At 72.7% G+C, this 57671-nt stretch carries 51 protein-coding genes and 1 pseudogene (2 of these 52 only partly in view); 29 read left to right on the forward strand and 23 right to left on the reverse strand.

The window, feature by feature from the left end:
• From ABZ659_RS02530 to ABZ659_RS02555, 6 genes are all read right to left on the reverse strand, one after another.
• A protein-coding gene (locus ABZ659_RS02530; protein ID WP_360212579.1) for a Wzz/FepE/Etk N-terminal domain-containing protein crosses the window boundary here: on the reverse strand, nt 1-595 show its start. Its footprint begins 932 nt before the window's first position; only the first 595 of its 1527 coding nucleotides appear in the window; its start codon is at nt 593-595; the stop codon falls past the left edge of the window.
• Entirely contained in the window at nt 592-1962 is a 1371-nt protein-coding gene (locus tag ABZ659_RS02535; protein WP_360212581.1) for a Wzz/FepE/Etk N-terminal domain-containing protein, read from the reverse strand. The genes ABZ659_RS02530 and ABZ659_RS02535 overlap by 4 nt, the downstream gene beginning before the upstream one ends.
• The gene (locus ABZ659_RS02540) at nt 1959-3203 is read right to left on the reverse strand and encodes a glycosyltransferase family 4 protein (RefSeq protein ID WP_360212583.1); all 1245 of its coding nucleotides are present in this window, start codon (nt 3201-3203) and stop codon (nt 1959-1961) included. Before ABZ659_RS02540 ends, ABZ659_RS02535 begins: the two co-directional genes overlap by 4 nt.
• Nucleotides 3193-4509, reverse strand: coding sequence for a nucleotide sugar dehydrogenase (locus ABZ659_RS02545; RefSeq protein WP_360212585.1), 1317 nt, complete (start codon nt 4507-4509; stop codon nt 3193-3195). Before ABZ659_RS02545 ends, ABZ659_RS02540 begins: the two co-directional genes overlap by 11 nt.
• A 103-nt stretch (nt 4510-4612) precedes the next feature.
• The gene (locus ABZ659_RS02550) at nt 4613-6091 is read right to left on the reverse strand and encodes a sugar transferase (protein ID WP_360212587.1); all 1479 of its coding nucleotides are present in this window, start codon (nt 6089-6091) and stop codon (nt 4613-4615) included.
• Between the two features lie 936 nt (nt 6092-7027).
• On the reverse strand, nt 7028-7996 hold the full coding sequence (locus ABZ659_RS02555) for a hypothetical protein (protein WP_360212589.1): 969 nt from the start codon (nt 7994-7996) through the stop codon (nt 7028-7030).
• A gap of 527 nt (nt 7997-8523) precedes the next feature.
• Between ABZ659_RS02555 and ABZ659_RS02560 the strand changes: the two genes are divergently transcribed.
• Nucleotides 8524-9300: an alpha/beta hydrolase gene (locus ABZ659_RS02560; protein ID WP_360212591.1), complete on the forward strand. Its 777-nt coding sequence runs from the start codon at nt 8524-8526 to the stop codon at nt 9298-9300.
• 64 nt (nt 9301-9364) lie between these two features.
• Nucleotides 9365-10192 (forward strand): inositol monophosphatase family protein, encoded by an 828-nt coding sequence (locus ABZ659_RS02565; protein WP_360212593.1) that lies wholly within the window; start codon nt 9365-9367, stop codon nt 10190-10192.
• 303 nt (nt 10193-10495) lie between these two features.
• Here the strand turns inward: ABZ659_RS02565 and ABZ659_RS02570 are convergent, their stop codons facing one another.
• Complete coding sequence (locus tag ABZ659_RS02570; RefSeq protein ID WP_360212595.1) at nt 10496-12190, reverse strand: BCCT family transporter; 1695 nt, start codon at nt 12188-12190, stop codon at nt 10496-10498.
• Between the two features lie 324 nt (nt 12191-12514).
• Here ABZ659_RS02570 and ABZ659_RS02575 point away from each other — a divergent pair, with 324 nt between their 5' ends.
• A complete protein-coding gene (locus ABZ659_RS02575) occupies nt 12515-13948 on the forward strand; it encodes a vanadium-dependent haloperoxidase (RefSeq protein ID WP_360212597.1) in 1434 nt (477 codons plus the stop codon).
• A gap of 21 nt (nt 13949-13969) precedes the next feature.
• Here the strand turns inward: ABZ659_RS02575 and ABZ659_RS02580 are convergent, their stop codons facing one another.
• Nucleotides 13970-15307: a hypothetical protein gene (locus tag ABZ659_RS02580; RefSeq protein ID WP_360212826.1), complete on the reverse strand. Its 1338-nt coding sequence runs from the start codon at nt 15305-15307 to the stop codon at nt 13970-13972.
• 194 nt (nt 15308-15501) lie between these two features.
• Between ABZ659_RS02580 and ABZ659_RS02585 the strand changes: the two genes are divergently transcribed.
• Nucleotides 15502-16758 carry a molybdopterin-dependent oxidoreductase gene (locus tag ABZ659_RS02585; protein WP_360212599.1) on the forward strand — a complete coding sequence of 419 codons (1257 nt, stop codon included), beginning with the start codon at nt 15502-15504 and terminating at the stop codon, nt 16756-16758.
• A 16-nt stretch (nt 16759-16774) separates the two neighbouring features.
• Nucleotides 16775-17233, forward strand: a complete 459-nt coding sequence (locus ABZ659_RS02590) for a hypothetical protein (protein WP_360212828.1) — start codon at nt 16775-16777, stop codon at nt 17231-17233.
• Nucleotides 17234-17292: 59 nt separating this feature from the next.
• On the opposite strand, the gene ABZ659_RS02595 is transcribed toward ABZ659_RS02590, so the two are convergent.
• Genes ABZ659_RS02595 through ABZ659_RS02610 form a run of 4 tightly spaced genes read right to left on the reverse strand, consistent with a single transcriptional unit; the run spans nt 17293 to nt 20343 of the window.
• Nucleotides 17293-17994 (reverse strand): methyltransferase domain-containing protein, encoded by a 702-nt coding sequence (locus tag ABZ659_RS02595; RefSeq protein WP_360212601.1) that lies wholly within the window; start codon nt 17992-17994, stop codon nt 17293-17295.
• On the reverse strand, nt 17991-18638 hold the full coding sequence (locus tag ABZ659_RS02600; RefSeq protein WP_360212603.1) for a DUF2064 domain-containing protein: 648 nt from the start codon (nt 18636-18638) through the stop codon (nt 17991-17993). The genes ABZ659_RS02595 and ABZ659_RS02600 overlap by 4 nt, the downstream gene beginning before the upstream one ends.
• On the reverse strand, nt 18635-19339 hold the full coding sequence (locus ABZ659_RS02605; protein WP_360212605.1) for a glycosyltransferase family 2 protein: 705 nt from the start codon (nt 19337-19339) through the stop codon (nt 18635-18637). Before ABZ659_RS02605 ends, ABZ659_RS02600 begins: the two co-directional genes overlap by 4 nt.
• Nucleotides 19336-20343, reverse strand: a complete 1008-nt coding sequence (locus tag ABZ659_RS02610) for an NAD-dependent epimerase/dehydratase family protein (RefSeq protein ID WP_360212607.1) — start codon at nt 20341-20343, stop codon at nt 19336-19338. Before ABZ659_RS02610 ends, ABZ659_RS02605 begins: the two co-directional genes overlap by 4 nt.
• Nucleotides 20344-20639: 296 nt before the next feature.
• Between ABZ659_RS02610 and ABZ659_RS02615 the strand changes: the two genes are divergently transcribed.
• The 3 genes from ABZ659_RS02615 to ABZ659_RS02625 all read left to right on the forward strand — a co-directional run bounded on the left by ABZ659_RS02615 (nt 20640) and on the right by ABZ659_RS02625 (nt 22099).
• Nucleotides 20640-21029 carry a cell division protein SepF gene (locus ABZ659_RS02615; protein WP_360212609.1) on the forward strand — a complete coding sequence of 130 codons (390 nt, stop codon included), beginning with the start codon at nt 20640-20642 and terminating at the stop codon, nt 21027-21029.
• A gap of 28 nt (nt 21030-21057) precedes the next feature.
• Entirely contained in the window at nt 21058-21408 is a 351-nt protein-coding gene (locus ABZ659_RS02620; RefSeq protein WP_360212611.1) for a nucleotide pyrophosphohydrolase, read from the forward strand.
• Between the two features lie 205 nt (nt 21409-21613).
• Nucleotides 21614-22099: a DUF6099 family protein gene (locus tag ABZ659_RS02625; protein ID WP_360212613.1), complete on the forward strand. Its 486-nt coding sequence runs from the start codon at nt 21614-21616 to the stop codon at nt 22097-22099.
• 90 nt (nt 22100-22189) lie between these two features.
• On the opposite strand, the gene ABZ659_RS02630 is transcribed toward ABZ659_RS02625, so the two are convergent.
• From ABZ659_RS02630 to ABZ659_RS02645, 4 genes are all read right to left on the reverse strand, one after another.
• Nucleotides 22190-23410: a helix-turn-helix domain-containing protein gene (locus tag ABZ659_RS02630; protein WP_360212615.1), complete on the reverse strand. Its 1221-nt coding sequence runs from the start codon at nt 23408-23410 to the stop codon at nt 22190-22192.
• A 222-nt stretch (nt 23411-23632) separates the two neighbouring features.
• The gene (locus ABZ659_RS02635) at nt 23633-24577 is read right to left on the reverse strand and encodes a hypothetical protein (RefSeq protein ID WP_360212617.1); all 945 of its coding nucleotides are present in this window, start codon (nt 24575-24577) and stop codon (nt 23633-23635) included.
• Nucleotides 24578-24643: 66 nt separating this feature from the next.
• Complete coding sequence (locus tag ABZ659_RS02640; RefSeq protein ID WP_360212619.1) at nt 24644-26209, reverse strand: DUF6801 domain-containing protein; 1566 nt, start codon at nt 26207-26209, stop codon at nt 24644-24646.
• A 115-nt stretch (nt 26210-26324) separates the two neighbouring features.
• Complete coding sequence (locus ABZ659_RS02645) at nt 26325-26960, reverse strand: hypothetical protein (RefSeq protein WP_360212621.1); 636 nt, start codon at nt 26958-26960, stop codon at nt 26325-26327.
• A 610-nt stretch (nt 26961-27570) separates the two neighbouring features.
• Between ABZ659_RS02645 and ABZ659_RS02650 the strand changes: the two genes are divergently transcribed.
• From ABZ659_RS02650 to ABZ659_RS02720, 15 genes are read left to right on the forward strand one after another with little or no spacing between them, the layout of a single operon-like run.
• A complete protein-coding gene (locus ABZ659_RS02650) occupies nt 27571-28575 on the forward strand; it encodes an ATP-binding cassette domain-containing protein (RefSeq protein ID WP_360212623.1) in 1005 nt (334 codons plus the stop codon).
• A complete protein-coding gene (locus tag ABZ659_RS02655; RefSeq protein WP_360212625.1) occupies nt 28572-29336 on the forward strand; it encodes an ABC transporter permease in 765 nt (254 codons plus the stop codon). Before ABZ659_RS02650 ends, ABZ659_RS02655 begins: the two co-directional genes overlap by 4 nt.
• A 5-nt stretch (nt 29337-29341) precedes the next feature.
• Nucleotides 29342-30148: an ABC transporter permease gene (locus tag ABZ659_RS02660; RefSeq protein ID WP_360212627.1), complete on the forward strand. Its 807-nt coding sequence runs from the start codon at nt 29342-29344 to the stop codon at nt 30146-30148.
• A 1-nt stretch (nt 30149) separates the two neighbouring features.
• Nucleotides 30150-31391, forward strand: coding sequence for an MCE family protein (locus tag ABZ659_RS02665; protein WP_360212629.1), 1242 nt, complete (start codon nt 30150-30152; stop codon nt 31389-31391).
• The gene (locus ABZ659_RS02670; protein WP_360212631.1) at nt 31388-32446 is read left to right on the forward strand and encodes an MCE family protein; all 1059 of its coding nucleotides are present in this window, start codon (nt 31388-31390) and stop codon (nt 32444-32446) included. The genes ABZ659_RS02665 and ABZ659_RS02670 overlap by 4 nt, the downstream gene beginning before the upstream one ends.
• Nucleotides 32443-33471: an MCE family protein gene (locus ABZ659_RS02675; protein WP_360212633.1), complete on the forward strand. Its 1029-nt coding sequence runs from the start codon at nt 32443-32445 to the stop codon at nt 33469-33471. The genes ABZ659_RS02670 and ABZ659_RS02675 overlap by 4 nt, the downstream gene beginning before the upstream one ends.
• Nucleotides 33468-34469, forward strand: coding sequence for an MCE family protein (locus ABZ659_RS02680; protein ID WP_360212635.1), 1002 nt, complete (start codon nt 33468-33470; stop codon nt 34467-34469). The genes ABZ659_RS02675 and ABZ659_RS02680 overlap by 4 nt, the downstream gene beginning before the upstream one ends.
• The gene (locus tag ABZ659_RS02685) at nt 34466-35596 is read left to right on the forward strand and encodes an MCE family protein (RefSeq protein WP_360212637.1); all 1131 of its coding nucleotides are present in this window, start codon (nt 34466-34468) and stop codon (nt 35594-35596) included. Before ABZ659_RS02680 ends, ABZ659_RS02685 begins: the two co-directional genes overlap by 4 nt.
• Nucleotides 35593-36870, forward strand: coding sequence for an MlaD family protein (locus tag ABZ659_RS02690; RefSeq protein ID WP_360212639.1), 1278 nt, complete (start codon nt 35593-35595; stop codon nt 36868-36870). Before ABZ659_RS02685 ends, ABZ659_RS02690 begins: the two co-directional genes overlap by 4 nt.
• Nucleotides 36867-37382 (forward strand): hypothetical protein, encoded by a 516-nt coding sequence (locus tag ABZ659_RS02695; protein ID WP_360212641.1) that lies wholly within the window; start codon nt 36867-36869, stop codon nt 37380-37382. The genes ABZ659_RS02690 and ABZ659_RS02695 overlap by 4 nt, the downstream gene beginning before the upstream one ends.
• Nucleotides 37382-38179: a hypothetical protein gene (locus ABZ659_RS02700; protein WP_360212643.1), complete on the forward strand. Its 798-nt coding sequence runs from the start codon at nt 37382-37384 to the stop codon at nt 38177-38179. Before ABZ659_RS02695 ends, ABZ659_RS02700 begins: the two co-directional genes overlap by 1 nt.
• Before the next feature lie 32 nt (nt 38180-38211).
• A complete protein-coding gene (locus ABZ659_RS02705) occupies nt 38212-38736 on the forward strand; it encodes a hypothetical protein (RefSeq protein ID WP_360212645.1) in 525 nt (174 codons plus the stop codon).
• 29 nt (nt 38737-38765) lie between these two features.
• A complete protein-coding gene (locus ABZ659_RS02710; RefSeq protein WP_360212647.1) occupies nt 38766-39443 on the forward strand; it encodes a hypothetical protein in 678 nt (225 codons plus the stop codon).
• A gap of 44 nt (nt 39444-39487) precedes the next feature.
• The gene (locus tag ABZ659_RS02715) at nt 39488-40738 is read left to right on the forward strand and encodes a lytic transglycosylase domain-containing protein (RefSeq protein WP_360212649.1); all 1251 of its coding nucleotides are present in this window, start codon (nt 39488-39490) and stop codon (nt 40736-40738) included.
• A gap of 22 nt (nt 40739-40760) precedes the next feature.
• Nucleotides 40761-41684, forward strand: coding sequence for an LLM class F420-dependent oxidoreductase (locus ABZ659_RS02720; protein WP_360212651.1), 924 nt, complete (start codon nt 40761-40763; stop codon nt 41682-41684).
• Nucleotides 41685-41765: 81 nt separating this feature from the next.
• On the opposite strand, the gene ABZ659_RS02725 is transcribed toward ABZ659_RS02720, so the two are convergent.
• The 3 genes from ABZ659_RS02725 to ABZ659_RS02735 all read right to left on the reverse strand — a co-directional run bounded on the left by ABZ659_RS02725 (nt 41766) and on the right by ABZ659_RS02735 (nt 44901).
• On the reverse strand, nt 41766-42167 hold the full coding sequence (locus tag ABZ659_RS02725; protein ID WP_360212653.1) for a hypothetical protein: 402 nt from the start codon (nt 42165-42167) through the stop codon (nt 41766-41768).
• A gap of 206 nt (nt 42168-42373) precedes the next feature.
• Nucleotides 42374-44464 carry a hypothetical protein gene (locus ABZ659_RS02730; RefSeq protein ID WP_360212655.1) on the reverse strand — a complete coding sequence of 697 codons (2091 nt, stop codon included), beginning with the start codon at nt 44462-44464 and terminating at the stop codon, nt 42374-42376.
• Complete coding sequence (locus ABZ659_RS02735; protein WP_360212657.1) at nt 44464-44901, reverse strand: hypothetical protein; 438 nt, start codon at nt 44899-44901, stop codon at nt 44464-44466. Before ABZ659_RS02735 ends, ABZ659_RS02730 begins: the two co-directional genes overlap by 1 nt.
• A gap of 387 nt (nt 44902-45288) precedes the next feature.
• Between ABZ659_RS02735 and ABZ659_RS02740 the strand changes: the two genes are divergently transcribed.
• Together ABZ659_RS02740 and ABZ659_RS02745 are read left to right on the forward strand one after the other, a co-directional pair.
• Nucleotides 45289-46752, forward strand: coding sequence for a 3' terminal RNA ribose 2'-O-methyltransferase Hen1 (locus ABZ659_RS02740; RefSeq protein WP_360212659.1), 1464 nt, complete (start codon nt 45289-45291; stop codon nt 46750-46752).
• Nucleotides 46749-49295, forward strand: a complete 2547-nt coding sequence (locus ABZ659_RS02745) for a polynucleotide kinase-phosphatase (protein WP_360212661.1) — start codon at nt 46749-46751, stop codon at nt 49293-49295. The genes ABZ659_RS02740 and ABZ659_RS02745 overlap by 4 nt, the downstream gene beginning before the upstream one ends.
• 180 nt (nt 49296-49475) lie before the next feature.
• Here ABZ659_RS02745 and ABZ659_RS02750 read toward each other — a convergent pair.
• Nucleotides 49476-49766 (reverse strand): annotated as a pseudogene (locus ABZ659_RS02750) (hypothetical protein); the annotation flags it as partial.
• Between the two features lie 218 nt (nt 49767-49984).
• Here ABZ659_RS02750 and ABZ659_RS02755 point away from each other — a divergent pair.
• Nucleotides 49985-51208, forward strand: a complete 1224-nt coding sequence (locus ABZ659_RS02755; protein WP_360212663.1) for an arginine deiminase — start codon at nt 49985-49987, stop codon at nt 51206-51208.
• 98 nt (nt 51209-51306) lie between these two features.
• On the forward strand, nt 51307-52314 hold the full coding sequence (gene argF / locus ABZ659_RS02760) for an ornithine carbamoyltransferase (protein WP_360212665.1): 1008 nt from the start codon (nt 51307-51309) through the stop codon (nt 52312-52314).
• 7 nt (nt 52315-52321) lie between these two features.
• Here argF and ABZ659_RS02765 read toward each other — a convergent pair whose 3' ends face one another.
• A complete protein-coding gene (locus ABZ659_RS02765) occupies nt 52322-52765 on the reverse strand; it encodes an ATP-binding protein (RefSeq protein ID WP_360212667.1) in 444 nt (147 codons plus the stop codon).
• 326 nt (nt 52766-53091) lie between these two features.
• Between ABZ659_RS02765 and ABZ659_RS02770 the strand changes: the two genes are divergently transcribed.
• Entirely contained in the window at nt 53092-53919 is an 828-nt protein-coding gene (locus ABZ659_RS02770; protein ID WP_360212669.1) for an enoyl-CoA hydratase family protein, read from the forward strand.
• A 2-nt stretch (nt 53920-53921) separates the two neighbouring features.
• Nucleotides 53922-56303 (forward strand): bifunctional salicylyl-CoA 5-hydroxylase/oxidoreductase, encoded by a 2382-nt coding sequence (locus ABZ659_RS02775; protein ID WP_360212671.1) that lies wholly within the window; start codon nt 53922-53924, stop codon nt 56301-56303.
• An 11-nt stretch (nt 56304-56314) separates the two neighbouring features.
• Here the strand turns inward: ABZ659_RS02775 and ABZ659_RS02780 are convergent, their stop codons facing one another.
• Together ABZ659_RS02780 and ABZ659_RS02785 are read right to left on the reverse strand one after the other, a co-directional pair.
• A complete protein-coding gene (locus ABZ659_RS02780) occupies nt 56315-57127 on the reverse strand; it encodes a PaaX family transcriptional regulator C-terminal domain-containing protein (RefSeq protein WP_360212673.1) in 813 nt (270 codons plus the stop codon).
• Nucleotides 57128-57143: 16 nt separating this feature from the next.
• Nucleotides 57144-57671, reverse strand: the final stretch of a protein-coding gene (locus ABZ659_RS02785) for an AMP-binding protein (protein WP_360212675.1). Its footprint extends 1074 nt past the window's final position; 528 of the gene's 1602 nt are visible here — the last part of the coding sequence; its start codon lies beyond the right edge, outside the window — the gene reads right to left on this strand; its stop codon occupies nt 57144-57146.

Here is a 57671-nt window from a genome sequence, read left to right on the forward strand (position 1 = left end):
ACTCCATGTCCGCGGACGCCTTCGGGTCGTTCAGCGGTGTCGCCCCGTCCCCGATCGCCTCGTTGACCTGGGCGAGTTCGTCCCGCATCCGGTCCCGCTGCTCCAGCAGCGTCTTCGCCTCGGCGCTGGCGGCCTGCCGGATCCGCCGCACGTGGTCCGCGACGAACGCGTCCGCGACCGCCCGCGCGCGGGCCACCGCCTGCGCGTCGCTGTCCCCGGTCACGGTGATCTGGAGCAGGTTGTTGGTCAGCCCCAGACCCTCGTACTCCGCCATGAAGTCCTCGGCGCTGACGCCGGTCTCGCCGAGGGACCGCAGGGCGGCGTCGGCGATGCGCGTGGTGTGCAGCAGCGCCACGTCGGTGCGGATCAGCGTGCCGGGGTCGTTGGGCTGGTCCTCCTGGTGGGCGACCAGCACCTTGGTCACCGCGGTCGGCGCGGGCGGCAGCAGCACGGCCACCGCCATGCCGACGAGCAGCCCGAGCAGCGCCACCGACGCCCACAGGCGGCGCCGTCGGCGCACCGACACCACCAGCCCGTGCAGGTCGAGCAGGGGCGTGGCGGACGTCGGCTCCGACGTCGTACCCGTCGTCGTCACCCCGCACCTCCCCGCGCGTCGCCACTCACCGCGAACGCGAGCGTGGCGGTCTCCCGCGCACGGCCCGAAGCCCGCGTCGGACGGGCCGCGCGGACCGCGCCCGCGACGACGACGCCGACGACCTCGTGCCCCGCGTCCGCGCACGCCTCGGCGATGCCGGTGAGGTCCACGGCGGTCCACTGGCCCGCGCTGAGCACGACCAGCGCACCCGACTCGTCCTCGCGGTCCGGCACCAGCGGCTCGGCGGCCGGAACCCCCACCACCCGCAGCGCCGGATCGTTCCCGGCCTCGGCGGCGAGCTGCCGCGCCGCCTCACGGGCGGTCTCGTCGCCCTCCGGTACGACGACCAGCAGCCGCCGGGGAGCGGGCAGCCGGTCCCGGACGCGGGCGCACACCCGCCGGTAGCGGATCCGCCGGCTGGCCTCGTCGCCGGACGTCCGCGGGGCCGGGGTGTCCCACCGGACGTCGAGCCCCAGCAGACGCCGGACCCGGGCCCGCGCGTCACCGCCCTCCGCCCGCCGCGCGTCCCGCTCGTCCGGCACGTCGACGATGCCCAGCGACGCCGTACCGAGCGCCTCCGCGATCTCCGGCTCCGTACGCAGCCGACGGCTCATCCGCGCCGCGGTGAGGTGCCCGACGACCGTGAGCAGCAGGAACAGCAGCGCCCCGGCGACGACGAGCTGCGTCCGGGTCGGCGGCGCCTCGCCGGACGGGCGGGTCGCGGGCCCCATCACGACCATGTTGGCCTTGATGCTCGCCGGGTCGACGTCCTCCAGCTTGTCGATGGCCTCCTGGAGCGTGGTGCGCAGCTTCTCCAGCTCGGTGCGGGCCTGCACGCCCTCCACGGTCTGCCCGGGAGCGGCCGCGTCGGCCAGGTCGCTGATCCGGCGGCTGGTCCGCACCACCAGCTGCCGCAGCTCCTCGGGCCGCGCCGCCGCCTCGGCGTCGGCGTCGTCGCCCGCGATCCGCGCGGCGAAGGTGACGAACTGCTGGGCCACCACGTCGGAGAGGCGCTGCGCGCGCTCCGGGGTGTCGGCCCGGCCGGAGATCTTGATGATGTTGCCGTCGGCGGCCGTGGCGGTCACCCGGTCCCGCAGCTCGGCGCCGTCGACCCCGGCCCAGCCGAGGGTGTCCGCGGCGCGGTCGAGCACCACCGAACTCCGCGCGACCTCCGCCTGCGTCAGCAGCTCACGCTCCTCCCACGCCCCCGGCAGCAGGACCGACGCGGACGTGGTGTAGCGCGGCGGGAACACCGCGGAGACGCCGTAGCCGACGAGGCCGCCCAGCACGGTGAGCACGGCGAGCAGCCGCCAGCGCCGCCGCAGGATCCGGCCGATGGTGGCCAGGCGTATCGTGTCATCGCTCAACGGCGCGACCTCCGCCCCGTCGGGCGCCGTCCGGGGTCGCTCACGGCGGCGTACGCGGCGAGCAGCGCCGCCTGCGAGTTCCGCCAGGCCAGCCGTCCGTTGATCCGCTCCCGGCCGATCTCGCCCATGTGGGCCCGCCGCTCCGGGTCGTCCAGGAGCACCGCGATCAGCTTGGCGAACTCGGACTCGTCGTTCGCGGGCGCGTAGACGGCGGCGTCCCCGGCGGAGACCCGCGCCTCCTTCAGGTCGAAGGAGACGATCGGCCGCCCCATGACCATGTACTCCAGGACCTTGTTCATCGTCGACACGTCGTTGAGCGGGTTGCGCGGGTCGGGGGAGAGGCACACGTCCGCCGTGGACAGGTAGCGCGCCAGGTCGGCGTCCGAGACCCGTCCCGTGAACGTCACCTGCCCGGTGAGCCCGAGCCGCCCCGCCAGCTCCACCATCGCGTCGAAGGTGTCCCCGCCGCCGACGAACACCGCGTGCCAGTCGGTCCGCCCGACCTCGTCCCGCAGCTTCGCCAGCGCCCGCAGGGCGTAGTCGACGCCGTCCTGCGGACCCATCACGCCCAGGTAGCAGAGCAGATGGGGCTTGCCGCCCTTCAACTCCGGCTCCGGCGGCACCGGGTGGAACCGCTCGACGTCGGGCGCGCTGCGCACCACGAAGACGTCCTCCGGCCGACGGCCGCCGCGGCGCACCGCGACGTCCCGGTAGCTCTCGTTCGTCGCCAGGACGACGTCCGCCGCCCGGTAGGTGCGCCGCTCCAGCGCGCACACGGCCCGGTAGAGCAGGTCCTCGCCGCGGTCGAACCGGGACAGGTACAGCTCGGGCACCAGGTCGTGCTGGTCGAACACGAACCGCGCGCCGCGCCGCTTCAGCCACAGCGCGGGCAGGAACAGCAGGTCGGGCGGGTTGCAGGCGTGCACCACGTCGACCGGGCCGACCCTGCGGGCCAGCCGGGCGGTGTGCCACAGCGCCGCCCCGTACTCCCGCAGGTACCCGGCGGGTCCACCGGTCGCCGCGTGTAACGGGTAGCGGTGGATCCGCACCCCGTCGATCACGGCTTCCGCCTCGGTGTCCCGTTTGGTGCCCCGGGGGCAGATGACGTGCACCTCCCACCCGGCGTCGCGCAGGGTGGTGCACTCCTGCCAGACGCGCCGGTCGAACGGCACGGAGAGGTTCTCCACGAGGACCAGTGCGCGCCGTTCCCGACGGTCGTCGCTGTGCGTTTTACCAGGCAAGGCCCATGTATCCCGGTTCGGCCCGGCGCGCTTCGGCGTCGGGAAGGCGGATGAGGTCGACGATCACCGGGGTGGCGCCGTGCGGCAGTGCGGAGAGCACCGCCGGGTCCCTGGTGCCGACCAGGCATACCTCGGCGTGGTCCAGCACCTCCTCGACGGAGTCCGCGAGCAGCTGCGCGAGGTGCGGCAGCCGGGTCTCGATGTACTCGCGGTTGGCGCCGAGCAGCCGGGACAGGCTGACGTTGGCGTCGTAGATCTTCAGGTCGTACCCCTTGCCGAAGAGCCGTTCGGCCAGCTCGACGAGGGGACTCTCCCGGAGGTCGTCGGTGCCGGGTTTGAAGGACAGCCCGAACAGCCCCGCCCGGCGTTTGCCGGTGCGCTCGACCAGCTCCACCGCGCGCTGGAGGTGGTCGGCGTTGGAGGGCAGCACGTGGGACAGGATCGGCACCGACACGTCGGCCCGCCGCGCCGCGTGGACGAGGCTGCGCAGGTCCTTGGGCAGGCAGGAGCCGCCGAAGGCGAACCCGGGCCGCAGGTAGGCGGGGCTGATGTTCAGCTTGCGGTCGGCGAGGAAGACGTCCATCACCTGGTGCGAGTCCACGCCGAGCGCCTGGTACACCGCGCCCAGCTCGTTGGCGAAGCCGATCTTCAACCCGTGGAAGGCGTTGTCGGCGTACTTGATCGCCTCGGCGGTCGGCACGGACACCCGGAACACCTCGCCGGGCACCCCCTCGTACAGCGCCTGCACGGTGTCGCCGCTGGCGGGGTCCAGCTCCCCGATGACGGTCTTCGGCGGGTCGAAGAAGTCCCGCACGCTGGTGCCCTCGCGCAGGAACTCCGGGTTGACGGCGACCCCGATCTCCACGCCCGCGGTGCCGCCGACGGCCTTCTCCAGGATCGGCACCAGCAGGTTCAGACAGGTCCCCGGCAGCATGGTGCTGCGGTACACGACGGTGTGCCGACCACCCCGTTCCGCGAGCGCGGCCCCGATCTCCTCGGTGACCCGCTCCAGATACGTCGTACACAGGCTTCCGTTGGGCTCGGACGGCGTCCCCACGCAGACCAGCGACACCTCGCTCGCCGCGATGGCCTCCCGGACGTCGGTGGTGGCGACTAAGGCGCCGCTCCGCACGACGTCGGCGATCAGCTCGCCGATCCGCTCCTCGACCACCGGGGCCTTGCCGTCGTTGACCAGGTCGACCTTCACCTGGTTGACGTCCACCCCCACGACGTCGTGCCCCATGCTGGCCAGGCACGCGGCTGACACGCAGCCCACGTAGCCGAGCCCGAAAACGCTGACCTTCATGACCCGTTCCTCCCCCAAGCCAGGCCGGTACGGCCTGCGGTCCGCGCGGAACCGTGAATTGGCGCCTGTCGGCTCTGTCGGCTCTGTCGGCTGTGTCGGCCCATCAGTAGGCCCCCTGCCCGTAGAGCACCGCCCGCAGGGTCTTCCACAAGATGACGGTGTCCAGGGCGAGCGACCAGTCCTCCACGTAGCGGAGGTCCAGCCGGACCGCCTCCTCCCAGGACAGGTCGCTGCGTCCGCTGATCTGCCACAGTCCGGTCAGTCCGGGCTTGACCAGCAGCCGCCGCCGGATGTCCGGGTCGTAGGCGGCGCACTCCTCCGGTAACGGGGGCCGCGGCCCGACGAGCGACATCGACCCGGTGAGTACGTTGAACAGCTGCGGCAGTTCGTCGATCGAGTACCGGCGCAGCACCCCGCCGACCCGGGTCACCCGGGGGTCCCGGCGGAGCTTGAACATCGGACCGGCGCCCTCGTTGAGTTCGGCCAGCTCGGCACGGGCCCGGTCGGCGCCGACGACCATGGTGCGGAACTTCAGCATGGTGAACTCGCGGCCGTCCTTGCCGACCCGGCGCTGGCGGTAGAACATCCCGCCCCGGCTGTCCGCCAGGACGAGCAGCCCGACGCACACCATCAAGGGCGCGAACAAGAGCACCAGCAGTGCGGCGCCCAGCCGGTCCACCACCCCCTTGACCGCCCGCCGCCCCCCGGTGAACGTCGGCATACTCACCCGCAGCAGCGGAATCCCGAGCACGGCGTCCACATGCAGCCGGGGCCCGGCCACCTCCATCAGCACCGGCGCCACGACCATCTCGGCGTCACTGCCCTCAAGGTTCCAGGCGAGCCGCTGCAACCGGTCGGGCGACCAGTGCGGATCCGGCGTCACGGCGACCACCCGGTACCCGTCCCGCCGCACGTGCAGGGCCACGTCGGTGAGCCGCCCGACGACGGGCACCCCGTCAAGCCGCCCCCCGTCGAGCCCGAGCCCTCCGGTCGTACACACGGCGTCGACCCGCCACCCCAGATGGGGGAACTTCCGGGTCCGGCTGATCAGGTCGCGCACGGTCGCCGGGCTCCCGGCGGCGAGCACGGGTCTCAGGCACCGCCCCTCCTTGCGCTGCTTGTGCAGCCGGAGCCGTAGGACGTACCGGGCCGCCATGGTGACCAGCGCGATCGCCGGCACCGCGACGAATATCCAGAGCTTGATGTTGCGCGAGGTCAGCGCGATCCCGCCGAGCGCGAGCACGACGACCGCCATGAACAGCGACCGCCCGAGCCGCCGGAACTCCTCGGCCCCCTGCCCGAGCACGGCCGGGGCCCACGCCCGGCTCACGGCGAGCGACCCCAGCACCAGCACTTCGGTGCCGAAGGCGAGGATGCCCCACTTCTCATGCCAGTTGGCCGCGTCCCGCACGCCGAAGAAGTTGCCGATCCCCGCCACCACGAAGGCGGTGGCGACGGTGTCGCTGACCATCACGGTACGGCGGTACCGCTGTTCCCAGTCGTTCGCGGGCTGGCTCGTTGTCCCGTTCCCCAGACGTCCGTTCGCGGACGAGAACGGGCTGACTGTTCCCCCTTGCCGCACAGAACCCCCCCAGGTCCCCAGTGGTACGACGCATACCGCTGCACACTGTTCGCTCCCCCCGGAAGGCCCCCGCCTCCCGCACCGCGCAGCACCGCCCCCTTCCCCTCTCCCCTGGAGGGCCCCGCCCTCCCTCTGGCTTCGTGCGACGCCGACTAAAGATCATTAACAGTCGGTTTGGTCCGAACGCCCGAAGCACGGTCAATCTAGACCATCGGGGGGCGTCGTGGAGAGGGGATGTGTGGAAATTGTGTTGCGGGTTGAGACTGGGTCACTGATCGGATATGGCGCGCGGAAGACTTGACTCCACAAGGACCGTGGCCATGTCGTCCAGGAGACCACGGAGCGCGCCCCGGACCCGTGGGTGCACCGCGCGCTTCTCGGGGCCGCGTTGCTGACCGTGCTGCTGACCACGTCCGTGCTGGCCGCGCTCACCGCCTACTCGGGCGCGGTCGGGGACGCGGCGCTGCGGCGGTCGCTGGCCGAGCAGCGCACGGTGGCCGAGGACCGCCCTCGACCGCACCCAAGTGCGGATCACCGCCGGGCGGTTCCCGAGGGACGCGGGGACCGTCGAGGTAGCGGTGCCGCGTGCTGCCGCGCGGCGGCTCGGGCTCGCGACCGGCGACCGGCTGACCGTCACCGACCGGCCGGACGGGCCCGCGGCGCGCGTGCCGGTCACCGGGGTCTATGAGCCTGTCGATGCCCGGGCGGCCTACTGGCAGCCGGACGATCTCGGGGGCCGTGGGGTCAAGGCGTCCGGCTTCCCGACGTACGGGCCGCTGCTCACCGCGCCCGGGGTGCCCGGGTCGGGACGGGTGAGCGTCGGCGCGTCGGGGTGGCTGGTGACGGCGGACTACTCGGCGCTGACCACGGATACGACTTGTGCGCGTCCGTCACTCGCAGCACGACCGCGCCCCCTCCCTCTGGTCCCGGACTGGTCTAGAAGTCCTCGGCACCCGTCATCGCGCCCGCGAACCCGCCCATCAGGTCCTCGATGTCCAGCGCGGTGGCGCCGCTCGGCGCGGTGACCGTGCCGCCGTCGTCGAAGCTCACCTTCAGGCCCAGCTTCTTCACCTCGGCGTTCTCGGCCAGCTTGGCGAGGTCGACGTAGACCTCGGTCAGCTCGCCGTCGTTGAGGGTGAAGTCGGCCGTGACCTCGGCGTCCGGGGCGTCCTTGAGGTCCTTGGCCGTGGGCGGTTCCATGCCGGGCGGGAACTTGGCCGCGAGCGGCTCGATCTCGTTCACCAGCTGGGCGACCAGCGTGCGGAACGGCGCCGTGGCGGTGACGTGCTCGGCGCCGTCGTCGCCCTCCGACGTCCGGAACTCCACCTCGCGGGCGATGGTCGAGCGGAGCGCCTTCACCAGCTTCTTCTGCGTCCTGGCGTCCAGCGACGGCTCCGCCGAGGGCTCCTCCCCGAACTCCTCGCCCCCGAGCCCCGCGGTGGCGTCCTCCATCTCCTTGGTGTCGAGCGTCACCCACTCACCCGCGAGCACCTTCTTCAGGCCGTCCGCCTCCGGCGGCAGGTCGTCCGCCGACGGCAGCGGGAAGCCCATCGCCTCGCCGAGCGTGGTGGCGTCGGTCCGGATGTAGAGGTCGTCCCCGACGAGCCGGTACTCGACGAGGTCGCCCTCCTCGGTGCCCACCTTCACGGCGACCCCGACGAGGTCCTTCTCCTCGGACGACTCCAGCGGCTTCTTCGACTGCACGGTGACGCTCATCTTCACGCCACTGAACAGGTCGGCGACCTCGTCGGGGATCTCGTCACCGGGCTCCGGGTCCGACGACGCGTCCAGCGCCTTCAGGGTCCGCGCGTCGGTGTCGAGGTCCAGCTCGAAGGAGAGCGACTTCTCCTGGCCGAGAGCCTCGAACGCCGCGTCGAGCTTCTGCCCGGCGGTGAGCTGCTCCACGGTGCCGCAGGCGGCCGAACCCGCCAGGACGGCGCCGACGACTGCGGTGGCGGTCAGGGTCTTGCGTATGGCGGTGATGATGGTCTCCTCGTCAGTGCGATCACCCCTGTGATCGATGGCAAGACCGCCGAGGCCGCCGAAAGGTTGCCCCCTCCGCGGTCGGGATGTCCAACTCCGCCCACACCGTCCTTCCGCCGCGCGCGTACGGCGGCGTCCCCCACCGGTCGGCCAGCGCCATCCGGCCCGACAAGTGGGCCCGGTGGGTGGGATTCGCGGCCGAAGGCTGCAGCGTGTGGCCCATTTGACCCGGGCCACCGCACCCTCCCCCGCACCCGAGGTGAGCCAAACGCTCCCCAAACCGTTGGCGGGCCATGCCGACCCCCTGCTACCTTCCGGGTGGCCGTGCGAGAGAGCGAGGAGGTGGTACCCGTGAACGTGTTCACCTGGGTGCTCTCCTCTGGAGTCACGGTCGGGCGGTAGGTCGTCGTCCGGGAGCGCCGTTCCTGAGCCTCCCGAAAGGTACGACCATGCACTTCACCTCTGAACGGCACCTCGACGACGGGGTCCGCGAGAGGGAGTTCACCCTCGGCGAGATCCCCGGCATCGTCTGGACGCCCGCGTCCGCGTCCGCGTCCGCGACCGCGTCCGCGCCGGTGCCGCTGATCCTGCTCGGCCACCCTCCGCTGGGGCTGGGCAGGATGTACCCGCGGCTGGTGGCACGGGCCAAGGGCGCGGCGGCGGAGGGGTTCGCCTCCGCCACCATCGAACTGCCCGGGAGCGGTGACCGTCCCCGTCGGCCCGCCCTGGACCAGGCGCGTGCCGAGCTGCGCCGGGTCATGGAGGCGGGGGAGCCGGTCAGCGACGAGGTCGTTGACGCCCTCGTCCTCCCGCTCGTGGAGGAGGCGGTCCCGGAGTGGCGGGCCGCCCTGGACGCGCTTCTCTCACTGCCCGAGATCGACGGGCCCGTGGGGTACTCCGGCGGGATCATCTCCGTCGGCATCCGGCTGGCGGTGGTGGAGCCGCGTATCGCCGCCGCCGGTCTCTTCGCGGGGAGCCTCGTCCCGCGCGTCATGTTCGAGGAGGCCCGCCAGGTCACCATCCCGCTGCACGTCCTGCTCCAGTGGGACGACGAGGGGAACGACCGACAGGCGGCCCTGAACCTGTTCGACGCCTTCGGGTCGGAGGAGAAGACGCTCCACGCCAACATGGGCGGGCACTCCGGCGTCCCACAGCACGCCGGGGATGCGGCGAACCGGTTCTTCACCCGGCACCTGAGGGCCGCGGCTCCCTCGCGGACCCCCTGACGGGGCGACAGGGCGGCGGCCTCGGCCGAGCGGTGCCCCGACTCGCCTCGACAGGCCGCACGGCGTGACCCACGCAGACGCGAGCCGCGACGACGGCGCCGTCGCGGTAGCCGGGGCGCGGGCGGGCGCGGATGCGGTCCGCGCCCTGTACGGCCAGCGGCTCACCCGCGTCGACAAGGGCGCGGGGGACTTCGCCACCGCCGCGGACCTGGACGCCGAGGAGAGGATCCTCGGCGTCCTCCGCGCCGCACGGCCCCACGACGCGGTGCTCGGCGAGGAAGGCGGCCAACGGGGCGCCGCCGACGCCGTACGCCAGTGGCTGGTGGACCCCCTGTGCGGCACGCTGAACTACGCCGTCGGCACCATGCTGGTGGCCGTCAACGTGGCCCCGCGCGACGGCGCGGCGGCCGTGGCCGACCCGTTCACCGGCGAGATCTTCTTCACCGACGGCGAGAGGGCCTGGCTACGCCAGGACGACGAGACCGACTCACTGCTGACGCCCACCCCCGCGACCCGCCTGGTGGACGTCAACCTGGACCCGCCGTTCCCCGGCGCACCGGACTTCCGGGCTGTGGACCTCCTGGCCCACCCCGACTTCGCCGCACGCTTCCGCCCACGCGTCGTCTCCACCACTCTGGCCCTGGCGTGGGTGGCCGCAGGCAAGCGCGCCGCCTACGTGACCGACGGCGTCAATCTCTCCTCCAGCGTCCACTTCGCGGCGGGCATCGCCCTGTGCCAGGCCGCTGGCTGCGTCGTCACCGACCTCACCGGCGCCCCCCTGAGCGAGTCAGCCCACGGCCTGATAGCCGCCGCCGACACCGGGACGCACACCTCGCTGATGTCGATGGTGCGTGAAGCCCCGGGAGGCGCGAGCCAGGGGAACACGGGGTGAGCACGAGCGGGCCCGGGCCGCGGCCTTCTTCCGTAAGGTCGTTCAAGGTCCGCCCACTGGATCACCTCCCTGAGATCCTCGACATGGCCAGGAAGAACGGCCTCGCCGGATGCAGCGGAGTGGCAGGCGAGCGGCTCCAGGCGTCACCCTTCGACCGGGGTCGGCGACCGTCACCGTCCGCCGCTGTCAAGACCCGCGCGGACCAGGATCGACACCTGCACCGGGCTGGGGTCCCACCGGTCCCACCGGTCCCACTGTGTACACGGTGGCCCGGCGAAGGGGGCCTGAGGCCGGTGCGGGCCGTCACGGCTCCCCGTCCGTGTCCCGGCGGGTCCGGGCCGCCCGGCGCAGCCGGTGGTGCCGGGTGCGGGACTGTTCCGTGACCGCGTCGCCGACCATCGTGCGGACGACGTCCCCCAGGCCGTGCAGGGCGTGGTGGCGGGCGGGGCCCGCGCCGGGGTCCTCGCGCAGTTCGCGGAGCAGGGCCCAGCACAGCACCAGCATCACCGCGACGAAGGGCAGCGCGACCAGGATCGTCGCCGTCTGGAGGGAGTTCAGGCCGCCCACCACCAGCAGGACCGCCGCCACCGCCGCCATCAGGATGCCCCACATGACGACCAGCCAGGACGGCGGGTGCAGCGCGCCGCGGCTGGTCAGCGAGCCCATGACCAGGGACGCCGAGTCGGCGCTGGTGACGAAGTAGGTCATGACGAGGATCATCGCGGCGTACGACGTGACCGTGCCGATCGGCAGGGCGTCGAGCATGGCGAACAGGGACGCCTCGGCGCCGTCCTCGATGGCGCCCGCGAGGTCCGCCTCGCCGGTGGACTGGAGCCGTAGCGCGGTGCCGCCCATCACGCAGAACCAGATGACGGTCGCGCCGCTCGGCACCAGCAGGACGCCGATGAGGAACTCGCGGATCGTCCGGCCGTGGGAGATGCGGGAGATGAAGGTGCCCACGAAGGGCGCCCAGGACAGCCACCACGCCCAGTAGAAGATCGTCCAGGCGCCCAGCCACTCGTGGTCGGAGAAGGCGCCGGTGCGGGTCGCCATGGGGAGGAGGTTGTCGAGGTAGCCGCCGACCGACGCCGGGATGGTGTCGAGGACGTAGACGGTGGGGCCGAGGAGGAAGACGAACAGCATCAGGGCCGCCGCGAGCACGATGTTCATCGTGGAGAGCCACTTGATGCCGCGGTGCAGTCCGGAGAACGCCGAGACGACGAACGCCGCCGACAGGGCCGCGATGATGACCAGTTCGGAGGTGCGGGTCGCGTCGACGCCCGCCGTGATGTCCAGGCCCTCCGCCACCTGGAGCGCGCCCAGGCCCAGGCTGGTCGCGGTGCCGAAGACCGTGGCGAAGACCGCCAGGAGGTCGATCACCCTGCCGGGCCAGCCGGCCGCCCGCCGGGCGCCGAGGAGCGGTACGAACGCCGCGCTGAGCCGGTTGCCGCGGCCCTTGCGGAAACCGGCGTAGGCGAGGGCGAGTCCGGCGATGCCGTAGATGGCCCAGGGGGTGAGCGTCCAGTGGAAGAACGAGTACTCCATCGCGGTGCGGGCCGCGGCGGAGGACTCCGGTGGTGCGCCGCTCGCGGGCGGGGGCGCCAGGAAGTGGGTGAGCGGCTCCCCGACGCCGTAGAACATCAGGCCGATGCCCATGCCCGCGCTGAACATCATCGCGATCCAGGCGAGGTTGCCGAACTCCGGCGCGGAGTCGTCCCTGCCGAGCCGGATGCGGCCGAACCGGCTGAAGGCGATGAACAGGCACAGGACCAGGAACACGTCCGCCGCCACCACGAACAGCCAGCCGAAGTTGTCCAGCACCCAGGTCAGGCTCGACGAGGACACGTCGTCGAAGGAGTCGTCCCCGATCCACGCCCACAGGACGACGCCGACGACGGCGGCCATCCCGATGGCGACGAGGGCGTGGTCCGGAGTGTCGGACTCGGGGGTGCCGGGCGGCGGGCCGGGTGGGGTCTGGTCGGCGACTTCCGTGCTCATGGGCCCCACTATGGTGGGAAATGTGACGTGCTGGTGCGGGGCACGCCGTTCAGCGGCAGTCCGGGCCGCATCCGGCGCCCGGTGTCCCCGCCGTGGTCCGGCCGCCGCGGCGGCCCGGCGGAAGCCGTCGACCGGTGGTGTGGCTGGCCGGGTAATGGCTCCGGGGGATGTGCGGGTGGCCGGAACTCGTCATGTTCATGGCCGGGACCGGCCATTCCGGCCGGACTCGATGCTGAATACATCCGTCCGCCACCGCCCCCGCGCCATGATCGCGGTGCCACCGCAGGCGCGGTGTGCCCACCGACGCGATCGCAAGGAGCAGTCGTGCAGACCACCGCCCCGAGATCCGTACGAAAAGGCCGGTTCCGTGCCCGGCTCCCGCTGGCCCTCGTGGCCGCGCTCGCCACCGCCGGGACCCTCCTGGTCGCCGCCCCGGCGCCCGCGCGGGCGGCCCTGCCGCCGCAGACCATCCAGGACCCCGTCCACTACTGGAACGACGTGCTGATCAAGCTGATCAAGCGCGTGGGCGGCGGACCCGTCCCCTTCACGCGGGCCGCCGCCATGATGAACGCCGCCATCTACGACGCGGACAGCTCCTACCAGCTCACCTGGAAGGGCGGCATCAGCTCGGCGCCGTACATCGACGCCGACCCGTACCCCGGCTGGATCGAGGGGCCCGACGAGGAGGAACGGGTCATCGGCCGCACCGCCTACAACATCCTGCTCCACCTCTACGGGAGCGAGACCGCGTTCCTCGACCAGAGGTTCCGTGAGCGGTTCGGCACCGAGCCCACCGACTTCGACATCCTGGACACCACCGTCGTGAACAAGATGGTCACGCAGATGGAGGACGCCCGCCGCCTCGACGGTTCCGAGAACCGGGAGGCGTACACGGGAACGCTGGAGCCGGGGGCGTGGCGCCCGACCAACTACGCCGACATGAACGACCCCGCCTGTCAGACGCAGAGCGACGCCGTCGACCCCAACTGGGGCCTGGTCAAACCGTTCGCCCTCACCTCCGGCGCCCAGTTCCGGCCGCCGACCCCGGGGGTGTACGGCACGTACCAGCAACTGCTCGCCAGCGACGCGTACGAGGCGCAGGTCGAGGCGGTGCGACGGGTCGGGGCCGAGCAGGAGACCACGGAGACCCCGGAGGTCAACCGGACGGTCGACCAGGAGGCCGCCGCCTGGTTCTGGGCCAACGACAACGACGGCACCTTCAAGCCGCCGGGCCAGCTCCTCCAGGCCACCCGCGACATCGCCACCCAGCGCGGGCTGAACACCTACCAGAACGCCCGGCTCTTCGCCCTGGTGTCGATCGCCCTGGCGGACGCCGGGATCGCCGTCCGGGACGTCAAGTACCAGACGGAGATCGACCTCTGGCGCCCTGTCTCCGCCATCCGGGAGAGCGGGATCGACCCGGAGTGGAAGCCCCTGCTGAAGAACGCGGACGGCGTCAACGTCAACCCGTGCTTCCCCGCCTGGGCGTCCGGCCACGCCACCTTCGGCGCCGCCTGGGCGGGCATCATGCGGCGGTACTTCAACGCGGACGGCATCGCCTTCGACATGGTCACCGACGACCCGCGCTCCCCGGTCCACACCCGCCACTTCACCAGCTTCAGCGCCGCCGCTCGGGAGGACGCCTACAGCAGGGTCTGGCTCGGCGTGCACTTCCCGTGGGACGCCGAGGACGGACTCACCCTCGGTGAGAAGGTCGCGGGATACGTCTTCGACAACCGCCTGGTCGACCTGAGCTGACGCAGGGACCGGAGGCCGCTCTCACCACCCCGTCCACAGCAGGTGGTTGACCACCAAGGCCACCCCTGCCTGCGCCGGAAGCCAGGCCCGTGACCTGGGCAGGAAGGCGCAGGCGGGGAGCAGCCACAGGGCGAACGGCAGCCAGATCCGCTCCGTCTCCGCCTTGCTCATGCCGGACAGGTCGGCGATCAGCAGCGCGAGCAGCGCCGCGCACACCAGCAGCGCCAGCCGCACCTCCGGCACGTCCGGGGACGACTTCAGCGGCCCGCCCCGGCGCAGCAGGGTCACGCCGGTCCGGCGCAGCCCCGCGACCGTCGCGAGGCCGACCACCAGGACCGTGCAGGCGAGGTTGGCCCAGACCCAGTAGCCGTACGGGCGGAAGCCCCCGGCACCCTGGTTGTAGCGGTCGACGAGGATGCGGTACGCCTCGAAGTAGTCGAAGCCGTAGAGCGTGAACACCGTCGGGACGACCACCAGTCCCGCCAGCCAGAACGGCATCCCCGCGAGCAGTTCCCGCACCCGGTCCCGGGTGACCAGCACGACGCCCGCGAGGATCACCGCGACCAGCGTGAGGCCGTAGGACAGGTAGCAGGTCAGGCCGAACAGCAGGCCCGAGCCGAACAGCGCCGCCCGCCGCCGCCCCGCCGTCCGCGCGGTCGCCGCCAGCGCCAGCAGCGCCACCGACCAGGCGGCCACCGCCGCGAAGTACGCGTCCGCCGAGGTGCCCATCCACACCGCGCCCGGCGCCAGCACCAGGAACGGCGCCGCCCGCCGGGCCAGCCGCTCCCCGGCCAGCGCCCGCACCGCGACCAGCACCGCGAGGACGGCCGTGGTGCCGACGGTGATGCACCAGACCCCGGCCCAGCCGCCGCCGCGCAGCCCGATCCGGTCGAGCAGCACGAAGGTGACGGTCGCCGCCGGGGGGTGCCCGGCGATGTGCGCGGGCCAGTGGTCGGTGCCCGGCTGGATGAGGATGTGGTCGGTGAAGGTGGCCAGCGCCGCCGGGATGTCGTGGAAGCGGTCGATGACCTGGAGGTACTCGTAGCGGGTGGTCAGCCGACGGGCGATGCCGCGGTGCCAGCCGTCGATCAGGGCGAGGGAGAACGTCCACGCCAGCGCCGTCGCCCACGCCGAGGCGAGCAGCGCCCGCCAGGGCAGCCGGGCGGCCAGCGTGGGGGCGTACACCACCACCGCGACCGCCACCAGCGGCGCGGCCACGGTGCCGGGGCCGACGTGCGGGTCCCAGGACGCCAGCAGCGGCGCCCAGTTGACGGACAGCGTGTGGTAGGTGTTCTGGAGGTGGTGGCCGACGAGGACGGCCGCGACGAAGAGCACGACCGCCGCCGCCGCGGCGAGCAGGTCGGGCGCGCGGCGCTCGGCGGGCGGGGTGCGCTCGTCGGACTCGGGGCGGAGCGGGGTGCGGGGCGAAGTGCGGGTCACACCGGAACGCTAGGCCGCCGCGCCCGGGACCGGTTGGTACGCGCGGCGGACGTCAGCGTTTCGTCATCGGTCACCGGCCGCCGGCCCGGCCGGAGCGGCCTACGGTCGGGGGCATGGCACGGTCTCCGTTTCCTCCCTCGAACCCCGGGTTCTGGCGCAGTCCCGTCCGCGGCACCCGGTTCACCGCGGTGCTCGGCGTGGTCCTGCTCGCCGGGATCTCGGTCCTCTTCCTGACCGGGTTGCTGTCGTACGCCGCCTACAACCCGAACCTGTCGCCGGTGAACGACAAGACGCCGGACAAGGGGCTCCTCGGCTTCTACCTCTTCTCGTGGCCGACCCGCCCGCACTGGCTGTACCGGCTCAACCAGGGCCTGCACGTCACGCTCGGGATCACCCTGGTCCCGGTGCTGCTGGCCAAGCTGTGGTCCGTCGTCCCCCGGCTGTTCGCGCTGCCCCCGGTGCGCTCGCTCGCCCACGGCCTGGAACGGCTGTCGCTGCTGCTGCTCGTCGGCGGCGCGCTGTTCGAGTTCGTGACCGGCGTGCTCAACGTCCAGCTGGACTACGTCTTCCCCGGCTCCTTCTACCCGCTGCACTTCTACGGGGCGTGGGTGTTCTTCGCCGCGTTCCTCGCGCACGTCGCGCTGAAACTGCCGCTGGCGCTGCGCAACCTGCGCCGGATGCGGGAGGGGACGGGGGAGCGGGAGGAGGAGGTTCCGTTGGCCGCCCCGGCACCCGACCCGGCGACCGTGTCGCGGCGCGGGGCGCTGTGGTTCGTCGGCGGCGGCTCGGCGCTGCTGTTCGTCACCACCGCCGGACGCTCCTTCGACGGACCGCTGCGGCAGACCGCCGTGCTCGCCCCGCACGGCGGGCCGGAGCCGGGCGGCGGTCCCGGCGGCTTCCAGATCAACAAGACGGCCGCGTACCGCGGCATCCGCCCGGCCGAGACCACCGAGGACGCCTGGCGGCTGGTCGTCACCGGCCCCTCCGGCACGGTCCGGCTCGCCCGCGCCGACCTGCTCCGGCTGCCGCTGCACAGCTCGTCGTTGCCCATCGCGTGCGTGGAGGGCTGGTCGACGTCCGACCAGTGGTGGCGGGGGGTACGGCTGCGGGACCTCGCCGCGCTCGTCGGGTACGACGATCCCGACCGGGCGCCCGACGTGCTGGTGGAGTCGCTGCAACGCACGGGGGCGTTCCGCACGGCCGCGCTCCGCGCCAACCAGGTCCGCGACCCGCGGTCGCTGCTCGCCCTGGACGCCAACGGCGAGCCGCTCACCCCCGACCACGGCTTCCCGGCCCGGATCATCGTCCCCGCGGCGCCCGGCGTGCTGAACACCAAGTGGGTGCGTCGGCTGGACTTCGGGGACCTGTGAGGAGACTGACGTGAAGATGCGACGGAAGCCACGGCTGCCGCTGGGCAGTCCGCTCCAGATCCTGCTGCTGGCCTGTTCCTTCGCCCTCGCCGGGTACGCGGGCGTACGGCTGCTGGAGGGCGACTGGTTCCAGGTGCTGCTCTGGTTCGTGGGGGCGGCGTTCCTCCACGACCTGGTGCTGCTGCCGCTGTACGCGACGGCGGACCGCGCGGTGGTACGGGCGTTCGGCGCGGGCGCGCGCCGGGAGTGGACGGCGTACGTGCGGGTCCCGGCGGCGTTCTCCGCGCTGCTGCTGCTCGTGTGGTTCCCGCTGGTCGCCGGGCGGGTCGACGCCCGCTACCACTCCGCCACCGGCTTGTCGGCGGACGGCTTCCTGGGCCGCTGGCTGCTGGTCAGCGCCGCGTTGTTCGCGGGGTCGGCGCTGGTGTTCGTCCTGCGGCTGCGGCGGGCGGGGCGGGCCCCTGCCGGGGAGTGAGACGGAGGGCACCCCCGGCTCGTGTGCCGGGGGTGCCCTGCTGGCGCTCGCCGCGCCGTTCACGTCCGCAGCGCGACGAAGCAGCGTCCCTCCGCCGACCACTGGTCGACGGTGTGCCAGCCCGTGGCGTCGGCGTGGCGGAGCAGGGCCGGGGTGCCGAGGCGGGCCCACGGGAACGGGGTGCCCGCGATGCGGTGGGTGGAGGCCAGCTGGACGACCTGGACCTGGGCGCGTTCGTCGATGTCGACGGCGGCGGTCTCGGCGATCAGGAGGCCGCCGGGGGCCAGCAGTTCGGCGAGGCGGCCCAGGAGGGCGCGTGGGTCGCCGCCTATGCCGACGTTGCCGTCCATGAGGAGGGCCGTGTCCCAGCCGCCCTCGCCGGGCAGCGGCTCGAAGACCGAGCGGCGCAGCGCCCGTCCGCCGTGCCGGACGGTGTGCGCCACGGCGGCCTCGCTGACGTCGATGCCCAGCGCCCGGCGCCGCCGCGCGGCCAGCGCCGCCACCAGCCGCCCCGGCCCGCAGCCCACGTCGAGGACGGCGCCCTCGCAGCGGTCCAGGACCGCCAGGTCCACCGGGTCGGCGGCGGCGCACCACCGCTCCACGTCCAGCGGCAGCAGCCAGCCGTCGGCCCGCTCCAGGAACAGCGGACCCCGTCCGGCGCGCAGCGCCTCGGAGTAGGGGTCCCCGGTCCCCCAGGGGGCCGGTGCGGTGTCCCAGGCGGTGGCCGCGCGCGCCTCGGTGAGGTCGTGGGCCGTACTCATCGGGCGGTCGTGGCGGTCGTGGCGGTCGTCGTCATCGGCGTGGTCAGCCGGGTCAGCGCGGCGGCGAAGCGGCCGTGCGGCGCCTCGGCGGCGACCGCCCCGGCGTCGGCGGCGGTGTCCACGTCCCGCAGCCGGGGCAGCTCCCGCACCCGCAGCCCCGCCCCGGCCAGCCGGGCCCGCTGGGCGGCGCCCGTGACCGGCGTCGACATGGGCACGCCGCGCAGCAGCGCGGGGTCGGGGGCGGCCAGGCCGAGGGCCCAGAAGCCGCCGTCCTCCGCCGGTCCGAAGTACGCGTCGCAGTCCGCGAAGTCCACGGTGAGGAGTTCCGGGGTGACCTGCGGGGTGTCCATGCCGACCAGCAGGGCCGGGCCCCCGTCGCACCCGGCGAAGGCCGCGGCCAGCCGCTCGTCCAGGCCGCCCGGCACCTGCGGGACGACGTCGAAGCCGGGCGGCAGCCAGGGCCCCGGGGCCCCGTCGAGGACCAGGACCCGGCGGTCGGCGGGGGTGGCGGCGACGGCGGCCAGGGTGTCGGCGAGGGCCGCCTCGGCGAGCGCCGCCGCCTCCTCGGGGGTGAACGGAGGGGTCAGCCGGGTCTTCACCCGGCCGGGCCGCGGCTCCTTGGCGATGACGAGCAACGTGCTCAACTGGGTGTGCCTTCCCGCGTGGTGGTCAGGGGTCGTGCCGTGGGCGGTTCGGCCAGCACACGGCTCATGTCGCGCACCGCCTGCCAGGTGCCGCGCCAGGTGCCGGTCACCTTGGACGCGCCGGTGCGCGGCAGGTACGGCACGTCGTGCTCGGTGACCCGCCAGCCCGCGTCGGCGGCGCGCACCACCATCTGGAGCGGGTAGCCGCTGCGCCGGTCGGTGAGGCCGAGGCCGAGCAGCTCCTCGCGGCGGGCCGCGCGCAGCGGGCCCAGGTCACGCAGGCGCAGCCCGGTGCGGCGACGCAGCATCCGCGACAGCGCGAGGTTCCCGGCGCGGGCGTGCGCGGGCCAGGCGCCCCGGCCCTGCGGACGGCGCCGCCCGAGCACCAGGTCGGCGGCGCCCGCGCGGACCTCCGCGACGAACGGCACCAGCAGGCCCGGGTCGAGGGAGGCGTCGCAGTCGCAGAAGCAGACGATGTCGGCGGTGGCCGCCGTCAGCCCGGCGTGGCAGGCGGCGCCGAAGCCGCGCCGGGACTCGGGCACGACCGTCGCGCCCAGCTCCCGGGCGATCTCCGCGGAGCCGTCGGTGGAGCCGTTGTCCACCACCAGCGCCCGCCACCCGGCGGGGATCCGCCGAAGCACCCACGGCAGCGCGTCGGCCTCGTTCAGGCAGGGCAGGACCACGTCGACGTCGGCGCTCACCGCTGCCCCCCGGCCATTCCGGCGCGCGCGAACTCGCGCATCCCCTCATCGAAGCCGACCTCCGGCTTCCAGCCCAGCTCGGCCCGGAGCCGCGCGGAGTCGGCGGTGATGTGCCGGACGTCGCCGAGCCGGTACTCGCCGGTGACGACGGGCGCGGGCCCACCGCAGGCCGCGGCCAGCGCCGCCGCCATCTCCCCGACGGTGTGCGGGTCGCCGCTGCCGGTGTTGTACGCGGTCAGCGCGCCGGGCGGCGGTTCCGCCTCCAGCGCGGTCGCGCCCGCCGCCGCGATGTCCCGTACGTGCACGAAGTCCCGGCGCTGCCGCCCGTCCTCGTAGACGCGGGGGGCCTCGCCGCGGGCCAGCGCGGAGCGGAAGAAGGAGGCGACCCCGGCGTACGGGGTGTCGCGGGGCATCCGGGGGCCGTACACGTTGTGGTAGCGCAGCGACACCGCCGCGCCGCCGGTCGAACGGGCCCACGCGGCGGCCAGGTGCTCCTGCGCGAGCTTGGTGGTGGCGTACACGTTCCGCGGGTCGGTCGGCGCGTCCTCCGCGACCAGCCCCGGCACGAGGTCGGCGCCGCACGCGGGGCAGCGCGGCTCGAACCGGCCGCCGTCCAGGTCGACCACGGCGCGCGGGCCCGGCCGGACCACGCCGTGCCGCGGGCAGTCGTAGCGGCCCTCGCCGTACACCACCATCGACCCGGCGAGGACCAGCCGCCGTACGCCCGCCTCGGCCATCGCGGCCAGCAGGACGGCCGTGCCGAGGTCGTTGTGGGAGACGTAGTCCGGGGCGTCGCCGAAGCCGGTGCCGAGGCCGACCTTGGCGGCCTGGTGGCAGACGGCGTCCACCCCGGCCAGGGCGCGGGCGACCGCGGCGCCGTCGCGCACGTCGGACCGGGCGTCCGCCCGCAGGTCGTAGACGACGGGTTCGTGCCCGCGCGCCGTCAGTTCCTCCACCACATGGGACCCGATGAACCCGGCACCGCCGGTGACCAGTACACGCATACGCCCACGCTAGATCCGCGACCCGGCCGGACCGCAGGGCCGCGCCCGGCACGTCATGACTCCGTAAGAGGTCGGTGCGCCGGATTCCGTCCGCCAGCGGGGGAACGGGGCGGTCCGGTCACCCGGGAGGCGTAGCCGGTTCGGCGGCCCGGCGGATACTCCGTACGGGTGGGCGGAACCCGGGGAGCCGTGCGCCCCGTCCGGTCGCACACCGTGTCGCTGTTGGGCCGAACGGGTGACTTGGCGTAAGAATTGGCTGGTGCAGGAGATGAGCGCGAGTCAGATCGGGGGAGCCGGTGCACCGTCACGATGTCACCGATGAACAGTGGGAGGGGCTCGCCCAGGTCGTTCCGCTGCGCGGCCGGGACGCCTGGCCGTCCGCGGTGGACCACCGCGCCCACCCGGAGGCGGAGACCGAGGCGCGGCGGCGGTTCGTCGTGCTGCGGGTCACCGTCTTCGCGGACGCCCGGGAGGTCGCCGAGACCCTGATGTCCGGCGTCCCCGTCCTCCTCGACCTCTCCGGTGCGGAGACCGAGGTCGCCAAGCGCGTCCTCGACTTCAGCACCGGCGTCGTCTTCGGCCTGTCCAGCGGGATGCACCGGGTGGACCGCAACGTCTTCCTGCTCACCCCGCCCGGTACGGAGGTGCAGGGGTTGATGCGGGGCGTGGGGGTGCCGGGGATGTGAGGGGAGGCCACGGTGTACACCTGACGCCGTGACCGAACCCCTCGACGTGGCGGGACTGCAGCGCAGGCTGGTGGAGTTCGCCGCCGCCCGCGACTGGCAGCCGTACCACACCCCCAAGAACCTGGCCGCCGCGCTCAGCGTGGAGGCGTCCGAACTGCTGGAGATCTTCCAGTGGCTGACGCCCGAGGAGTCCGCCCGGGTGATGTCCGACCCCGGCGCGGCGCACCGCGTCACGGACGAGGTGGCGGACGTGCTCGCCTACCTGCTCCAGCTCTGCGCCACCCTCGGCATCGACCCGCTGGCCGCGCTCGCCGCGAAGATCGACCGGAACGAACGGCGGTTCCCGGTACCGGGGAGCGGGGGGTCCGCGGAGGCGTGACGGGCGGTCGCCGACGCGGCGCCCGCTGCTGGAACGATGGGCTCCACTCTTACTCTCCGTATCGAAAATCGGGGCTGGGTCCGAATTGTTGTCCACAATTTTCCGCCTTCCTCTGGTATTTGGTCTCAAGCGCCCTCACGCTGGGTAGTGAACAAGGGAGTTCGGGCGGACGCGCGGGAGCGTGTCATGACGACGGGGCGAGCGCATGGACGCGGTGCGGCTCATCGTGACGAGCAGACGGGCCCTGGCGGGCAGCGGCGAGGTGCCGCACATCCTCACGGAGGTGTGGCAGGCCCAGGCGCTGGCCCAGGCCATAGGCAGCCACCTCGCCGTCACGGGCCCGCCCGAGCTGCGCGGCGAGGCCCGCGGGCTGACCGAGCTGGCGGGCCGCGGCTGCGGTGTGCTCGACACCCCCGAACTGGCCCCCGGCGAATTACGCGCGGCGCAGCTGACCGACCTGGGCGACGCCCGGCAGACCCTGCTGCGCCTCGGCGGGCTGCTCGGCGAGGTCGGCATCGCCCTGGTCGGCATCACCTGCGCCGCGCCCGACGAGGGCACGTACTGGCAGTGCATGGAGGCCATCGACGCCGCGGACGAGTCCCGCGACCGCGTCGTGGAGATGCTCAGCAAACTCGCCGACCGCGAGCAGGCACTGCGCCAACAGGCCCTCTCGGAACGCGAGGCGGGCTGACCTCCGGCCACGAGGGGGTGGCCGGTTCGCGGACGTCGGCGGCTGGGGCGCGCCCGGCGTCGGGCGGCAGGCGGGACCTTCGCGACACGCCTAGGCGCGGCGGCGGGGGGCGGCGGGACCGCGTCGGAGGTGGAGGGCGCGCAGGGCCGCCTCCAGGGCGAAGCGGTGGTCCGGGTCGGCGAGGCGGTCGCCGAGGTGGGCGTCGAGGTTGCGGAGGCGGTAGCGCACGGTCTGGGCGTGTACGCCGAGCAGCTCGCCGACCTGCTCGGCCGGGGCCCGGGTGGAGACATGGACGCGCAGGGTCTCCACCAGCCGGTCGCGTCGGCTGGCGGGCATCCCGTCGAGCGGCGCCAGTTCGCGGGCGGCGAGCTGGGAGACCAGGGGCGCGTCGGACAGCAGCCAGATGGTGACCAGATGGTCCTCGCAGCGCACCAGGGGCGCGTCGGCCACCGCTCCCTCGTCCACGAGCTGGAGCACCCGGCGCGCCCACCGGATGGAGTCGGCGGCCTGTGTCAGCGGCACCGTCAGGCCCACCGCGGCGTGCGTGCCGGACAGCGCCGCCTGGAGCATCGTCAGCCGTTCCGGCGTCAGCGCGCCGGGGATCAGCAGATGCGGGTGCGGGACGTCGAGGTCCGCGAGGACGTCCCCGGCCAGCCCGGCCTCCAGGTGCTCGGGCACCGGCGTGCGCAGGGCGACCATGGTGACCTCGGCCGGTAACTCCCAGGCGGCCGTCTCACAGAGCCGGGGCAGCTCGTGCGGCAGCGGCGGCGCGGCCAGGACGAGGTGCAGCAGCCGCCTGCGCTGCGCGGAGACCTCCGAGTTGGCCCGCGACAGCACCTCCACGTAGCCCTCCCGGGAGACCGCCTCCAGCTCCTCGACATAGGCGAACAGCGCGTCGGCGAAGGCGAGGATCAGGGTGGGGGAGAGCTGGTACTGCTGGCCCACGGCCTTGGCGCGGCGCAGCGCGATCCGGGCGCCGAGCCGGAACGCCCCCTGCAGGGTGTCCAGTTCGCGACCCTCGTACGCCTCGACGCGGCCGAACTTGCGCAGCAGCTGGTCGCGGAGGACGGCGCTCTTGCCGGGCTCGGCGACCCGGTCCACGAAGGCGGACAGCGCCTGTTCCACGCCCTGGCGGATGGCGCCCGAGTTGGGGCCGTTGAGCAGTCGGCCGTAGACGGGGTAGGCCCGGGTGACCTCGGCGCGTATCTCCTTGAGGAGGCCGGGTAACTCCGGTCTGATCAGGGCGGCGAACTCCTTGGGGAGGGGCCCGATAGGTTCACCGACCTCCGGCGGGTGCGTGATGGAAGACATGAGGTGTCCCTTGCTCTCCGTTGCGCCCGTGATGGGGGGAACCGGCCGTGCGTCCGCCGCCCGCGTGGTGGGCGACGGCACACGACCGGCCGTCTGGTGCTGCCTGTCTGGGCTGATGAAGTTAAAACAACTTCTTTTCCCCGTACACAGCTTGTGCACATTTCGATGCGGAGGGACGGGACGGGACTGCGGGGACGGCCGAGAATCGCCGCTGGGCGGCCATTAGTCGACGGCGGAGTGCCACGCCTGGCTGAGCACCTTGCCCGCGTCCGGCGCGGCCGTGCCGGGTGCCGTCAGACCGGCCAGGTAGGTCTGGCTGTCGTTGAGGGTGAGGGTGTTCTCCCCGGCGGCGGAGGGCAGGCCCGTCTTGGCGTTGACGGCCGCGTCGATCAGCCCGAACAGGCCGAGGCCGCAGCCGCTCGCGCCGGGCACCGCGAAGGTGCTGTCGTTCTGGGTGGCCCCGGTGAGGTTGATCCGGGTCAGCTCACCGTCGTCGGCGGTGCTGCCGTCGCCGTTGAAGAAGGAGATGCCGAAGTCGGGGAAGGTGAGGTTCTGCGGGCGCAGCACGACCGGCGCGCTGCGGGTGCCGATGTAGCAGTTGCTGCCCAGGAACGGGTTCTCCAGGTGGATCCGCACCGGTATGGCCACGATCGGCTCGCCGGTGATGATGCCCGCGGTCTGGTTGAACGCGTACGGCGTGCCCACGGACTCCACGGTCGCGGTGATCTTGTTGAGGGTGCTGTTGGTGAGCTGGTCGCAGATGGCCGTGACGAAGGGGATGTCGCTCGGGCACATCAGCCCGAGCAGGCCGCCGGGGACGGTCGCGGAGTCGGCGATGAGCGCGCCGCCGGACGGGGCGACGACGCTGCTGGTGCCGTCGGAGTTCTGCACCACGCCCATCTGGAGGTTGGTCTTCCCGGTCGTCACGGTGGTGCTGCCCAGCTTGATGGAGCCGCTCGGCGAGGACGCGACCACGCACTGCGGGGTCTTGGCCAGGCCGTCCGCGGCCAGCATCGCCGGGGCGTCCACGGGGCAGCGGGTGAACGGCGCCCACTCGCCGTTCGGCGTGACCGCGGCGGTCGCGGTGCCGGTGGCGGCGAAGGCGGTGAGGGCGGTGCCGAGCGCGGTGACGGTGGCGAGTCTGGCGCCGAGGGCGGTGCGGTTCATGGGTGGTGGCCTTCCGTGTCGTCGGAGGGGGGTTGGAGGGCGGAACGGACAGCGTGTGGAAGCGGGTCAGCGTTCGGGCTCGGGGATGATCAGGGGCTGGAGGTCCTCGGTGCACTCGTTCGGGTTCGGCACCAGCGGGGCGCAGGTCTGGCCCTGGATCAGCTTGATGTAGTTGCCGGACCCGGAGACCGAGGCGGTGAGCAGCGGGTCGAGGTCCTCGCCGCCGGTGCCGCAGCCGGTGAAGGCGGGGATGGCGAACTCACCGGTCAGCGGGCCGCCGGAGGACAGCAGATAGCCGGTGGCGACCTCGCCGCCGATCTGCTCGCCGCGGCCGAACAGCACCATGTGCTCTCCGGGGTGCTGCTCCGGGTCCGGCTCCTCGGACGTGAGCGGTTGCCGGGTACGGCAGTCGGGGCCGACGTCCAGCGGGGTGCCGTTCACCTCCAGCGCGGTGACCCGGAGGACCATGGGCACCCGGACGTAGGTGTCCAGGCTGATGAAGTTCTCCAGGAAGTCGTAGAACCCGGCCGAGTCGATGGTGATCGGGCCGGTCTGCTCCAGCACCATCGTGGCCGTCGTCGGGGCGAAGTCGAAGGTCAGGAAGGTCGCCTTGAAGGGCCGGACGCGCTGGCGCCCCTCGTCGTACAGCTCGCCCGTGGACTTCTGGCTGAGCTTCGCGCCGGAGAAGTCGGGCAGGAAGTCCAGGTTCAGCTCGCCCTGTTCGAGCATGGTGCACGACAACGGGATGAGGGACGCGCCCTTGAGCTTGCGCACGTTGGAGTAGCCGGTGATGTACGCGACCATCGAGGACGGGGTCGCGGGGTGCGCCTCGTCGTGCCTGCACGTCGGCGCCTCGGCGGTGGACGTGGTGCCGCCCGGCGCGGTCTCGGTGATCCTGGGGGCGCGGTCGCCCTGCCGTTCCCGTTCCTCGGGCGCGCCGGAGCCGGAGGCGGAGGGGGACGCCGACGGTGTCCCGGCCGGGGACTCCGTGCCGGTGCCCGGTGCGCTGCCGACGGCCACGGTGGCCAGCCGTCCGGCGTCCGGGGCGTCGTCGGCGAGGACGCACTCGACGGTGACCGCGGCGGGGTCGGTGGGGGTGCCGTCGGCGGTGGCCGGGGCCAGGTCGAGGGTGAGGCCCCCGGCGGTGAAGACGAGGTCGCCCGCGTCGTTCGCGGTCACCGAGGCGACGTCGCCGGTCGCGGTCAGGGTGAGCGGGCCGGACGGCGGCACGGTGACGGGCTCGGCGGTGCCCCGCCAGGTCGCCCGCGCGGTGGTGTCGTGCTGGGCCACCCCGATGTCGAGCCGGGTCGCCGCCCGGGCGCTGGTCGCGCCGAGCGCGGTGAGGTCGGCCGCCGCCTGCTCGGGCAGTTCCACGGTGGTGGTGACGTCCGTCGGCTCGATCGGCTCGCCCGGCGCCACCTGGGCGGGGAAGGTGGCCGAGACCCGTACGGTGGCGGGCTGTTGCCCGGACGGCAGGTCGCAGACGTAGGGCAGCGCGGCGTCGACCGGCTGCGCTGCGGCGGCCACGGCCCGGGCGGGCAGGGTGGCGGCCAGCACCACGAACGCGGCGACCACCGCGCTGCGGGCCCGGGTCCGGGCGGTGCCGCGCGGGGCGCGGCGGGGGTCTGTCATGGGGTACTCCGCTGGGTCGTCGGGCGGTCCGCGAGCGCGGTCGTCGGGCACGCGCGGGCAACTCGCGCGCGCCCGGCCGGTGGCACCGGCCGGGCGCTGGTGGCGGGGGCTACGCTCACGGAGGGTTGGAGCCCACCACGGTCGGGATGGTGTTGGTACGGGTCACCTTGACGGCGTACTTGCCCTTGAAGATGGGCTTGGTGGCGGTGGTGACGACCGACCCGCAACCCGAGGGAGCGGAGACCGCCAGCTCACCGGAGACACTGCTGACCGCGAGGATGCCGGTGGAGTTGGTGTAGGTGCCGGACGCCCTGCCGGTGACGATGAAGGAGCAGATCCCGGCGGTCACCTTCGCCTTGATGTTGTCCACGTAGCCGGTGGTCACCCCGGCCGAGGCGTTGTAGTCCACCGCCTTGATGGTCCAGGGCGTGGTCGCCACCGTGGTCACGTTGCCCAGGACGCTGGTGCAGGGCTGGGCGGCGGTGCCGAAGTTGATGTTGGCGATGCTGGCGACCGTCGAGGGGTTGCCCGTGTTGGTCTGCATCGTGCCGGACGCCGTCGACGTCGTACACGTCATCGGGATACCGGCTGTCATGACGATGTTGCCGCTGTTGGGCGCCGTGAAGCTGGCGGGGGACGGGTTGACGGTCCAGACGGTGGACGCCACCGCGGAGGACGGGCTGACGGCCATACCGAACGCGGCCGCACCCGCGCTCGCCACGACGGCGATTCTCTTCGTCGTTTTCTTCATGGTTCTGGGACTCTCCTTGGGATTGAGGGCAGAGGTCCACGGCACGGAAAACTCCGGCCGACGAACACGGACGTTACTTGCGGGAAACTTAGCCGAACAATGCCGCTGACCATGATTCTTTCCGTCCGGGAGAACTCCTGTCCCGCAGGTGAGCGATCCGCGCCGGGCTTTAGTCAGTGCGGTGCTAAGGGTGGGGCCGCCGGGCGTCCGGACCGCGCCATCGCGACTTCTGTGCTGGATGACAAAACCGGGGCCCCGATTTGAGTGCCGGATGACAGGTTCACCGGCGACGTGCAAAAACAGCCGGAAAACTCGGGACCCGCTCTTGCCTGCCGAGGTTACTCAGCCGTAGCGTGCCGGACACGGCGCTGTTGTCCTGGTGAATGCCCCGACGCCCCCCTGGGAGGTGCGCGACCCCGCTCCGCCTCCGGGTGCCGGGCCAGCACCCGGCCTGTGACCGTGGAGACAAGTGCCGCGGCGCTGTTTGTCTGCCCGGTGACAAAGAGCGCGACGGTGGCCCGAATGTCTGGTCCGGCCTGTTGTCAGTGCACCGCGCACCGGCTTAACGTGCGCTCCGCGTGTACGCCGAAGCACCCTTTTTGGAGGTGATGTGGGAATCGAAGTGGCGGTCGAGGGGCTGACCATGTCCTTCGGCAAGCAGACGATCTGGAGGGATGTGTCCCTCACCCTGCCACCCGGCGAGGTCAGCGTCATGCTGGGCCCGTCCGGCACCGGAAAGACGGTGTTTCTGAAATCGCTCATCGGGCTGCTCAAACCGCAGCGCGGCCGGGTTCTCATCAATGGCGTCGACATGGTGAACAGCCCTGCCCGCGATATTTACGAGACCCGCAAGGTATTTGGGCTCATGTTCCAGGACGGCGCCCTTTTCGGGTCCATGTCCGTCTTCGACAACATCGCCTTTCCGCTGCGCGAGCACACCCGTAAGAAGGAGTCCGAGATCCGCCGCATCGTCATGGAGCGGATCGAGGTCGTCGGGCTGCTCGGCGCCGAGGGCAAGCTGCCCGGCGAGATCAGTGGCGGGATGCGCAAGCGGGCGGGGCTCGCCAGGGCGCTGGTCCTCGACCCGCAGATCATCCTCTGCGACGAACCCGACTCCGGCCTCGACCCGGTGCGTACCGCCTACCTCTCCCAGCTGCTGATCGACCTGAACGCGCGGACGGACGCGACGATGCTGATCGTCACCCACAACCTCGACATCGCCGCCCAGGTCCCCGACAACATGGGGATGCTCTTCCGCCGCGAACTGGTCACCTTCGGCCCGCGTGAGGCGCTGCTGACCAGCGACGAGCCGGTGGTGGCGCAGTTCCTCGACGGCCGCCGCGAGGGCCCGATCGGGATGTCCGAGGAGAAGGACGCCGCCACCCTCGCCGCCGAGGCCGCCGGTCCCGGCACCCTCGTCGCGGCGCGGCCCCGCCGGGTCGTCCCGCAGCTGGAGCCGTCCGAGGGCCTTCCGCCGCGCCGGGCCGTCGCCCGGCACCGGGAGCGGGTCAGGGGCGTGATCGACACCCTGCCGCCCGCCGCCCGCGAGGCGATCCGGCAGTCCTACGCCGCCCACCCCACCGCGCCGCTGCCCACGGCCGGGAGCGGCGCATGATCACCGCCGCGCTGCGGGAGACCGGCCACCTGTTCGCGCTCGCCGCCGAGGTCGCCCGGGGCGTCTTCCGGCGGCCGTTCCAGTTCCGCGAGTTCATCGAGCAGTTCTGGTTCGTCGCCAGCGTCACCATCCTGCCCGCCGCCCTGGTCTCCATCCCGTTCGGCGCGGTCATCGCCCTCCAGGTCGGCTCGCTCACCCAGCAGCTCGGCGCCCAGTCCTTCACCGGCGGCGCCAGCGTCCTCGCCGTCGTCCAGCAGGCCAGCCCGCTCATCGTCGCCCTGCTGATCGCGGGCGCGGGCGGTTCCGCGATCTGCGCCGACCTCGGCTCCCGCAAGATCCGCGAGGAACTCGACGCCATGGAGGTCATGGGCATCTCGCCGGTGCAGCGGCTGGTCGTACCGCGGGTGCTGGCGACGATGGGCGTGGCCGTGCTGCTCAACGGGCTGGTCTCGGTGGTGGGCATCCTCGGGGGGTATTTCTTCAACATCTTCCTCCAGGACGGCACCCCCGGCGCCTACCTGTCCAGCTTCTCCGCCCTCGCCCAGCTGCCCGACCTGTACGTCAGCGAACTCAAGGCGCTGGTCTTCGGGTTCCTCGCGGGCCTGGTCGCCGCCTACCGCGGACTGAACCCGCGCGGCGGGCCCAAGGGCGTCGGCGACGCCGTCAACCAGTCCGTCGTCATCACCTTCCTGCTGCTGTTCTTCGTCAACATGGTGATGACGAGCGTCTACCTCCAGATCGTCCCGCCGAAGGGAGGCTGAGGCCGGTGGCCTCCCCGCTCGTCTGGCTCGACCGCTCCGGCGACCAGCTGCTGTTCTACACCCGCGCCCTGCTCTGGGTGCCGCGCACCCTGCACCGCTACCTCAGGGAGGTGCAGCGCCTCCTCGCCGAGGTCGCCTTCGGCACCGGCGGACTCGGCGTCATCGGCGGCACCATCGGCGTGATGGTCGCGATGACCCTGTTCACCGGCACCGTCGTCGGGCTCCAGGGGTACGCCGCCCTCGACCAGATCGGCACCGCCGCCTTCACCGGGTTCGTCTCCGCCTACTTCAACACCCGCGAGATCGCCCCGCTGGTCGCCGGACTCGCCCTGTCCGCCACCGTCGGCGCGGGGTTCACCGCGCAGCTCGGCGCGATGCGCATCAACGAGGAGGTCGACGCCCTCGAAGGCATGGGCGTCCACTCCATGCCGTACCTCGTCACCACCCGCATCATCGCCGGGGTCGTCGCCATCATCCCGCTCTACGCGATCGGGCTGCTCTCGTCCTTCCTGGCCTCCCGGTACGTCACCGTCTGGTTCAACGGCCAGTCGGCGGGCACCTACGACCACTACTTCAACCTGTTCCTGTCACCCACGGACGTCCTGCTCTCCGTACTGAAGGTGTTCCTCTTCAGCGTGATGGTGATCGTCGCCCACTGCTACTACGGCTACCGCGCCACCGGCGGCCCCGCCGGGGTCGGCGTCGCCGTGGGGCGGTCGGTGCGCAACGCCATCGTCCTGATCAGCGTCACCGACTTCTTCCTGTCGCTGGCGCTGTGGGGCGCCACCACGACCGTGAAGGTGGCGGGCTGAGATGCGCGGTCCCACGACCCTGGACCGACGCCTCGCCGGAGTGGCGTTCTGGCTGGTCCTCGCCCTGCTGGTGTGGCTCGCCGTCGCCGTCTACGACAAGGAGTTCACCGACTCCGCCCCGGTCGTCGTGGAGACCGGCAGCGTCGGCAACGAGATGCACCTGGGCGCCGAGGTGAAACTGCGCGGCGTCGTCGTCGGCGAGGTCCGCGCCATCGACGCCACCCCCGAGGGCGCCCGCCTCACCCTGGCGATGAAGCCCGGCGCCCTCGACGACATCCCCGCCGACGTCCGCGCCCAGATGCTGCCGACCACCCTGTTCGGGGAGCGGTTCGTGGCCCTCGTACCGGCGGGCGGGGCCTCCGGCGGGACGCTGGCCGCCGGGACCGTCATCCCGCAGGACCGGTCCGCCAACGCCGTCGAACTCCAGCAGGTGCTCGACAACGTGCTGCCGACGCTCACCGCCGTCCAGCCGCAGAAGCTCGCCGCGACCCTGTCCGCCGTGTCCCGGGCGCTGGAGGGACGCGGCGACGACCTCGGCGACACCCTCACCCGACTCGACGCGCACCTGCGGAAGTTCAACCCGCAGCTGCCCACCCTCAACCGCGACCTGAAAGAACTCGTGAAGGTCAGCCACCTCTACGCCGACGCCGCCCCCGAGGTCCTCACCGCCCTCACCGACGCCACCACCACCAGCGGCACCCTCGCCGAGAAGGACGGCGACCTCGCCGCCACCCTCGGCACCACCACCACGGCCGCCGAGGACACCACCGCCTTCCTGCGGCAGAACAAGGACAACATCATCCGCCTCGGCGCCGCCTCCCGACCCACCCTCGAACTGCTCGCCGAGTACAGCTCCGCGTTCCCCTGCACCCTGCGCACCCTCGCCGAGTTCGTCCCCAAGATGGACAAGGCGCTCGGCAAGGGCACCGACCGCCCCGGACTCCGCGTCGACGTCACCACCGTGACCTCCCGCGGCGCCTACCGCCCCGGCCGCGACACCCCGGTGTACGACGCCACCGGCGGACCGCGCTGCTACCCCGTGCCCTACCTCGGCGTGCCCGCCCGGCCCGCCGCCGAGGCCCCCACGACCGGCGACCAGGACCTCGGACCGGCCAACTCACCGCAGGAGAACGACCTCGTCAACGAACTCCTCGCCCCCGCCCGCCCGGACGCCGACCTGCCCGCCTGGAGCAGCCTGCTCGCCGGACCCACCCTGCGCGGCACGGAGGTGACCCTGCGATGACCCGCCGCCGCGACCCGCACACCCGGCGCCGCCCGCTCACCGGACCGGTGCTCAAGTCGCTCGCCTTCCTGGTGGTCACCGCCCTCGCCACCACCGTCCTCGCCCTGAGCGTCTCCGGCACCGGCGTCGGCGACGACACCCTCACCTACCGGGCCGTCTTCAGCGACGCCACCGGCGTCACCGACGGCGACAGCGTCCGCGTCTCCGGCGTCGAGGTCGGCGAGGTCACCGACGTCCGCGTGGTCGACCGGCGGCTCGCGCAGGTCACCTTCACCGTCCGCGAGGACCGCGCGCTGCCCCGCTCCACCACCGCCGCCGTGAAGTACCTCAACATGGTCGGCCAGCGCTACATCGCCCTCGACCGCGGCACCGGCGACCTCACCGGCACCCTGCACGGCGGCGACACCATCCCGCTGGACCGCACCGCGCCCGCTCTCGACCTGACGCTGCTCTTCAACGGCTTCAAGCCGCTGTTCGAAGGGCTCGACCCGAAGGAGGTCAACGAACTGGCGGGCTCCATCGTGCAGGTCCTGCAGGGCGAGGGCGCCACCGTCGACAGCCTCATCCGGCACATCGGCTCCCTCTCCACCACCGTCGCCGCCAAGGACGAGGTCATCGGGGAGGTGGTGGAGAACCTCAACACCGTCCTGACCACCCTCAACGACCGCGAGGCCGACTTCGACGGCCTCGTGGACACCCTCCAGAAACTCGTCAGCGGCTTCAACGAGGACCGTAAGCCCCTCGGCCGCGCCGTCGAGGCGATGGGCGACCTCACCACCGTCACCGCCGACCTCCTCCAGGACGGCCGCGAACCCCTCAAGGAGGACATCCGCCAGCTCGGCCGCCTCTCCGGCAACCTCGCCGACGCCACCCCGCAGATAGCGGACTTCCTCGCCAAGAGCCCCGCCAAGCTGACCGCGCTGGCCCGGCTGTCGTCCTACGGCTCCTGGTTCAACTTCTACCTCTGCGAGGCCCGGGTGAACGGCGTGACCACCTCCGACGGCTCCCGGCCGCCCACCGGCATCGCGCTCACCGAAGCGAGGTGCGGCGCATGAGACACCTCAAGCCCGTCCGCGAGCGCGACCCGGTCTCCGTCGCCCTCGTCGGCCTGCTCCTGCTGGGGCTGCTCACCGTCGCCGTCTACCACGCCGGACGACTGCCCCTGCTCGGCGGCGGCACCGCCTACAGCGCCGACTTCTCCGAGGCCGCCGGGCTCGACGAGGGCGACGAGGTCCGCGTCGCCGGGGTCAAGGTCGGGGAGGTGACCGGCGTGTCCCTCGACGGCGACCGCGTCAAGGTCAGCTTCGAGGTGGAGGACGCCTGGATCGGGGACAGGACCACCGCCGCCATCGCCATCAAGACGCTCCTCGGCGACAAGTACCTCGCCCTCGACCCGCTCGGCACCGGCCGCCAGGACCCCGGCACCCGCATCCCGCTGGCCCGCACCACCTCCCCGTACGACGTCACCCAGGCGTTCCAGGACCTCAGCGGCACCGTCGACGCCCTCGACACCCAGCGGATGGCGGAGAGCTTCGAGACCATCTCGGAGACCTTCGCGGACTCCCCGCCGCACGTCCGCAAGGCCGCCACCGGCCTCTCCGACCTGTCGAAGTCCGTCTCCAAGCGGGACCGCGAACTGTCCCGGCTGCTGCGCGGCAGCAACCGGTTCACCCGCACCCTGAAGGACCAGAAGTCCAGCTTCGAGACCCTCATCGAGGACGGCGGCTCCCTGCTCGGGGAACTGGAGGACCGCCGCGACGCCATCAAGGCCCTGCTGGACGGCAGCCGCGACCTCTCCACCGAACTCAGCGGCCTCGTCAAGGACAACAACGACCAGCTCACACCCACCCTCAAGGCGCTCGGCCGGGTCACCAAGGTGCTCCAGAAGAACACGAGACAACTCGACCGGACCCTCGCCCTCGCCGGGCCCTACTACCGCCTCGTCGGCAACACCATCGGCAACGGCCACTGGTTCGACAGCTACCTGTGCGGGCTCGTCCCCCGCGACTACCTGCCCGCGCGGTCCCAGCCGGAGAACGGATGCGTACCGCCCAAGCCCTCGACGGGAGGTGAGCGATGACCCAGCGCCGCAAGATCCTCGCGGCCGTGATCGCCCTCGCCGTGGTCGCCGCCGGACTGGCCACGGCCCGCGCCCTCGACGACCCCGGCCTGCGCCTGACCGCCTACTTCGACCGCGCCACCGGCATCTACGCGGGCTCCGACCTGCGCATCCTCGGCGTCAAGGTCGGCGAGGTGGAGTCGGTCGACCCCCAGGGCACCCGCGTCCGCGTCGACCTCGCCCTCGACGACGGCGTACGGGTGCCCAAGGGGGCGCGAGCCGTGGTCGTCGCCCCCAGCGTCGTCGCCGACCGGTTCGTCCAGCTCACCCCCGCCTACCGGAACGGGCCCGCCCTCACCGACGGCGCCGTCCTGCCCGCCTCCCGCAACCGCACCCCCGTCGAGATCGACCAGCTCTACGCCTCCCTCATCGACCTCAGCCAGGCCCTCGGCCCCGACGGCGCCAACTCCACCGGCGCCCTCTCCGACCTGCTGACCACCGGCGCCGCCAACCTCGACGGCAACGGCAAGGCCATCGGTGACAGCGTCGAGCAGTTCGGCAAGGCGGCCCGCACCCTCGACGGCTCCAGCGACGACCTGTTCACCACCCTCAGCCAGCTCCAGACCTTCACCACCATGCTCAAGGACAAGGACGACGACGTCCGCACCGCGCAGGAACGCCTCGACACCGTCGTCAGCTTCTTCGCCGACAACAAGGACGACCTCGCGGGCGCCCTCGACGAACTCGGCACCGCCCTCGGCCAGGTGAAGACCTTCATCCAGGACAACCGCGGCGAACTCAAGGACAACGTCGAACGCCTCGTGCCCGTCACCCAGACCCTCGTCAGACAGCGCGCCTCCCTCGCCGAGACCCTCGACACCGCCCCGCTCGCCGCCGACAACCTCGTCGGCGCCTACGACACCGGCACCGGCCGCATCGACGGCCGCACCAATATCAACGAGATCAGCATGGGCGGGCCGCTGCTGCCGCTGCCGGTGAGCGGGGAGGAGACGCGGTGAGACTGCTCGGACGCGGCGCGCTGACCGCGGGCGCCGGACTCGGCGGACTGCTCGCCCTCGGCATCGGCTTCACCCTGGCGGTGAGCGCCTTCTCCCTCTCCCCGCCCCGCTTCGACGGCCTGGAGGACCTGCCGCTGCCCGGCGGCGCCGACCTCGGCTCCCACCCCTACACCGTCACCGCCGAACTCGACGACGCCCTCAGCCTCGTCCCGCACGCCTCCGTCAAGGTCAACGACGTCGCCGTGGGCCGGGTGACCGGCATCCGCCTCGACGACGACTGGACCGCCCGTGTCACCCTCAAGATCAACGGTGACGTGACGCTGCCCGCCGACGCCGGGGCCCGCCTCGAACAGTCCAGCCTGCTCGGTGAGAAGTACGTCCAGCTCGTCGCCCCGGCCAGGACCGCCACCACCGCCCGCCTCACCGACGGCAGCGTCATCCCCGTCTCCCGCACCGGCCGCAACACCGAGGTCGAGGAGGTCTTCGGGGCCCTGTCCATGCTCCTCAACGGCGGCGGCGTCAACCAGCTCAAGACCATCACCCACGAACTCAACGCCGCGCTCGGCGGACGCGAACCCCAGGTCCGCTCCACCCTGCGCCGGGTCGAGGAACTCGTCTCCGACCTCGACGCACACCGCGGCGACATCACCGACGCCCTCGACGGCGTCAACCGGCTCTCCGCCACCCTCGCCGGACGCGACGACGACGTACGCACCGTCCTCACCGGGCTCTCACCCGGCCTGAAGACCCTGCACGAACAGCGCGGCTCCCTGCTGACCATGCTGCGCTCCCTGGACACCCTCTCCGACGTCGCCGTCACCACCGTCGACGCGAGCAAGGACGACATGGTCGCCGACCTCAAGGCCATCGCCCCGACCCTCAAGGCCCTCGCCGACGCGGGCACCGACCTGCCCGACTCCCTCCAGGCGCTGATCACCTACCCGTTCACCGACGAGGTGCTCAACGGGGTGAAGGGCGACTACCTCAACGTGTACCTCGACATGACCGCCGCGCCCGGCACCCAGGTCATCCCGCCGCTCGTCCCCGGCAACGGCACCGCCACCACCCCACGCCGGGCCGCCGACCCGCTGCCGCTGCCCTCCACCGACGGGGGGCGGGACCGGTGATCACCCTCGCGATCCGGCTGAAGAACCTCGCCTTCCTCGTCATCGCCGTCCTCGTCCTGGGCTTCGTCGGCATCCGCTACGCCGACCTGGGCCGCCACGTCGGCCTCGCCGACTACTACACCGTGGACGTCGACCTCCCCACCACCGGCGGCCTGTTCACCCACTCCGACGTCACCTACCGGGGCGTCTCCGTCGGCCGGGTCGGGCCCATCGACCTCACCGCGGACGGCGTCGTCGCCCACCTGCGCATCAGGAAGTCCGCGCCGGACATCCCCGCCGACACCCGGGCCGTCGTCGCCGGACTGTCCGCGGTCGGCGAGCAGTACATCGACCTGCGCCCCGCCAGCGACGGCGGCCCCTACCTCGCGGACGGCTCCCGCATCGAACGCCCCGACACCCAGGTCCCGGCGCCCGTCACCGACGTCCTCACCAGCGTCAACGACCTCACCCGGTCCGTACCCCTGGACGACCTGCGCACGGTCGTCGACGAACTCGGCAAAGCCTTCGAGGGCCACGGCGACGACCTGAGGATCCTCCTCGACAGCGGCGGCGACCTCGTCGACGCGGCGGACCGGGCGCTGCCCTCCACCACCCGCCTCCTGACCGACGGCGAGACGGTGCTGCGCACCCAGGCCGAGGAGGCCGACGCCATCCGCGGCTTCGCCGAGGGCGCCGAGGAACTCGCCCGCACCCTCAAGGGCTCCGACTCCGACCTGCGCCGCCTGCTCACCGTCACACCCGAGGCGGCCACCCAGGTCAGCGGAGTGCTCCGCGACCTCGACCCCAGCCTCGGCGTCGTCCTCGCCAACCTGCTCACCACCAGCGAGGTCGCCGTCACCCGCCAGCGCGGCCTGGAGGAACTCCTCGTCACCTACCCGGCGGCCGTCTCCGCCGGCTCCACCGCCGTCGACGGCGGCCGGATGAACCTGGGCCTGGCGGTCACCTTCTTCAACCCGCTGCCCTGCACCTCCGGCTACGAGGCCACCCGCTACCGCAACGGCCTCGACCTCGGCACGACGCCGCCGCTCAACACGGCCGCGTCCTGTACGGCACCGGCGTCCAGCGGCGTCAACGTACGGGGCTCGGCCCACGCGCCCAGGGGCGGCCCGGTCCCGGAACCGGCACGCCCGGGCTCACTGCCGTCCGGCTCCGCCGCGACCAGCACCGCCGCTTCGAGCCTGCCGGGGGCGCTGGCCCTGCCCGGCACGGGCGACACCGCGCGCCCGGACCTGGCGGACCTGCTGTCTCCCCCGGCCCCGGAGGACGCCCGATGAACCGGACCCGGCTGCTCACCACGGCGGCCCTCGTCCTCGCGGTCGGCTTCAGCGGAACCGGCGCGTGGACCTACGCCCAGGCGCGCAACGACGACTCCCTCACCTACGGCCGCGCCCGCGACGAGGCGCTGGCCGACGGGCGGGACCGGCTCGCCGTACTCAACACCCTGGACGCCTCCACCAAGGAGACGGCCCGCGCGGGCATCCGCGCCTGGCGCGCCGCCGCCACCGGACCGCTCCGCGACGAACTGGCCGGCACCGAGCCCACGGCGGGCGCGTCCGCCCGGGGCACCGTCACGGAGGCCGCGATCACCGCCCTCGACGCCCGCGCGGGCACCGCCAAGCTCATCGCCACCGTGCGGGTGGAGGTCACCCGACCCGGCGCCAAGTCCCCGACGACGGACCGCAAACGCCTGGAGGCCGTGCTGACCCGCACCGCGGAGGACGACTGGAAGGTCAAGGCCCTGAGCGCGATCCCACTCGCCCGCGCGCTGGAGGGGGAGGACGGCTGATGGCGTACCTGTTGCGGGGGAGACGAGCGCGGGACGCGGAGGAGGAACGGGAGCCTGCCGAGTCGTCCGGCGACGCGGGGGCGTCCGGCGTTGCTGAGTTGGCCGACGTCCACGAGTCGTCCGAGGCCGCCGAGTCATCCGGCGTCCGCGAGCCGTCCGGCGCCGACGAGCCATCCGGCGCCGACAGGTCGTCCGGCGTCCACGAGCCATCCGGCGTCGCCGAGTCGACCGGCGCTTCCGAGGCTGCCGACCTCGACGCCTCCGACACCCCTCGCCACACCCCCCGCCACACCCCCCGGCGCCGCCTCCCCCTGATCGCCGTCGCGCTGGCCTGCGCCCTGCTGCTGGGCGCCGGTTCCTGGTTCTTCCAGGCCGCCCATGACCTCCGTACCGACCCCTCCGCGCGGAACACCGCGCTGACCGACACCGAGGCCACCACCCGGGTGGAGGGGGACGTCGGCAGCGCGCTCGCGCGGGTGTTCTCGTACACGCCGGACGGGCTCGCGGCGACGGAGCGCTCGGCACGAGGCGTCCTCAGCGGGCGGGCGGCACGCCAGTACGCCGCGCTGGTCGACCGGATCCGCGAGGACGTCGCCCGGCAGGGCGTCACCCTCAGCACCCAGGCCGTACGCACCGGCGTGATCGAACTCGACGGCGACAGCGCCCGCCTGCTGGTCTTCCTCGACCAGATCTCCCGCCGCGGCAAGGACAAGCCCACCGCCGCGGCGGCCCAGCTCACGGTGACCGCGCGATGGGAGCGGGACGAGTGGCACATCGTCGACATCACACCCCGGTGACCGCGTCCGCGCCCGGGAGAGGAGACAACCCCATGCGACGTACGAACCGCGCGGTGACCGCCGTGGCCCTCGCCCTCACCCTCGTCGCGGGCGGCTTCGCCGCCTGGGCGGGCTGGGACTGGTACGCCGCCGCCCACGACGACTCGACGGCGTACGCCACCCAGCGCGACCGCGCCCTCGCCGCCGGGGAACAGGCCGTACAGAACCTCAACACCCTGGACCACCGCGACCTGGACCACGGCCTGGACCTCTGGGAGTCGTCCACGACCGGCGAACTCCACGACCAACTGGTCGACGGCCGCGACGCGTTCGCCAGCCAGGTGAAGGCGGCGAAGACGGTCACCACGGCCAAGGTGCTCTCCGGCGCCGTCACCGAACTCGACGACCGGGCGGGCCGCGCCCGGGTCCTCGTCGCCCTGCGGGTCACCGTCAAGGCACCCGACGCCCCGAGCACCGACAAGGACAGCCGTCTGCTCGGCGAACTCACCCGCACCGGCGACCACTGGAAGCTCAGCGCCCTGGGGCAGGCCCCCGTCGGCGGCACCCCGGCCGGCTGAACCGGCCACCGCAGGAGAGGACGACACCGATGCCGACGACCACCCGCCACTCCCTCAACAGCCGTCGCCGCCGCCAGGCCCGCGAGGCGGACCGCCCCGAGCCCACGGCGCCCACGGCGGCGCAGGCCCGCACACGCCCCGACACCCCTGAAGTCGAGGACCGCCCCCGCCGTCACCTCCGCCTCCCCCTCCCCGCCCTGCTCTGCGCCCTCACGCTCCTCCTCGGCGGCTTCGCGGGCTGGGCGCACGGGCGGGCCGAAGGGCTGCGCGACGACTCGGCGGCCCGCAACACCGCGCTCACCGACATCGCCCGCACCAGCGAGATCAAGGGCCAGACCGCGAAGGCCGTGGCCGCGCTGTTCTCCTACGACCACGCCCACCCGGCCGCGTTCGAGAAGGCGGCCCGGGACCTGCTGACCGGCAGGGCCGTCGACCAGCACAAGGCCCTGCTCGGCGACGTCCGCGCCAGCGCCGAACAGCAGAAGGCGGTCATCACCACCACCGTCACGGACAGCGCGGTCGAGCGCATCGACGGCGACCGCGCCAGGGTGCTGGTCTTCGCCGACCAGAGCAGCGTCAGCACCGCCGGAAAGAAGACGGAGAAGGCCAGCGACGAGGGCACGTACGCCGGAGCGATGCTCGCCGTGGACGTCGTACGGCGCGACGGCCGCTGGCTGGTCTCCGGCATCGACACCTTCGGCCGCTGAGCACGCGCCCACGCGACAACGCACCTCAGGAGGGACCGCCCGCCATGCCCGCACCCCGCGCCCGACGCCTCACCCCCCGCACCCGGCAGGGCCTGCGGACCACCGCCGTCGCCGTGGCCGCGGTGGCCGCCCTCACCGCCTCGCAGGCACCGACCCCCACCCAGCGCCACGAGGCCCGCCCGGCCGCCGACGACGAACCCGCCGCCCCCGCCCCGGAGGTCCCGTTCGCCGAACTCGACCCGCCCGGCGACTCGTCGTACCACACCGAACTGCCGCCCCTGGCCACCCCGGAGTTACCCCCGCGCCCCGCCCAGGCGGACCGCGTCCGCGCCGAGTCCGGCATCCCGGGAACCGTGCTGCGCGCCTACCGCGCCGCCGAACGCTCCGTGGCCCGCACGGACCCGCGCTGCGCGCTGCCCTGGGAACTGCTCGCGGCGATCGGCAAGGTGGAGTCGGGGCAGGCCCGCGGCGGCGCCGTCGACCGCGACGGCACCACCCGGGGCCGTATCACCGGCCCCGCCCTCGACGGCAACGGCTTCGCGCTGATCCTGGACAGCGACGGCGGTGTCCACGACGGCGACACGGTGTACGACAGGGCGGTGGGGCCGATGCAGTTCCTGCCGTCGACCTGGGCGCACTGGGGCGTGGACGGCAACGGCGACGGCCGCGCCGACCCGAACAACGTCTTCGACGCGGCGCTGGCCGCCGGACACTACCTGTGCGCGGGCGACCGGAACCTGGACCGGGCCGCGGACCTGGACCGGGCGGTCCTCAGCTACAACTACTCCGAGTCGTACCTCAGGCTGGTCCGCTACTGGCTGGAGTTCTACCGCGGTGGCGTGCACCCGGTCCCGGACGGCAGGGGAGTCGTACCGACATCCCCCGGCGCGGGCGGGACCACCCCGGCGACGGAGCCGGTCGACGAGCCCACCGGCGGCGGCAGGGGCGGCGGCGGAGGCATAGTGATCGGCCCCGACCCCACCCCGTCCGAGGGGCCCACCCCCCCGACCCCCTCCCACATCCCGGGACCGACCCCCACCCCGTCCCCGTCGGGCACCTCACCGGACCCGACACCGACCCCGTCCGACTCCCCGACCGACTCACCCACCCCGACCCCCGCTCCGGACCCCACCGACACCCCCGACCCGAGCACGGACCCCACCACGGACCCGACCACCGAGCCGACCCCCGACCCCTCCGACTGCGCCACGCCGTCCCCGACGCCGACGGCCACCCCGCCCGAGAGCGAGCCGACCTGCCCGCCGGACACGACCCCGGAACCCGAGGTGAGCTGACCGGGCGTGCAGGATGGGGGGTATGGATCTCCGCATCTTCACCGAACCCCAGCAAGGCGCGACCTACGACACCCTGCTCACCGTGGCGAAGGCCACCGAGGACCTCGGGTTCAACGCCTTCTTCCGCAGTGACCACTACCTGAGGATGGGGTCCGTGGACGGCCTCCCGGGCCCCACCGACGCCTGGATCACCCTCGCCGGGCTCGCCCGCGAGACTAAGCGCATCCGGCTCGGCACGCTGATGACCGCCGCCACGTTCCGGCTGCCCGGCGTCCTCGCCATCCAGGTAGCGCAGGTCGACCAGATGTCCGGCGGCCGGGTCGAACTCGGCATCGGCGCGGGCTGGTTCGAGGAGGAGCACACGGCGTACGGCATCCCCTTCCCGCAGGAGAAGTTCGCCCGCCTGGAGGAACAGCTGGCGATCGTCACCGGCCTGTGGGCGACCGAGCCCGGCAAGACCTTCGACTTCCACGGCACCCACTACGACCTCACCGACTCGCCCGCGCTGCCCAAGCCCGCCCAGCGCAAGGTCCCGGTCCTGATCGGCGGCCACGGCGCCACCCGCACGCCCCGCCTGGCGGGCCAGTACGCCGACGAGTTCAACATGCCCTTCGCCTCGGTCGAGGACTCGGAGCGCCAGTTCGGCCGGGTCCGCGCGGCGGCCGAGAAGGCGGGCCGCAAGGGCGACGACCTGGTGTACTCCAACGCCCTCGTCGTCTGCGTCGGCAAGGACGACCAGGAGGTGGCCCGCCGCGCCGCCGTGATCGGCCGCGAGGTCGACGAGCTGAAGGCCAACGGCCTCGCGGGCACCCCCGCCGAGGTCGTCGACAAGATCGGCCGCTACGCCGAGGCGGGCTCCCAGCGGATCTACCTCCAACTCCTCGACCTCTCCGACCTGGACCACCTGGAGCTGATCTCCACCCAGGTCCAGACCCAGCTGAGCTGACCCCCCGCGACCGGTGACCACCCGGAAAACCAGGTGGTCACCGCCGTCGGCTCTGGAACACGCGCGACACGGGCGTCCTTCTCACATCGCCGTGCAGCCGTGCTGGGCCATGGCGCGCGGGTGATACGCCTTCATGAACGCCTTCAGGGCCTTCCGCCGGTCAGCGGTGTCGTCGGGGCGTTCGTCTTCGAGGTTGATCTCGCTGACGAAGACGTGTTCCTTGCCCTTCACCGAGCAGCGGGACACCGCCAGAGCACCCATGTCGGCGACGATCCCCTCCTCGCCGAGGCCCGCGGCGCGGACCGGGCTGCCCATCCTGGCGAGTTCCCGCTCCTTGACCTTCAGCGGATCGGTGCTGACGGTGGTCACCGCCTCTTCGATGCGGAAGACATACGTTCTGTCGACGAGGACCTTGCAGTACCGGATGCTCTGGCCGCTGGGCTGTACCTTCACGGTCTGGCCGTCCGGCATGAAGTCGGACAAGAGGCCGGGATCGATCCGGGTCCCACACAGGTTCTCAGGGAGCGTGTAGTCGCGGCCTCCGCCGCCGCAGCCGGCCGTCAGCAGCAGTGCGCCCGCGGTGGCTGCCGCCGCCGCGGCAGGCCGGAGGCGACGGCCCCGTACGGACGCTGTGGCCGACGTGGTCGCCCCGGTCGGCGGGGTCGCAGCGAGGGTTGGGCCGGTGGGGATCACTGGTCTCCTGACAGTCCGCGTGCACGGCCGTTGCCGTCGAAGGCGGCGCCGTTGATGTCCTGGGTGAGGGTGTAGGGGCTCTGGCCGTGGTCGGGGTTGGCCTCTGCCCAGATGCCCGCCAGGGCTTCGAGCTGGTTCTCGCGGCCCCGGAAGACCTCGCCGTTCTGCTCGTGGTTGCCGGCGTCGATACGGGCCTGCTCGTCCAACTGCCACTGGTAGGCGAGGGCGTCGACACCGCGCTGGACCGCGTCGCCCGCGACGGGGATGAAGTTCGCGGCCCCGCCGAAGCCGTGGTAGAGCCACTTGGCGTCCCAGGACGGGTCTTCCTTGTCGGTGTCGAGGGCCTGGTAGCGCGCCTCTTCCAGGAACCCGACCGTGGCTCCGGCTCGCTGCAGGGTCTCCTTCGGGTCCTGCGGATGGCCGTTGTTGATGTCCTTGACCATCTCGGTGTTGAGGCCGGAGTTGAGGTCGCCGTAGGCGCTCTGGTCCCGGGAGATCTGCTTGGCGACCTCGAAGAGGTCCCCGCGGTCGAACTGACGCGGGTCGTACTTGGGGTCCCTGGGGTCGGTGTGGTCAGCCTGCGCGCTCATCGAGTTGTGCGTCTCGTCGCCCCAGTTGACCAGTACCTTCGCCATGTCGTCGCGGTACTCGGAAGGGAAGTCGTCGCCCAGGTCCGAGAGATAACCGAGGGAGCGGTCCACGACGCCGCGCTGGGCGGCGTTGTGCTCGACCGGGCGGGCGTTCGGGTCGCCGGGGTCAACGCCGGTCGCTGCGGCGACCAAGGCCTTGCCGGTGGCTTCCCGGCCCTGGTTCGTGTCGCCGTCGTCGAGCGGGGTGTCGTCGAGCCACGGGCGTTCCTTGAGCACCCACTCGGCATTGTCCTGCGGTTCGGTGGTGTTGAAGAACTCGGTCGACGCGATGGGACTGTGTGACAGCCCGGTCATGAAGCCGGTCATTGGGTCGCGCCCGAAGTCGTCGCCACCGAGGAAGTTGAGCTTGGGTACCTGCGCGCCCGTCGTCCCCTGCCAGTAGTGGTCGGGAAGCCTCATCTCCTTCTCGGTCGCCACCAGGGCATTGCCATACTTGTTCAAGAACGTGTTGTCGTAGTCGCCGGCGCGCATGAAGTTACTCATGATCTGGAAGCCGTATGCCGCGCTGCCGCGTACCTTGATGCGCTCGTCACCCAGGGCGATCACGTCGTTCTGCCACGTCTGCATGGCCGGCGAGTCCGACTGGGTGGCGCCGGCCAGCGTGAGGCTGATGTTGCGCTGGAGGTCGCCGAACTGGTCACGCGGGGCGTGCTGCAGATCGCCGCCGTCGGACGGGTCGCTGAGATCCATCCAGAAGTCCAGGACGCCTCGGGGGCCCAGGACGGTCGCGAAGCGCTCCTGGAACAAGGGGTCGTCGCGGTATTTCTCCAGCGTCGCGTTCAGGTCTGCGAGCTGGGCGGGGGTCATGTCGTCCCCCTTCTCCTTCATCAGCTTCGCGTAGTGCTCGGCGTCCTCGATGGGCTTGGCGGCGGCGTCCCGGTCCTCGTAGATCTCGCCGCCGGCGAAGCCGTACTTGGCCTCGTCGACGAGGGCGCGCAGGATCTCGGCGGCGCTGCTGTCGCTCTCGGTCGCCCCGGTGAGGATGCGCTGCACCTCGTCGCGGAGGCTGTCGACGTCCTGCTGGGTGTGCTCGGGCACCGTGGTTCCGGCCGCGGCACGGTCCGGGTGGATGTTCATGGTGACGGTGAACGAGCCCTCCCCGGTATCGACGACGGTGAGGTTCTTGCGCAGCCCGTTGGTCATGGCCGTCTGCAACTGTCGCTGATAGTGCACGAGTTCGTCATACGTGTCGCGGAGAACGTTGTGGATGCTGGTCGCCTCGGTGAGGGCGTCCGCGAACTCCCCGACCGTCTTGTCCACGAACTCGCGGCTGACCTGCGAGTTGACGCCCGCCCAACGCGCCTTGTCCGACTTGGCCTTGAGGTTGTCGCGGGCGTCGTCGCCGATGGTCTTCAGGCTGCTGACCACCTTGCCCCAGTCCTCCACCGCGGTCGTCAGCGAACTGAAGTCTCCGTCGCGCAACACGCTGACCCGCATCAGCCGTCCGCCTTCCCACCGAAGCCCTCATCCAAGGTGGCGATGCTGCTGATGGTCCCGTAGACGTAGTACTCGTTCTCGCGGTGGACCCGCTTGGTGAACTCAAGGTGGTTCGAGATGTGGCCGCACGCGTCCTTGAGCGACTGCAACTGCTCGTCCCAGCGGGTGCCGACGTGCTTGAGCGCGGGTCCCAGTTCGAAGCCCTGGGTGGACAGGCCCGACCCGGCTGTCGCGGTGCTCGCCGAGGCGTCGGTGTCCTGTGTGATGAGGTCATTGCGCAGGTCGAAGGCGCTGTCGCCGACCGCGGCCAGATCCTGCTGGTTGACCCGAAGGTCACCGCCTGGTGGCGGCGACATCCCGCCACCCGGGTCGAGCTGATTGAGCTGCATACGCTGCGCGGCGCCCTGCTTCAGCTGCTCCCACTCATCCCAAGCCATCTCTGCCCCCAAGCCTGCCGCCCTGCCTTCAATCGAGAATCAGATCATCGTGGAGTGGAGGATTTCAACCCGCACCCTTCCGCTCCAGGGCGGGATGTCGATACACCGGACCTGGTGTGTGGTAGACGTCGTTTTCAAGGACGCCAGCGGGGTCTGAGTGCCCGACCTGAACCCGGTGGACACCGTGATCAAGCACCGGAAAATCCTGCGTACGCGGTGGGGAACTCGCTGTACTTTGGGCGAGCGCGCCGACGACGAGGTGATCCCGTTGCAGGCTGACCAGCGCCGTTCCGCTGCCAGCTTGAGAAGGGATCAGGAGCCGTCATTTCTGAGGCGCGGGCGCGGCGAGTGTCTGCGGTTCACAGCCTATTTCGAGGTTTTCTCACCATGTTCCTGACCATCACCACCACCGGCACCCCCCAACGCCCCGCCACCGACCTCGGCTTCCTGCTGCACAAGCATCCCGATCGGGCGCAGGCGTTCTCCACCTCCTACGGCACGGCGCACGTCCTCTACCCGGAGGCGGGCGTGGATCGCTGCACGGCGGCGCTGCTGTTGGATGTGGACGCGGTGGCGCTGGTGAGGCGGGGGAAGGGGAAGGGCCGGGGCGGGGCGCCTGACGCGGCGCTCGCGCAGTACGTCAACGACCGGCCGTACGCGGCCTCCTCGCTGCTCGCGGTGGCGCTCAGTGCCGTCTTCTCCAGCGCGATGCGCGGTGTGTGCAAGGCACGGCCGGAGCGGGCCGCCGAGCCGTTGCCGCTGAGGGTGGAGGTGCCCGCGGTGCCCGCCCGCGGTGGCGTCGACCTCGTACGGCGTCTCTTCGAGCCGCTGGGCTGGCGGGTGGCGGCCGAGCCGGTGCCGTTGGACACCGCGTTCCCCGAGTGGGGGGACTCCCGGTACGTGCGCCTGACCCTGGAGTCGGCGGAGCTGACCCTCGCGGAGGCGTTGCGGCACCTGTACGTGCTGCTGCCGGTGCTCGACGACGCCAAGCACTACTGGGTCGCGCCCGACGAGGTCGACAAGCTGCTGCGGGCGGGCGAGGGCTGGCTGCCGGGCCACCCGGAGCAGCAGCTGATCACCAGCCGGTACCTGTCGCGGCGCTGGTCGCTGACGCGGGAGGCGAGGGAGCGGCTCGAACTGGTGCGGCTGGCCGAGGCCGACGACACCGACGTCGAGGAGATTGACAACGCCGTCGGGGCCGAGCGCGAGGTCGAGGAGAAGCCGACGCCGCTCGCCGTACAGCGGCGGGACGCCATCATCGCCGCGCTGGGCGACCGCGGGGCCGCACGGGTGCTCGACCTGGGCTGTGGGCAGGGGCAGTTGGTGCAGGCGCTGCTGAAGGACGCCCGGTTCACCGAGATCGTCGGCGTGGACGTGTCCATGCGGGCGCTCACCATCGCCTCCCGGCGGCTGAAGGTGGACCGCATGGGGGAGCGGCAGGCCGCCCGCGTGAAGCTGTTCCAGGGCTCGCTCGCCTACACCGACAACCGCCTCAAGGGCTACGACGCCGCCGTCCTCAGCGAGGTCGTCGAACACCTCGACCCGCCGCGGCTGCCCGCCCTGGAGTACGCCGTGTTCGGCGCGGCCCGCCCGCGCACGGTCCTCGTCACCACCCCGAACGTCGAGTACAACGTCCGCTGGGAGTCCCTCCCGGCCGGACACGTCCGCCACCGCGACCACCGCTTCGAGTGGACCCGCGCCGAGTTCCGTACCTGGGCCGAGGCGGTCGCGCGGCGGCACGGGTACGACGTCCGGTTCCAGGCCGTGGGGCCCGACGACCCCGAGGTGGGGCCGCCCACCCAGATGGCCGTGTTCACCGTCGAGAACGTGAAGGAGGCGAAGGCCGCATGAGCGAGAACCGCACCGGGGGGCGTGTCCTGCCCGTCACCGACCTCTCCCTCGTGGTGCTCGTCGGCGCCTCCGGCTCCGGCAAGTCCACCTTCGCCCGCCGCCACTTCAAGCCCACCGAGGTCATATCGTCGGACTTCTGCCGGGGTCTCGTCTCCGACGACGAGAACGACCAGGCCGCCTCCAAGGACGCCTTCGACGTCCTGCGCTACATCGCGGGCAAGCGCCTCGCCGCGGGCCGCCGTACCGTCGTCGACGCCACCAGCGTGCAGCAGGACTCCCGGCGGCAGCTCGTCGAGCTGGCCCGGCGGTACGACGTGCTGCCCATCGCCGTCGTCCTCGACGTGCCCGAGCAGGTGTGCGCCGAGCGCAACGCGGCCCGCACCGACCGGGCCGACATGCCGCGCCGGGTCATCCAGCGCCACATCCGCGAACTCCGCCGGTCCGTCCGGGGCCTGGAGCGCGAGGGCTTCCGCAAGGTGCACGTCCTGCGCGGCGTCGAGGAGGTCGAGCAGGCCACCGTCGTCACCGAGAAGCGGTTCAACGACCTGACCCACCTCACCGGCCCGTTCGACATCATCGGCGACGTCCACGGCTGCGCGTCCGAACTGGAGGCGCTGCTCGGCAAGCTGGGCTACACCGACGGCGTCCACCCGGACGGCCGTACCGCCGTCTTCGTCGGCGACCTCGTCGACCGCGGCCCGGACAGCCCCGGCGTGCTGCGCCGGGTGATGTCCATGGTGAAGTCGGGCGACGCGCTGTGCGTGACCGGCAACCACGAGAACAAGTACGGCCGCCACCTCAAGGGCCGCAAGGTCCAGCACACCCACGGACTCGCCGAGACGATCGAGCAGATGGCGGGGGAGAGCGAGGAGTTCCGCGCCGAGGTGAGGGAGTTCGTCGACGGGCTCGTCAGCCACTACGTCCTCGACGGCGGACGCCTCGTCGTCTGCCACGCCGGGCTGCCCGAGCGCTACCACGGCCGCACCTCCGGCCGGGTCCGCAGCCACGCCCTGTACGGCGACACCACCGGCGAGACCGACGCGTTCGGGCTGCCGGTGCGCTACCCGTGGGCGGAGGAGTACCGGGGCCGGGCGGCCGTGGTCTACGGCCACACGCCCGTCCCCGAGGCGAGCTGGCTGAACAACACGATCTGCCTGGACACCGGCGCCGTCTTCGGCGGCAAGCTGACCGCGCTGCGCTGGCCGGAGCGGCAGCTGGTCGACGTACCGGCGGAGCGGGTCTGGTACGAGCCGGTGAGGCCGCTGCGCAGTGAGGCGCCCGGCGGGCACGACGGACGGCCGCTGGACCTGGCGGACGTGCACGGGCGCCGGGTGGTGGAGACCCGGCACCAGGGCCGGGTGGCGGTCCGCGAGGAGAACGCGGCGGCGGCCCTTGAGGTGATGAGCCGGTTCGCCGTCGACCCGCGGCTGCTGCCGTACCTCCCGCCGACCATGGCCCCGACGCCGACCTCGCGGGTCGACGGCTATCTGGAGCACCCGGCGGAGGCGTTCGCGCAGTACGCGGCGGACGGGGTCGCGCGGGTCGTGTGCGAGGAGAAGCACATGGGCTCGCGGGCGGTGGCGCTGGTGTGCCGGGACGCGGCGGTGGCCGCGAAGCGGTTCGGCGTGGACGGCGGGCCCACCGGGTCCCTCTACACCCGTACCGGGCGTCCCTTCTTCGACGACGCCTCCGTCACCGAGGAGGTCCTCGGCCGCCTGCGCACGGCGATCGGTGCGGCCGGGCTGTGGGAGCGGCTGGAGACGGACTGGCTGCTGCTCGACGCGGAGCTGATGCCGTGGTCGCTGAAGGCGTCCGGGCTGCTGCGGTCGCAGTACGCCGCCGTGGGCGCCGCGTCCGGCGCGGTGTTCCCCGGCGCGCTGGCCGCGCTGGAGGGCGCCGCCGCGCGGGGCGTCGACGTGACCGGGCTGCTGGCCCGGCAGCGGGAGCGGGCGGACGCGGCGACCGCGTTCACCGACGCGTACCGGCGGTACTGCTGGACCACGGACGGCCTGGACGGCGTCCGCCTGGCCCCGTTCCAGATCCTGGCCGTCCAGGGCCGCAGCCTCGCCGCCCTCCCGCACGACGAGCAGCTCGCCCTCCTTGACCGCATGGTCGAGCACGACGGCACCGGCCTGCTCCGGACCACCCGGCGGCTGTACGTCGACACCGGCGACCCGGAGTCGGTGGCGGCCGGGGTCGACTGGTGGCTGGAGATGACCGGCCGGGGCGGCGAGGGCATGGTCGTCAAGCCGGTCGGCGCGCTGGTCCGCACCCCGGAGGGGCGTCTGGTCCAGCCCGGTGTGAAGTGCCGGGGCCGCGAGTACCTGCGGATCATCTACGGCCCCGAGTACACCCGCCCCGACCACCTGGAGCGGCTGCGCAAGCGGTTCCTGAACCACAAGCGGTCCCTCGCCGTCCGCGAGTACGCCCTCGGTCTTGAGGCACTGGACCGGCTGGCGGAGGGTGAGCCGCTGTGGCGGGTCCACGAGGCGGTGTTCGGGGTGCTCGCCCTGGAGTCGGAGCCGGTCGACCCCCGGCTGTGAGGCCAGAGCCGGAGCCGGTCGCGCCCCGGCCCTGACCCCGTGCCCGTTCGGTCGGCCCGCGTCCGTGACGTGGGCCGGCCGGGCAGGGAGCGGGCGTGCGCCGGGTGCGGTTCCGGCAGCGGCCGGTCGCGGTCGGCGAGGTGGCGGACCAGGTGGAGCAGGGGCTGGTTCGTAGCCGACCGCGAACAGGAACACCACCGGCGAGAACTGCGCGAACCCGGTCAGCGCCGGGCCGGTCTCCGCGGGGAACAGCGCGTCGTACGCGCCGGGCGCCAGGGTGCCCAGCAGGGTCGGGCCGAGCGCGATGCCCGCCGTCAGCTGGCCCGCGATGTACGGCTGCCGCGGCCGCCGGGCCAGCCAGCCGCCCGCGTGGGCCGCGACCAGGACCACGGCCGCCGCCCCCATGACATGGGTGATCAGCGCGTCAGGGCTCGCCCGGTTCCCCCGTTCTCGTCCGCACCGCGTGCACATCGCCTGGTTCGTCCCGTCGAGCCTAGGAGCGGCCGGGGCCCCTGTGACGTCTCACTGACCGTCGTACGCGGACCGCGTCAGGGGCACGGGGAGCACGGCCCGCGGGCGACGGCGTTCCCGGGCCGCCGGACGCGCGCCTGGGGCACCGATGCGCCCGAGGGGCGCGGGTCTCCTCCGATACGGGGGTGAACAGGCGCCCGAATGGTCAGGATGGAGGCATGGCATTCCAAGTGGACTCCGAGGCCGGGCGGCTGCGCCGCGTCATCCTGCACCGCCCGGACCTGGAGCTGAAGCGGCTCACCCCGAGCAACAAGGACACCCTCCTCTTCGACGACGTCCTGTGGGTGCGGCGGGCGCGCGCGGAGCACGACGGGTTCGCGGACGTGCTGCGCGACCGAGGTGTCACCGTGCACCTCTTCGGCGACCTGCTCACCGAGACGCTGGCCGTCCCGGCGGCCCGCGCGCTCGTCCTGGACCGGGTCTTCGACGAGAAGGAGTACGGCCCGCTCGCCACGGACCACCTGCGCGCCGCCTTCGAGGCCCTGGACGCCCGGGAGCTGGCCGAGGCGCTGGTCGGCGGGATGACCAAGCGGGAGTTCCTGGAGGGCCACGCGGAGCCGGTGTCGGTGCGCTTCCACGTCATGGAGCTGGACGACTTCCTGCTGGGCCCGCTGCCCAACCACCTCTTCACCCGGGACACCTCCGCCTGGATCTACGACGGCGTCTCCATCAACGCGATGCGCTGGCCCGCCCGGCAGCGCGAGACGGTGCACTTCGAGGCGATCTACCGGCACCACCCGCTGTTCCGGGACGAGACCTTCCACCTCTGGTCGGAGGGGCAGGCCGACTACCCGTCCACCATCGAGGGCGGGGACGTCCTGGTCATCGGCAACGGCGCCGTCCTGATCGGCATGAGCGAGCGGACCACCCCGCAGGCCGTGGAGATGCTGGCGCACAAGCTGTTCGCGGCGGGCTCCGCGCGGACCATCGTCGCGCTCGACATGCCGAAGCGGCGCGCGCTGATGCACCTGGACACGGTGATGACGATGGTCGACGGCGACGTCTTCACCCAGTACGCCGGGCTCGGGATGCTCCGTTCGTACACCATCGAGCCGGGCGCCGGGGACAAGGAGCTGAAGGTCACCGACCACCCGCCGGAGCACATGCACCGGGCGATCGCCGCCGCGCTCGGGCTGAGCGAGATCCGGGTGCTGACCGCCACCCAGGACGTGCACGCGGCCGAGCGGGAGCAGTGGGACGACGGCTGCAACGTGCTCGCCGTCGAGCCGGGCGTCGTCATCGCCTACGAGCGCAACGCGACCACCAACACCCATCTGCGCAAGCAGGGCATCGAGGTGATAGAGATCCCCGGCAGCGAACTGGGCCGGGGGCGGGGTGGCCCGCGCTGCATGAGCTGCCCCGTGCAGCGGGACGCCGTATAGGCCGGTCACGGTCACCGGGGCGGCGGGTGCTGTATATAAATGCTGCTTTACGTATAGACTTCCAATGTCCCTGCACCCCCGCCCCTCGGAGCCCTCTGATGCCGACCGTCCCGACCGCCCTCGCCGGACGCCACTTCCTCAAGGAGCTGGACTTCACCGGGCAGGAGCTGCGCGGCCTGATCGAGCTGGCCGCCGAGCTGAAGGCCGCCAAGAAGGCCGGGACGGAGACGCGGTACCTCAGCGGCAGGAACATCGCCCTGGTCTTCGCCAAGACCTCGACCCGTACCCGCTGCGCCTTCGAGGTCGCCGCCGCCGACCAGGGTGCCTCGACCACCTACCTGGACCCCTCCGGCTCCCAGCTCGGCCACAAGGAGTCCGTGAAGGACACCGCCCGCGTCCTCGGCCGGATGTTCGACGCCATCCAGTACCGGGGCGACGAGCAGTCGGCCGTGGAGGAGCTGGCGGCCCACGCGGGCGTGCCGGTCTACAACGGTCTCACCGACGACTGGCACCCCACCCAGATGCTCGCCGACGTGCTCACCATGACCGAGCACACCACCAAGCCGCTCACCGGGACCGCCTTCGCCTACCTCGGTGACGCCCGCTTCAACATGGGCAACTCCTACCTGGTCACCGGCGCCCTGCTCGGCATGGACGTCCGGATCGTCGCCCCGAAGTCCTACTGGCCCGCCCAGGGGATCGTCGACCGCGCCCGTGAGCTGGCCGAGGGCAGCGGCGCCCGGATCACGCTCACCGAGGACGTGGCCGAGGGGGTGCGCGGCGCCGACTTCGTCGCCACCGACGTCTGGGTGTCCATGGGGGAGCCGAAGGAGGTCTGGGACGAGCGCGTCACCTCCCTCGCGCCGTACGCCGTCACGATGGACGTCCTGCGGGCCACCGGCAACCCCGACGTGAAGTTCCTGCACTGCCTGCCCGCCTTCCACGACCTCGGCACCAAGGTCGGCCGCGAGATCCACGCGACCCACGGCCTGGACTCCCTCGAGGTCACCGACGAGGTCTTCGAGTCGGCCCACTCGGTCGTCTTCGACGAGGCGGAGAACCGCCTTCACACCATCAAGGCCCTCCTGGTCGCGACGCTGGCCTGACCGACCCTTACGCGCCGGGTCCCGTGCGCTGCCGCGGTACGACGGGCAGCCGGAACCACACCGCCTTGCCGGTCCCGGCGGGGCGGTGGCCGCAGGCGGCGCTGAGGGTGCGGATCAGCAGCAGCCCGCGCCCGTGCTCCTGCCAGGGGTCGGGCGCGCCGCCGGTCGGCCGGGTGAGGTCACCGGGCGGCGACGGGTCGGGGTCGTGCACCTCCACGTGGCAGCCGGTCGGCAGCAGCTCGACGACCAGCTCGATCGGCGCCCCGCCGGGGGTGTGCTCCACGGCGTTCGCCACCAGCTCCGCCGTCAGCAGCTCCGCGGTGTCACGGTCGGCGCCGTGCTCCAGCTCGGCCAGCGCGGTACGGACCAGCGCGCGGGCCACCGGCACCGCCGCGGCGGAGTGCGGCAGCGCGAAGCGCCAGGAGGCTGAGGCGGAGGGGTGTTCGTGCACGGTGCGGTCCGATCATGGCGGCATGGCGTCGTCAGGGTGTCGCCTTGCGTTCAATGGGGTGAATGGTACGGGGCCCGTCGCCCTGACCGTTCGACGGGCGCCCCGCACACCGGCGGCCTACCCCCGTGAACGCCCGCCCTCGCCCACCCGATCCCCCTGTTACGGCTTTATCGACATCCGGTGACGTGGTGACAAGGCGGGCCGCTTCCCGTGCGCGATGCGACGTATCGCGCCCTCGTGACGACAGTCACGGATCGGTGATAACTTCATGGAGTAGCTGGACCAGAGCGCAGTGAGACCGTGCCCGCCCGAGGAGGCCGCACGTCATGAGTCCCTTCACCGGCTCCGCCACCCCCACCCCCCGCTGGCGGCACCTGCGCGTCGACCGCACCGACTCCGTCGCCACCGTCACCCTCACCCGCCCCGACAAGCTCAACGCCCTCACCTTCGGTGCCTACGCCGACCTGCGCGACCTGCTCGCCGAGCTGTCCCGGGAGCGGTCGGTGCGCGCCCTGGTGCTGGCGGGTCAGGGCCGCGGCTTCTGCTCCGGCGGCGACGTGGACGAGATCATCGGCGCCACCCTCGCCATGGACACCGCCCAGCTCCTCGACTTCAACCGGATGACGGGGCAGGTCGTCCGGGCGGTACGGGAGTGCCCCTTCCCGGTGATCGCCGCCGTGCACGGGGTCGCGGCGGGCGCCGGGGCGGTCCTCGCCCTCGCCGCCGACTTCCGGGTGGCCGACCCCACCGCCCGGTTCGCGTTCCTCTTCACCCGCGTCGGCCTCTCCGGCGGCGACATGGGCGCGGCCTACCTCCTCCCGAGGATCGTCGGCCTCGGCCACGCCACCCGCCTGCTGATGCTGGGCGAACCGGTCCACGCCCCCGAGGCCGAGCGCATCGGCCTGATCAGCCGACTGACGCAAGAGGGCCACGCCGACGAGGCCGCCCGGACCCTCGCCCACCGCCTGGCCGAGGGCCCCGCCCTGGCCCACGCCCAGACCAAGGCCCTCCTGACGGCGGAACTGGACATGCCGCTGGCGGCGGCGGTGGAACTGGACGCGTCCACGCAGGCGCTGCTGATGAACGGCAAGGACTACGAGGAGTTCCACCGAGCCTTCAAGGAGAAGCGCCCTCCGACATGGCAGGGACGGTAAGGATGCCCACCCCAGGGGCGCGGGGCAGTGCCGATACGCGGCTCCGCCGCGGGGCGCGCCCTGCCACGAAGCACCCGCACCCGCACCCGCACCGCATAGCGATCACAGGCGGCGGCCCAGGCGGCCTCTACGCCGCGGCCCTGCTGAAGAGACTCGACCCGGACCGCCACGTCACCGTCTGGGAGCGCAACGCCCCGGAGGACACCTTCGGCTTCGGAGTAGTCCTCTCCGACGAGACCCTCGGCGGCATAGAACACGGCGACCCCACCGTCTACGACGCCCTCCGACCCCACTTCACCCGCTGGGACGACATCCACATCACCCACCGCCGCACCCACCACACCTCCGGAGGACACGGTTTCGCCGCCCTCGGCCGCCACCGTCTCCTCAAGGTCCTCCAGGACCGCTGCCACGCCCTCGGCGTGGACCTCCGCTTCCGCTCCGAGGCCCCCTACCCGACCTGGCTGGCCGAGACCCACGACCTCGTCATCGCCGCCGACGGAGTCCACAGCACCACCCGCGAGGCGTACGCCGACGCCTTCGTACCGCGCGTCACCCCGCACCGCTGCCGCTACATCTGGCTCGCCACGGACTTCCCGTTCGACGCCTTCCGCTTCGACATCGCCGAGACCGGACACGGCGTCATGCAACTGCACGGCTACCCCTACGCCCCCGACGCCTCCACGGTGATCGTCGAGATGCGCGAGGAGGTCTGGCGCGCCGCCGGCCTGGCGGATCTCGGCGTCCAGGAGTCCGTGGACCGCTGCGCCAGGATCTTCGCCGGCGCCCTCGACGGCCACCCCCTGCGCGCCGGGGACTCGGCGTGGACGACGTTCCGCACGGTCGTCAACGACCGCTGGTCGCACGGCAACGTCGTCCTGCTCGGGGACGCCGCCCACACCGCGCACTTCTCCATCGGCTCCGGCACCAAACTCGCCGTCGAGGACGCCCTCGCGCTCGCCGCCTGCCTGGCGGAGCGGCCGACGACGGCCGACGCGCTCGCCGCCTACGAGGCCGAGCGCAGGCCCGTCGTCGTCTCCACCCAGCGGGCCGCCCGCGCCAGCCTGGAGTGGTTCGAGGACCTGGCCCGGTACGTCGGCCAGCCGCCCCGGCAGTTCGCGTTCAACCTGCTCACCCGCAGCCGCCGCGTCACCCACGACAACCTCCGGCTGCGCGACGCCCGCTTCACGGAGTCCGTGGAGCGCGCCTTCGGCAGCCCGCCCGGCACACCCCCGATGTTCACGCCGTTCCGGCTGCGCGGCCTCACCCTGCGCAACCGGGTCGTCGTCTCACCGATGGACCTGTACTCGGCCGTCGACGGCGTCCCCGGCGACTTCCACCTGGCCCACCTCGGCACCCGCGCCCTCGGCGGTGCCGCGCTCGTGATGACGGAGATGGTGTGCGTCAGCGAGCACGGCCGGATCACCCCGGGCTGCGCCGGACTGTGGAACGCCCGCCAGACGGAGGCGTGGCGGCGGATCACCGACTTCGCGCACACCCACGCCCCGGGCACCGCGATCGGCGTCCAGCTCGGCCACTCCGGCCGCAAGGGCTCCACCAAGCTGATGTGGGAGGGCATGGACGAGCCCCTCGACGACGGCAACTGGCCGCTGGTCGCCGCCTCCCCGCTGCCGTACCGGCCGGACAGCCAGACCCCGCGCGAGCTGACCCGCGCCCAGCTCACCGATCTGCGCGAGGAGTTCGCCGCCGCCGCGCGCCGGGCCGCCCGCGCCGGTTTCGACCTGCTGGAACTGCACTGCGCGCACGGCTACCTGCTGTCCGGGTTCCTCTCCCCGCTGACCAACCGCCGCACCGACGCCTACGGCGGCTCGCTGGAGCGGCGGCTCCGCTTCCCGCTGGAGGTCTTCGACGCCGTACGCGCGGTGTGGCCGGAGGACCGTCCCATGACGGTGCGGATCTCCGCCACCGACTGGGCCGAGGGCGGTACGACGGCGGCGGAGTCCGTCGCCGTCGCCCGCGCCTTCGCCGCGCACGGCGCCGACGCGGTCGACGTGTCCACCGGGCAGGTCGTCGCCGACGAGCGCCCGGAGTTCGGCCGCTCGTACCAGACGCCGTACGCCGACCGGATCCGGCACGAGGCGGGCGTCCCGGTGATCGCGGTCGGGGCGATCTCGTCCTGGGACGACGTCAACTCCCTGATCCTCGCCGGGCGCGCCGACCTGTGCGCCCTGGCCCGCCCGCACCTGTACGACCCGCACTGGACCCTGCACGCGGCGGCCGAGCAGGGCTACGACGGTCCGGGCGCCGTCTGGCCCGCCCCGTACCGCGCGGGCAGCCGCCCGCCCCGCACGGGCCGTACGGACGCGCCCAGGCCCCGGCTGACGCTCGCCGACCTCCCGGACCCCCCGGACCTCCCGGGCTGAGGCCGGGCAGCTCACAGCCCGGCGAACCGGGCCCCCGCGTGCCGCAGCCGGTCGTGCAGTTCCCGGAAGACGGCGGCCGAGCGGGCGCCGGGCCAGTCGGCGGGCAGGAGGTGGGCCGGGAGGCCGGGGTCGGCGTAGGGCAGGTGGCGCCAGGCGTCGAGGGCGAGGAGGTAGTCGCGGTAGGCGTCCTCGGGCGGGGTGTCGACCCGCCGCCGCCAGTCGGCCACGACGGGCGCGTGCCGGTCGAGGAACGCCTCGTGCTGCTTGGCGATGGCGGCGAGGTCCCACCAGCGGGCGACGGCCTCCACGGTCGGCGTGAAGCCGAGGTGCTCACCGCGGAACAGGTCGACGTACGGGTCCAGGCGCAGCCGCTCCAGGGTGTGCCGGGTCTCGTCGTACAGCCGGGCGGGGGCGATCCACACGCCCGGCGCGGCGGTGCCGAAGCCGAGTCCGGCCAGCCGGGAGCGCAGGACGTGCCGCTTCTGCCGCTCCGACTCCGGCACGGAGAACACGGCGAGCACCCAGCCCTCGTCGTCCGCGGGGGCGGTGGCGTAGATGCGCCGGTCGCCGTCGTCGAGCAACTGGCGGGCCTCGGCGGAGAGTTCGTAACCGGCGGTGTCCTGGGCGGTGCGGGCGGGCGCCAGCAGGCCGCGCCGTTTGAGGCGGGAGACCGAGGAGCGGACCGAGGGCGCGTCCACGCCCACCGCCGCCAGCAGACGGATCAGCTCCGCGACGGGCATCGGGCCGGGCAGGAACCGGCCGTAGGCGCCGTAGAGCGTGACGATGAGAGACCGAGGAGCAGGGTGGTCGGACACGTTGATCATCTTACGGTGTGGAGGATCACCGCTGGTCACCGGAGGTGCGCAGCCGGAACCGCTGGAGCTTCCCGGTGGCGGTGCGGGGCAGCGCGTCCAGGAAGACGACCTCGCGCGGGCACTTGTACGGCGCCAGCTCGGACTTGACGAAGGCGCGCAGCGCGTCGCCGTCGCGTGGCACGCCGCCGCGGAGGACGACGTACGCCACGACCGCCATGCCGCGTGCCTCGTCGGGCCGTCCGACGACCGCCGCCTCCACCACGTCGGGATGGCGCAGCAGCGCGTCCTCGACCTCCGGCCCGGCGATGTTGTACCCGGCCGAGATGATCATGTCGTCGGCGCGGGCCACGTACCGGAAGTAGCCGTCGGGTTCCCGGACATACGTGTCACCGGTGATGTTCCAGCCGTCGCGGACGTACTCCCGCTGCCGCGGGTCGGCGAGGTAGCGGCAGCCGACCGGTCCGCGCACCGCCAGCAGTCCGGGCTCCCCGTCGGGCACGGGCCGTCCGTCGGCGTCCTGCACGCGCGCGTGCCAGCCCGGGACGGGCAGGCC

The organism is Streptomyces sp. NPDC006997, from assembly GCF_040635175.1.
GTDB lineage: Bacteria > Actinomycetota > Actinomycetes > Streptomycetales > Streptomycetaceae > Streptomyces.

Coding starts and splice junctions, on each gene's coding strand:
- ABZ659_RS02545 (WP_360212585.1), bottom strand. CDS start 4,509: ATGAAGGTCAGCGTTTTCGGGCTCGGCTACGTGGGCTGCGTGTCAGCC.
- ABZ659_RS02560 (WP_360212591.1), top strand. CDS start 8,524: ATGCACTTCACCTCTGAACGGCACCTCGACGACGGGGTCCGCGAGAGG.
- ABZ659_RS02570 (WP_360212595.1), bottom strand. CDS start 12,190: ATGAGCACGGAAGTCGCCGACCAGACCCCACCCGGCCCGCCGCCCGGC.
- ABZ659_RS02585 (WP_360212599.1), top strand. CDS start 15,502: ATGGCACGGTCTCCGTTTCCTCCCTCGAACCCCGGGTTCTGGCGCAGT.
- ABZ659_RS02590 (WP_360212828.1), top strand. CDS start 16,775: ATGCGACGGAAGCCACGGCTGCCGCTGGGCAGTCCGCTCCAGATCCTG.
- ABZ659_RS02595 (WP_360212601.1), bottom strand. CDS start 17,994: ATGAGTACGGCCCACGACCTCACCGAGGCGCGCGCGGCCACCGCCTGG.
- ABZ659_RS02610 (WP_360212607.1), bottom strand. CDS start 20,343: ATGCGTGTACTGGTCACCGGCGGTGCCGGGTTCATCGGGTCCCATGTG.
- ABZ659_RS02625 (WP_360212613.1), top strand. CDS start 21,614: ATGGACGCGGTGCGGCTCATCGTGACGAGCAGACGGGCCCTGGCGGGC.
- ABZ659_RS02630 (WP_360212615.1), bottom strand. CDS start 23,410: ATGTCTTCCATCACGCACCCGCCGGAGGTCGGTGAACCTATCGGGCCC.
- ABZ659_RS02635 (WP_360212617.1), bottom strand. CDS start 24,577: ATGAACCGCACCGCCCTCGGCGCCAGACTCGCCACCGTCACCGCGCTC.
- ABZ659_RS02640 (WP_360212619.1), bottom strand. CDS start 26,209: ATGACAGACCCCCGCCGCGCCCCGCGCGGCACCGCCCGGACCCGGGCC.
- ABZ659_RS02645 (WP_360212621.1), bottom strand. CDS start 26,960: ATGAAGAAAACGACGAAGAGAATCGCCGTCGTGGCGAGCGCGGGTGCG.
- ABZ659_RS02655 (WP_360212625.1), top strand. CDS start 28,572: ATGATCACCGCCGCGCTGCGGGAGACCGGCCACCTGTTCGCGCTCGCC.
- ABZ659_RS02665 (WP_360212629.1), top strand. CDS start 30,150: ATGCGCGGTCCCACGACCCTGGACCGACGCCTCGCCGGAGTGGCGTTC.
- ABZ659_RS02670 (WP_360212631.1), top strand. CDS start 31,388: ATGACCCGCCGCCGCGACCCGCACACCCGGCGCCGCCCGCTCACCGGA.
- ABZ659_RS02675 (WP_360212633.1), top strand. CDS start 32,443: ATGAGACACCTCAAGCCCGTCCGCGAGCGCGACCCGGTCTCCGTCGCC.
- ABZ659_RS02680 (WP_360212635.1), top strand. CDS start 33,468: ATGACCCAGCGCCGCAAGATCCTCGCGGCCGTGATCGCCCTCGCCGTG.
- ABZ659_RS02695 (WP_360212641.1), top strand. CDS start 36,867: ATGAACCGGACCCGGCTGCTCACCACGGCGGCCCTCGTCCTCGCGGTC.
- ABZ659_RS02700 (WP_360212643.1), top strand. CDS start 37,382: ATGGCGTACCTGTTGCGGGGGAGACGAGCGCGGGACGCGGAGGAGGAA.
- ABZ659_RS02705 (WP_360212645.1), top strand. CDS start 38,212: ATGCGACGTACGAACCGCGCGGTGACCGCCGTGGCCCTCGCCCTCACC.
- ABZ659_RS02710 (WP_360212647.1), top strand. CDS start 38,766: ATGCCGACGACCACCCGCCACTCCCTCAACAGCCGTCGCCGCCGCCAG.
- ABZ659_RS02715 (WP_360212649.1), top strand. CDS start 39,488: ATGCCCGCACCCCGCGCCCGACGCCTCACCCCCCGCACCCGGCAGGGC.
- ABZ659_RS02720 (WP_360212651.1), top strand. CDS start 40,761: ATGGATCTCCGCATCTTCACCGAACCCCAGCAAGGCGCGACCTACGAC.
- ABZ659_RS02730 (WP_360212655.1), bottom strand. CDS start 44,464: ATGCGGGTCAGCGTGTTGCGCGACGGAGACTTCAGTTCGCTGACGACC.
- ABZ659_RS02735 (WP_360212657.1), bottom strand. CDS start 44,901: ATGGCTTGGGATGAGTGGGAGCAGCTGAAGCAGGGCGCCGCGCAGCGT.
- ABZ659_RS02740 (WP_360212659.1), top strand. CDS start 45,289: ATGTTCCTGACCATCACCACCACCGGCACCCCCCAACGCCCCGCCACC.
- ABZ659_RS02745 (WP_360212661.1), top strand. CDS start 46,749: ATGAGCGAGAACCGCACCGGGGGGCGTGTCCTGCCCGTCACCGACCTC.
- ABZ659_RS02755 (WP_360212663.1), top strand. CDS start 49,985: ATGGCATTCCAAGTGGACTCCGAGGCCGGGCGGCTGCGCCGCGTCATC.
- argF (WP_360212665.1), top strand. CDS start 51,307: ATGCCGACCGTCCCGACCGCCCTCGCCGGACGCCACTTCCTCAAGGAG.
- ABZ659_RS02770 (WP_360212669.1), top strand. CDS start 53,092: ATGAGTCCCTTCACCGGCTCCGCCACCCCCACCCCCCGCTGGCGGCAC.
- ABZ659_RS02775 (WP_360212671.1), top strand. CDS start 53,922: ATGCCCACCCCAGGGGCGCGGGGCAGTGCCGATACGCGGCTCCGCCGC.
- ABZ659_RS02780 (WP_360212673.1), bottom strand. CDS start 57,127: ATGATCAACGTGTCCGACCACCCTGCTCCTCGGTCTCTCATCGTCACG.